This window comes from Citrobacter cronae (assembly GCF_016893685.1).
Taxonomy (GTDB): Bacteria; Pseudomonadota; Gammaproteobacteria; order Enterobacterales; family Enterobacteriaceae; genus Citrobacter; species Citrobacter werkmanii.
Window position 1 is genome coordinate 2890019 of record NZ_CP069763.1, and the last position, 49649, is coordinate 2939667.

Consider the following 49649-nt stretch of genomic DNA (forward strand, 5'->3'; position numbering starts at 1 on the left):
CATCCTGCACGACCCACCATCCTGAAAGTATAAAGAAGTAAACCCTATAAGGGGGCGTTAGCTCAGTTGGTAGAGCAGTTGACTTTTAATCAATTGGTCGCAGGTTCGAATCCTGCACGCCCCACCAGTGTAAAAAGGCGCCCTAAAGGCGCCTTTTTGCTATCTGCAATATGGAAGATTCGAACCTGCTTGCCTGATGCGCTTCGCTTATCAGGCTTACGGGTGCCAAATGTAGGCCGGATAAGACGCCAGTCGCCATCCGGTACTCATCACACGCAATTATTGTGACTTTTCTGCACTAATCCGCTATCTTGTTTAGCATATAAAACAAACTAAACCGAATATGGCGTGTGTCACGCTTTTAATCGGTTATTTCGTTAAGCCAGTAAAACGAGAAAGCAAGATGAGCGTGATGTTTGATCCTGAAGCTGCAATTTATCCATTTCCGCCGAAGCCAGCACCGCTGAGTGCGGACGAAAAACAATTTTACCGTGAAAAAATCAAGCGCCTGCTGAAAGAGCGTGATGCCGTTATGGTCGCGCACTATTACACCGATCCTGAAATCCAACAGTTGGCCGAAGAGACCGGCGGCTGTATTTCTGATTCTCTGGAGATGGCGAGGTTCGGCTCAAAACATCCCGCTTCTACGCTGTTGGTTGCGGGCGTGAGATTTATGGGAGAAACCGCCAAAATTCTCAGCCCGGAAAAGACCATCCTGATGCCAACCCTGCAGGCAGAATGTTCATTAGATCTGGGTTGTCCGATTGATGCGTTCAGCGCGTTTTGCGACGCGCATCCGGATCGCACCGTAGTGGTTTACGCCAATACCTCAGCAGCAGTTAAAGCACGTGCCGACTGGGTCGTGACCTCCAGTATTGCGGTTGAACTTATTGAGCATCTTGATAGTTTGGGTGAAAAAATCATCTGGGCCCCGGACAGACATCTGGGCAACTACGTGCAAAAACAGACCGGTGCAGACGTTCTTTGTTGGCAGGGGGCGTGTATCGTCCACGACGAGTTTAAAACTCAGGCTTTAACACGCATGAAAGCGCTTTACCCCAATGCCGCCGTGCTGGTGCATCCGGAGTCCCCTCAGTCCATCGTTGATATGGCCGATGCGGTCGGGTCAACCAGCCAGTTAATCAACGCAGCAAAATCGTTACCGCACCAGCAACTGATAGTGGCGACAGACCGGGGTATTTTTTACAAAATGCAGCAAGCTGTTCCCGATAAAGAGTTGCTTGAAGCGCCAACGGCAGGCGAAGGGGCAACCTGTCGCAGTTGCGCACATTGTCCGTGGATGGCGATGAACGGCCTCAAGGCGATTGCTGAGGGTCTGGAGCAAGGGGGGATTGCTCACGAGATACATGTAGATGCAGCGCTGCGAGAAGGTGCATTGCTGCCGTTAAACCGCATGTTGGAATTTGCGGCTACACTTCGGGCTTAATTAATTTATTTGCTCTGGGGGAAAAGATGGACTTTTTTAGCACGCAGAACATTCTGGTACATATTCCGATCGGTGCGGGCGGTTACGATCTGTCGTGGATCGAAGCCGTGGGGACGATCGCCGGGTTATTGTGTATTGGCCTGGCGAGCCTTGAGAAAATCAGTAATTACGTCTTCGGACTGATAAACGTCACGCTGTTTGCGATTATCTTCTTTCAGATCCAGCTCTATGCCAGCCTGTTGCTGCAGGTTTTCTTTTTTGCCGCGAATATCTACGGCTGGTATGCCTGGTCCCGGCAAACCAACCAGCATGAGGCAGAGTTGAAAATACGCTGGTTGCCGTTACCGAAAGCGATCGGTTGGCTGGCTGCTTGCGTGGTGGCGATTGGCCTGATGTCGGTCTATATCGATCCGGTGTTTGCATTTTTGACACGTATTGCCGTGAACATTATGCAGGGGCTGGGATTACAGGTAGCGGCTCCAGAGTTGCAACCCGATGCATTCCCGTTCTGGGATTCCTGCATGATGGTGCTGTCGATTGTGGCGATGATCCTGATGACGCGCAAATACGTTGAAAACTGGCTGTTGTGGGTGATCATTAACGTCATTAGCGTAGTGATCTTTGCTCTGCAAGGCGTATATGCCATGTCACTGGAATATATGATCCTGACGGTTATCGCCCTGAACGGAAGCAGGTTGTGGATTAACAGCGCGCGTGAGCGGGGTTCCCACGCGCTGTCCCATTAATGGTGATGATGTGCATGGCCGGACACGCCTTGATACAGGTGGCAGTCCGGCCCATTGCACGGCTGATATTCCATCTGGATCGTGGCGTGTTCAATCTGGTAGTGATGAATCAGGAAATGTTGAATACGCTCCAGCAGCGCGTCGTGATCGTGCGGCGGGACCACCTGCACATGCAGCGTCATGACCGGTTTTTCACCTACCATCCAGACGTGTACATGATGCACATTGCGAACTTCGGGGATATCCCGGCTGAGATGGCGCTGCAAGGCGGCAATATCCAATGTAAGCGGAGCGCCTTCCAGTAATTCATTTACGCTATCTTTCAATAACCGCCAGGCGCTACGCAGTACCAGCACGGAAACCAGAATCGAGAGAATTGGGTCCGCTGGCGTCCAGCCCGTCCAGATAATAATCAGCGCAGCGATGATTGCTCCAACCGAGCCGAGCAAATCGCCCATTACGTGTAGCGCTGCGGCGCGGACGTTAAGGTTTTTCTCTTCACTGCCGCGATGTAAAACCCAAAAAGCGAGCACGTTCGCCAGTAAACCCGCGACAGCAATGATCATCATCATGCCGCCCGCTACGGGACGTGGCGTATGGAAGCGCTCAATCGCCTCCCAGACGATTAAAATGGTGATCACAACCAATGCGATGGCGTTAACAAACGCGGCTAATGTTGTGAGTCTCAACCAGCCGAAAGTGTGCCTTATAGTGGGCGGGCGTCTGGAGAACTGGACCGCCAGCAGGGCAAATAGAAGCGCGGCGGCATCTGTGAGCATATGTCCGGCATCAGCCAGTAACGCCAGCGAGCCTGAAATAATTCCACCCACCACTTCAACCAGCATAAATCCGGCTGTAATGCAGAATGCGAAAAGCAATCTGCGGGCATTATTGTCCTTAGTTTGCTCAGGGGAAGTATGAGTATGTGAGTGCGCCATTATGCCATCCCTTTGTTATTCTCACCTTTACTGTATGTCATGATACCGTTTTTGGGATGATAAAATTAAAAAGGAGAGCTATTGCTCTCCCGTTATTAGCTTTATTTTCAGCGTTACTGGGTAGTACCGTCAGTTTTGGTGTCGGCATCATTATTGATGCCGTTTCCGGTCTCAACTTTTTTATTCACATCCGGGCAGCGTCCGTCCTTACACATGGTGTTTTTATGCACCTCGTCTTTGGTCATTCCTTCATGGTTCATTGATGAACCGTCCGGATGCAGCATTGTGCCACCCGAATTCACGTTGTTGTTATCGACATTATTTGGCGCAACGTTTTCGCGCGCGTCTGGCGCGACTTGACCGGCATCTGCCGCGGAATTTGCCTGGCCGTTATTCGACTGCGTGTTGGTGTCAGCTGCGAGCGCCGCGCCGCTGGCGAGGCTGAGTGTGGCCGTCAAAAAGAGTGAAGTCAGCTTTGTCATATGCATATTATGCTCCTGTTATGATTGAGATGTCGGATAACGTCTTCCAACAGTGCATGTGCCAGTACATCAGCAGGACATGGTTAATAGTTTTGCTATGCAAATTAAAACCAGCATAGAATCTTGAAATTTATGAGAATTTAAGCTGTTGCAGTTATAAATTGTAGTCTGGATCTCTTTTTTCGCTACTTTATTGCGTTTTTTGGGCCTATTCCAGGATTAATCCGTCCAAAGTGTAAAACCCCGTTTACACTTTATGACTGAAGATATAGATTGGAGGGATTGCATTCATTTATATAAGTATGGCAACGCTGGAATAATCATGAATTATCAGAACGACGATTTACGCATTAAAGAGATCAACGAATTATTACCCCCGGTCGCACTGCTGGAAAAATTCCCCGCTACTGAAAATGCCGCCAATACGGTGGCGCATGCCCGTAAGGCGATTCATAAAATTCTCAAAGGCAGTGACGATCGTCTGCTGGTGGTGATTGGGCCGTGTTCTATTCATGATCCGGCAGCGGCTAAAGAGTATGCCGCTCGCTTGCTGGCGCTACGTGAAGAGTTAAAAGGCGAACTTGAAATCGTCATGCGCGTCTATTTTGAAAAACCGCGTACAACCGTAGGCTGGAAAGGACTTATCAACGATCCGCACATGGATAACAGCTTCCAGATCAACGACGGTCTGCGCATTGCCCGTAAACTGCTGCTGGATATCAACGACAGTGGTTTGCCGGCCGCAGGCGAGTTCCTGGATATGATCACCCCACAATATCTTGCCGATCTTATGAGCTGGGGCGCAATTGGCGCACGTACTACAGAATCTCAGGTACACCGTGAATTGGCGTCAGGTTTGTCCTGCCCGGTTGGTTTTAAAAACGGTACTGATGGCACCATCAAAGTCGCCATTGATGCAATCAATGCTGCCGGGGCGCCGCATTGCTTCCTGTCTGTAACCAAATGGGGCCATTCGGCGATTGTGAATACCAGCGGTAATGGCGATTGCCATATCATTCTGCGCGGCGGCAAAGAGCCGAATTACAGCGCTCAGCACGTTGCCGACGTGAAAGAAGGTTTGGTCAAAGCGGGGCTTTCTCCGCAGGTGATGATCGACTTTAGCCATGCCAACTCCAGCAAGCAGTTCAAAAAGCAGATGGATGTTGCGAAAGACGTTTGCGGGCAGGTTGCCGGTGGCGAAAAAGCAATTATTGGCGTGATGATTGAAAGCCATCTGGTTGAAGGTAATCAGAACCCGGATAGCGGTGAACCCCTGACCTACGGCAAGAGCATCACCGATGCCTGCATTGGCTGGGAAGATACCGATGCGGTGTTACGCCAGTTGGCGGAAGCGGTAAAAGCGCGCCGCGGGTAAAAAACTCATCCGGGTTAGCCTCGGTAGGCCGGATAAGGCAACGCCGCCATCCGGCAATAAAAAAAGCGTGGAGCATTCCACGCTTTTTTTATTGGGAGCGAAAAAATTACTTCGCTTTACCCTGGTTAGCAACGGCTGCGGCTTTTGCCGCGATCTCGTCAGCGTTACCCAGATAGTAGTGTTTAATCGGCTTAAAGTTTTCGTCAAACTCATACACCAGCGGTACGCCGGTCGGGATGTTCAGTTCGAGGATTTCATCTTCGCTCATGTTATCCAGGTACTTCACCAGCGCGCGCAGGGAGTTACCGTGAGCAGCGATAATTACGCGCTCACCGCTTTTCATACGCGGCAGAATGGTTTCGTTCCAGTAAGGAATCACGCGATCGATGGTCAGCGCCAGGCTTTCGGTGAGCGGTAGTTCTTTGTCAGTCAGTTTGGCATAACGCGGGTCGTGACCCGGATAACGCTCGTCATCTTTGGTCAGTTCCGGTGGGGTAACCGCAAAGCCGCGACGCCATTGCTTAACCTGCTCGTCACCGTATTTTTCAGCGGTTTCTGCTTTGTTCAGACCCTGTAGCGCGCCGTAATGACGCTCGTTCAGTTTCCAGGATTTCTCAACCGGCAGCCAGGCCTGATCCAGTTCGTCCAGGACGTTCCAAAGGGTATGGATGGCACGTTTCAGCACAGAGGTATAGGCAAAATCAAAGCTATAGCCTTCCTCTTTCAGCAGTTTACCGGCCGCTTTTGCTTCACCTACGCCTTTCTCGGACAGATCAACGTCATACCAACCGGTAAAACGGTTTTCGTTGTTCCACTGACTTTCACCGTGTCGTACCAGAACCAGCTTAGTTACAGCCATACACTCACTCCTATCAATCATATTTAATGATAATAATTCTCATTATATTGCCGTAATGAGTCAGCGGCAATGATTACGCATAACCATAGCGAAAATAGCGCCACAGTGTAAGGTTCTTGTGAACTCAAGGTTGCGATTTTGTCTTTGGATGATGGGGGGGTGAGCGGGTTTGCTGCGGAAAACAAACAACAGGCCCGATAAATTTATTCTATCGGGCCTGTCAGGATGAACTGTCAGGCAGGAATAAACTGATATTCCGTCACGCTGGTATACTCTTCACCCGGGCGCAGGAAGCAGTCCGGCTGTGGCCATTCTGGATGATTCGGGCTGTCTGGCAGAAACTCACTTTCCAGCGCCAGACCTTGCCAGTCTTCATAGGCCTCCGGCCCACGTGAAGGCGTACCGCCAAGGAAGTTTCCTGAGTAAAACTGCAATGCCGGGGCTGAGGTGTAAACCACCATCTGCAGTTTTTCATCCTGAGACCAAACCTGAGCCGCCGGAGTACGCGCATTGCCTTGTGCCTGGAGCAGGAAGGCGTGATCGTAACCTTTTACCTTGCGCTGATCGTCATCGGCCAGAAATTCGCTGGCGATGATTTTCGGGGAACGGAAATCAAAAGTGCTTCCGGCGACGGATTTCAGCCCGTCATGCGGGATGCCCATTTCGTCTACGGGTAAATACTCGTCCGCCAGAATTTGCAGCTTGTGCTGGCGCACATCCGTTTTGTCACCGTCGAGATTAAAATAGATATGATTCGTCAGATTTACCGGGCAGGGCTTATCAACCGTGGCACGGTAGGTTATCGAAATCCGATTATCGTCAGTCAGGCGATACTGCGCGGTGGCGCAAAGATTCCCAGGGAAACCCTGGTCGCCATCGTCAGACGTTAAGGCAAACAGCACCTGACGGTCATTCTGATTCACTATCTGCCAGCGACGTTTGTCGAAACCGTTCGGTCCGCCGTGCAGTTGGTTATCACCCTGGCTTGGCAGCAATTCAATGGTTTCGCCGTCAAAGGTATAGCGGCTGTTGGCGATACGGTTAGCGTAGCGGCCAATGGAAGCCCCCAGAAACGCAGCCTGTTCCGGGTATTGCTCCGGACTGGCGCAACCGAGCAGGGCTTCGCGCACACTACCATCGCTAAGTGGAATACGCGCAGAGAGCAGCGTTGCGCCCCAGTCCATGAGCGTGACCACCATCCCCGCGTCGTTACGCAGGGTAAGCAGGCGGAACGGCTGACCGTCGGGCGCCATTACGGGAATTTCGTTTAACATTGTCCGGCTCCTTGTGAAGGTTTACAGACGTAAAATGTTTCTTTAATACCGGTTTTAGCTTCGTACTGTTCGGCGACGGCCTGCTGCACGGCAGGCACCAGATCTTGCGGGATCAGCGCCACAATACAGCCCCCGAAGCCGCCGCCTGTCATACGAACACCACCTTTATCGCCGATGGTTGCTTTGACAATCTCAACCAGCGTATCAATTTGCGGCACGGTAATTTCAAAGTCATCGCGCATTGAAGCGTGAGATTCCGCCATCAGCTGACCCATGCGTAACAGGTCGCCTTTTTCCAGCGCATTCGCAGCTTCAACGGTACGCGCGTTTTCCGTGATCACGTGACGAACGCGTTTGGCGACAATCGGATCCAGTTCGTGAGCAACTGCGCTAAAGGTTTCAAAGCTGACATCACGCAGGGCAGGTTGCTGGAAGAAACGCGCCCCGGTTTCACACTGTTCGCGACGGGTGTTGTACTCGCTACCCACCAACGTACGTTTAAAATTGCTGTTGATGATTACCACCGCCACGCCTTCAGGCATGGAAACGGCTTTGGTGCCCAGCGTACGGCAGTCGATCAGCAGCGCATGATCTTTCTTGCCAAGCGCGGAGATCAACTGATCCATAATGCCGCAGTTGCAGCCGACAAACTGGTTTTCAGCTTCCTGGCCGTTCAGAGCAATCTGCGCCCCGTCGAGCGGCAGATGATAAAGCTGCTGGAACACGGTGCCTACCGCCACTTCCAGCGAAGCCGAAGAGCTTAAGCCTGCGCCCTGAGGCACATTACCGCTGATCACCAGATCCGCGCCGCCAAAGGCGTTATTACGCTTTTGCAGATGCTTCACCACGCCACGCACGTAGTTTGACCACTGCTGGCTGTCATGAGCGATAATTGGCGCGTCCAGAGAGAACTCGTCCATTTGATTATCGTAGTCAGCCGCGATAACGCGAACTTTTCTGTCATCGCGTGCCGCACAGCTAATCACGGTTTGATAGTCGATAGCGCAGGGCAGAACGAATCCGTCGTTATAATCGGTATGTTCGCCAATCAGGTTTACACGGCCCGGTGCCTGAATAGTATGGGTGGCAGGGTAGCCAAATGTTTCAGCAAACAGAGATTGTGTTTTTTCTTTCAGACTCATTATTTAAACTCCGGATTCGCGAAAATGGATGTCGCTGACCGCACGCAGTCGTTCAGCCGCTTGTTCTGCTGTCAGGTCGCGCTGGGTTTCCGCCAGCATTTCGTAACCGACCATAAATTTGCGCACGGTTGCCGAACGCAGCAGCGGCGGATAAAAGTGTGCGTGCAACTGCCAGTGTTGGTTTTCTTCACCGTTAAACGGTGCGCCGTGCCAGCCCATGGAGTAGGGGAATGAGCACTGGAACAGGTTGTCGTAACGACTGGTCAGTTTTTTCAACGCCAGCGCCAGATCAGCGCGCTGTTCGTCGGTCAAATCGGTGATACGCAGGACATGCGCTTTTGGCAGCAGCAGCGTTTCGAACGGCCATGCCGCCCAATAGGGTACGACTGACAGCCAGTGTTCTGTTTCAACGACCGTACGGCTACCATCAGCCAGTTCACGCTGGACGTAATCAAGGAGCATCGGCGCGCCCTGTTCGGCGAAGTACGCTTTTTGCAGGCGATCTTCACGTTCGGCTTCGTTGGGCAGAAAGCTATTGGCCCAAATCTGTCCGTGGGGATGGGGGTTCGAACACCCCATTGCCGCGCCTTTATTCTCAAAGACCTGCACCCAGGGATAGGTTTTGCCTAAATCTGCCGTCTGTTCCTGCCACGTTTTCACGATTTCTGTTAGCGCAGGCACGCTGAGTTCCGGCAGCGTTTTGCTGTGATCGGGCGAAAAGCAAATCACGCGGCTGGTACCGCGCGCGCTCTGACAGCGCATTAACGGATCGTGGCTGTCCGGCGCGTCCGGGGTATCGGACATCAGCGCGGCAAAGTCGTTAGTAAAAACATAGGTCCCGGTGTAATCCGGGTTTTTATCGCCGGTAACACGTGTATTGCCTGCACACAGGAAGCAGTCCGGGTCATGTGCGGGTAGGACCTGCTTAGATGGTGTTTCCTGCGCCCCTTGCCAGGGGCGTTTTGCACGATGCGGTGAGACGAGGATCCACTGCCCGCTGAGCGGGTTAAAACGGCGGTGTGGATGATCGACAGGATTGAATTGCGTCATGATTGATCCTTAATCCGTATATCCCTGCGGATGGCGTGACTGCCAGTGCCAGGTGTCTTGTGCCATTTCATCCAGGGTGCGAGTTACGCGCCAGTTGAGCTCGCGATCGGCTTTACTGGCATCTGCCCAGTAGGCAGGAAGATCGCCATCACGACGCGGGGCAAAATGGTAATTCACCGGTTTACCGCAGGCTTTACTGAAGGCGTTGACCACATCCAGCACGCTGCTGCCGATGCCCGCCCCGAGGTTGTAAATATGCACGCCCTGTTTGCCCGCCAGTTTTTCCATCGCGGCGACGTGGCCATCTGCAAGATCCATTACGTGGATATAGTCGCGAACGCCGGTGCCATCTTCGGTAGGGTAGTCGTTGCCAAATATGGCAAGGGACTCGCGGCGGCCAACGGCAACCTGTGCGATGTAAGGCATCAGGTTGTTTGGAATACCTTGCGGGTCTTCACCCATATCGCCTGACGGATGCGCGCCAACCGGGTTGAAGTAGCGCAGTAAGGCGATACTCCAGTCGGGCTGTGCTTTTTGCAGATCGGTCAGGATCTGTTCAACCATCAGCTTACTTTTGCCATACGGGCTTTGTGGTGTGCCGGTGGGGAAACTTTCAACGTAAGGAATTTGCGGCTGATCGCCATAGACGGTCGCGGAGGAGCTGAAAATGAAGTTTTTCACGTTAGCGGCGCGCATGGCATTAACCAGACGCAGCGTCCCGTTGACGTTGTTGTCATAGTATTCCAGCGGCTTGGCAACGGACTCGCCAACGGCTTTTAACCCGGCAAAATGGATGACCGTGTCAATGGCATGATCGTGCAGAATTTCGGTTATCAGCGCTTCGTTACGAATATCCCCTTCCACGAAAGTCGGGTGCTTGCCGCCTAAACGCTCGATGACGGGCAGAACGCTGCGCTTGCTGTTGCAGAGGTTATCCAGGATCACCACCTCGTGACCGTTTTTCAGCAACTGCACGCAAGTGTGGCTTCCTATGTAACCGCTACCACCTGTAACCAATACTCTCATAATTCGCTCCGTTAAGCCTATGGTATGCAATAACCATAGCATACCAAAGATGCGAAAAGTGTGACATGGAATAAATTAGTGGAATCGTTTACACGGTGATGTTTTCACTCGTTTGCATTGGTTATTTTATTTTAAATCCTCAGGTTAAGTTGTTATCTCGGAGTTTATCTGAAAAAAATGCAGAAAAAAGGGCGTGTTAAACGCCCTCAAATGAAAATTAACGCAGAGAGGTTTGTTGATAGGCGTAGACATCACCCTCGGGCACAAACTCCAGTCGATGGGTAATGCAGGCTGGGGCATCTTCAGCATGGTGGGAGACAAACAGCAGTTGGGTTTCGCCTTCACCGATCAGTACATCCACAAACCGACGAATCAGTTGGCGATTGAGCGGGTCCAGGCCTTGCAAAGGTTCGTCGAGGATTAACAGAGTCGGGTGTTTAACCAGCGCACGCACAATCAACGCCAGCCGTTGCTGCCCCCAGGAAAGACTGTGGAACGGCGCATCCGCGGTACGTTTATCCATGCCCAGAATATCCAGCCACTGCTGGACCAGTTTGTGCTGTCTGTCAGAGACGGCCTGATAGATGCCGATTGAGTCAAAGTAGCCGGAGAGAATCACGTTGCGTACCGTCGTACTGACCCGGTAATCCAGATGCAGGCTACTGCTGACGTAGCCGATGTGTTTTTTAATATCCCAGATAGTTTCACCACTACCCCGGCGGCGGCCAAACAGCGTTAAATCGTTGCTGTAACCTTGGGGGTGATCGCCGGTGATTAAACTCAGTAGGGTTGATTTTCCCGCCCCGTTGGGGCCGACGATCTGCCAGTGTTCCCCCGGATTTACCTGCCAGCTCAGATGATGCAGGATAGGGCGATCGTTATACGAGACGGTGCCATCGTTAAGCACAATACGCGGCTCGTTATCGGACAGCGTGCGACGGACCGAAGGCTCGTCCGGCTCGGGTAATTGGATGCCTTCCAGGCGTTCACTATGGGCAAGTTGAGCGATTAATGCCTGTTGCAGAAGGTCTGCTTTTGCGCCGGTTTCAGTCAACGTGCAATCGGCAAGTACGCCGGCAAATTGCACGAACTCGGGAATCTCATCAAAGCGGTTAAGCACCAGTACCAGCGTAAAACCAGTCTGGTGCAGTTCAGCGAGCAGTTCTGCTAACTGGCGACGGGACGCCACGTCCAGCCCGTCAAAAGGCTCATCAAGGATCAGTAAATCCGGTGCGGACATTAACGCCTGACAGAGCAGGGTTTTGCGTGTTTCACCGGTGGAAAGGTATTTGAAACGCCTGTTGAGCAGGGAAGAAATACCAAACTGCTGCGCCAGCGCAGCGCAGCGAGTGGGGTCGTTGACCTCATCCTGAATGATTTCTGCGGTGGTACGCCCGGTGTCATCTTCACCGGGGCTGAGAAGATCGGTGTTGTTTCGCTGCCACTCGTCGCTGACCAGCTTTTGTAGCTGCTCGAAGGAGAGTCGGGTAATACGTGTAAACTGACAGTGACGCTCACCTTTCAGTAGCGGCAATTCTCCTGCCAGCGCACGGGCCAGCGCGGATTTCCCGCTGCCGTTAGAGCCCACAAACGCCCAGCTATCACCCGCGTGTAATGTCAACGCATCTAACTGGAGCGTTTTTGTGTCGCTAAGACGAAACGTGCCTTGCGAAATTTGCAATGATGACATTTTGTATCCCATTATTTGCAGCAATTAATGACAGGGATACGTGTTCTTCAGGCTAATGTCAATTAACTCAGCACAGCGTCGCAATAATCACTTTGTCAGCATTAAAATATGCTGTTGCGTTAGCACCTTCCGCTAAAGCGTGAGTCTGATCCACTGGCAGCGTCGCACACAGCGTCTGGCCGTCTGGCAACGTCATTAACACCTCACATTGTTCTGCGCCGCGTTCGATATGACTAATCGTTCCATGCAACTGATTATCAGCGGCCTGAGCGATAGCATCGTCCTGGGTAATGCCTACCCACGGTGCTTTCAGCAGAATTAATACTTCTTTGCCTTCCTCAAGACCCAAACGCTCACCGCTTTGCGCAGTAATCGCCACCTTCAGGCGCGTTTCGCCATCGGCCAACAGGACGTCGACATGCTGTTGTACCTGGTCGTGGTCGCGAGCGGTAATCGTGCCAAACCATTGGTTACGGGCGCTGGTTTGCAGTGAAAAGCGGGAAATGGCTGCCAGCAGGCTATTGAGCGGCAGCGCATCGTCATCGCTCAACACATCAAACGCTTTTTGTTGAATTTGTGCGAGCAAATCATACAGTTGGATCAGACGCTGGCCGTAACGCGTCAACACCGCGCCGCCGCCGCCTTTACCGCCGGTGGCGCGCTCAACCAGCGTTTGCTCACTGAGCTGGTTCATTTCGTTAATCGCGTCCCAGGCGCTTTTATAACTGATACCCGCATCCTTCGCGCCCTGACTGATGGAGCCGGAAAGCGCAATGTGCTTAAGCAGAGAAATGCGACGGGGATCGGCAAACAGTTTTTGCTGAAGTTTCAGCGTAAGAAGGATTTCGGCCTGCATCACAAGCTCCTGGCAAAAAAGGGTATTGTGACGGAAAACCGCGTGCGCGCAAAGCCAACCGCACAAAAGGGGAGTGCTTTTCTGCGTGATGTGGTTAGAATACAACTAAGGACTATATCTGGAGTTGACCATGTTAGAGTTATTGAAAAGTCTGGTATTCGCCGTAATCATGGTACCTGTGGTGATGGCCATCATTCTGGGTCTGATTTACGGACTGGGTGAAGTGTTCAACATTTTTTCCGGTATCGGTCAGAAAGACCAGTCCAGACAGAATCATTGATTCCCCAAACGCCCGCTCAGTCGGGCGTTTATATTTTTGCCTTTCAGCCCCTTTTCTCTGGCAACAGTTTCTCAAGATCCTGCTTCTCGTGCCGATATTTTCATGGCGTAACCTCTAATTGGTATCAATAACCGCTGGGAAAATTCTGGCTTAACCGTTATATTTGCGCGTACATAACGAAACTCAAAGGAGCTACAGATGGCACGCACATGGTTACGCTTGTTTGCAGGGGCGACGCTTTCTCTTTCTGTCGCAGGACATGCATTGGCGGATGAAGGGAAAATCACGGTATTCGCAGCGGCTTCGCTCACCAACGCGATGCAGGATATTGCGACGCAATACAAAAAAGAGAAGAACGTTGACGTCGTCTCCTCTTTTGCCTCTTCTTCTACGCTGGCGCGTCAGATTGAAGCAGGCGCGCCTGCTGACCTGTTTATTTCTGCCGATCAGAAATGGATGGATTATGCGGTCGATAAAAAATCGATGGATACCGCCACGCGTGCAACGTTGTTAGGCAACAGTCTGGTGGTGGTGGCGCCGAAAGCCAGCGCCCAGCAAGACTTTACTATCGACAGTAAAACCAACTGGACCCATTTGCTGAATGGTGGACGCCTGGCTGTCGGCGATCCGGAACATGTTCCGGCAGGCATTTATGCCAAGGAAGCACTGCAAAAACTGGGCGCATGGGATACTCTGGCGCCGAAACTGGCACCTGCGGAAGACGTTCGCGGTGCGCTGGCGCTGGTGGAACGTAATGAAGCGCCGCTGGGGATCGTCTATGGTTCCGATGCTGTCGCCAGCAAAGGCGTCAAGGTTGTCGCGACCTTCCCGGAAGATTCACACAAAAAAGTGGAATACCCTATCGCGATTGTTGATGGGCACAAAAACGCAACGGTCAGCGCGTTCTATGATTACCTGAAAGGACCGCAGGCTGCTGAAATTTTTAAACGTTATGGATTTACGACCAAGTAATGATACTGACCGATCCTGAATGGCAGGCCGTCATACTGAGCCTGAAAGTTTCTTCCCTGGCCGTGTTGTTTAGTCTGCCGTTTGGGATCTTCTTTGCCTGGCTGCTTGTGCGATGCACCTTCCCGGGTAAAGCGCTGCTCGACAGCGTTCTGCATTTGCCGTTGGTGCTGCCGCCGGTGGTGGTGGGGTATCTGCTGTTAGTCGCCATGGGGCGGCGCGGATTTATCGGTGAGCGGCTGTATGACTGGTTTGGCATCACCTTTGCCTTTAGCTGGCGCGGTGCGGTGCTGGCTGCGGCGGTGATGTCTTTCCCTCTTATGGTACGGGCAATTCGTCTGGCGCTGGAAGGTGTCGACGTCAAGCTGGAGCAGGCTGCCCGAACGCTCGGGGCCGGACGCTGGCGCGTATTCATGACCATTACCTTACCGCTGATGTTGCCCGGCATTATTGTCGGGACGGTGCTGGCGTTCGCGCGTTCCCTCGGGGAATTCGGCGCAACGATTACCTTTGTCTCCAATATTCCTGGCGAAACCCGCACTATCCCCTCGGCGATGTATACCCTGATCCAAACGCCTGGCGGCGAAAGCGCAGCGGCAAGATTATGCATTATTTCTATTGTGTTGGCGCTGATTTCACTGCTGATTTCTGAATGGTTGGCGCGTATTAGCCGTGAGCGGACGGGGCGATAATCATGCTGGAACTTAACTTCTCCCAGACGTTGGGAATCCATTGCCTGACGCTCAACGAAACGCTGCCTGCCAGTGGGATTACCGCTATTTTTGGTGTCTCCGGCGCGGGAAAAACGTCGCTGATTAACGCCATCAGCGGTCTGACGCAGCCGCAGTCCGGACGTATTGTGCTTAACGGTCGGGTGTTAAACGATGTTGAAAACGGAATCTGCTTAACGCCTGAAAAGCGTCGGGTGGGTTATGTATTCCAGGATGCGCGTCTGTTTCCCCATTATAAGGTGCGCGGTAACCTGCGTTACGGTATGGCGAAAAGCATGGCCGGGCAGTTTGATAAGCTGGTGGCGCTGCTGGGCATTGAACCGCTGCTCGATCGCCTACCGGGAAGTCTTTCCGGCGGCGAAAAACAGCGCGTTGCCATTGGTCGGGCGCTGCTTACCGCGCCAGAGTTATTGCTGCTTGATGAACCGTTAGCCTCACTGGATATTCCGCGCAAACGCGAACTGCTACCTTATCTGCAACGTCTGGCGCGTGAAATTAATATTCCGATGCTGTATGTCAGCCACTCGCTTGATGAAATTTTGCACCTGGCAGACAAAGTGATGGTGCTGGAAAACGGGCAGGTCAAAGCATTTGGTTCGCTGGAGGACGTCTGGGGGAGTATCGTAATGCATCCTTGGCTGCCGAAAGAACAGCAGAGCAGCATTCTGAAAGTCAGCGTGCTGGAGCATCATCCTCACTATGCGATGACGGCGCTGGCGCTGGGCGATCAGCATCTGTGGGTCAACAAGCTTGAGCAGCCGCTGCAATCCGTGCTGCACATTCGCATTCAGGCGTCTGATGTTTCGCTGGTACTCCAGCCGCCGCAGCAGACCAGTATTCGTAACATACTGCGTGCGAAGGTCGCCCAGTGCTATGACGATAACGGTCAGGTGGAAGTGCAGCTTGAGGTGGGCGGGAAAACGCTGTGGGCGAGGATCAGCCCGTGGGCCAGGGATGAGCTTGGCATCAAACCTGGCCTGTGGCTGTACGCGCAAATTAAGAGCGTGTCGATCACCGCCTGATTACAGCAGGTGGGTGTAGATAAACTTCGCGATGCTGTCGGTGGTATTGTCACCAATCACGATGTTGGCGCGGGCTTTGACCGCGTCATCAGCGTTACCCATCGCCACGCCGGTGCCTGCGGCTTCCAGCATGCTGATATCGTTAAAGTTGTCGCCAAAGGCGATCACATTTTCCATTGACCCACCCTGCGCTTCGATCCACTGAGTAAGACGTCGCCCTTTGCTGTTACCTTTACGGGCAATGTCGACTTGATCATGCCAGGACCATTCACACTCCAGCCCTAGTTGTTGTTCAACGTCTTTACCAAACTGCTGTAGTTTTGGAATATCTTCGTCGGTCAGGGCAAATTTCCACACGGCGTTGACATCATGCGCGGCCTGCGCCAGCGAAGGAACCTGGGTGAAGGTTGGGCGCTGTTCCGGCGGTAGCGTTTGCGCCCAGTTAGCGGTACGCACCACATGCCCGGTCGGACGCTCATACAGCATGGCCTCGTCAACATACATCAGTCCATGAATTTGATGTTCATCCAGCATTTCGATCAGCTGCAACGCCTGGTCAACCGGAAGAGGATCGGATTCCAGTACCTTTTTTGCATGATAATCATACAAGTAAGTGCCGTTGCAGCAAATTGCAGGTGTATCCAGCGCCAGTGCCTGATAAAAAGGATGAATAGCAACGTGATGGCGACCTGTGACAATGATAAGTTGGTAGCCTGCTTCTCTGGCGCGTGAGAGCGCTTCAAGAGAGGATGGCAACAAGGTCTTTTTCGGGGTCAGTAAGGTACCGTCTAAATCCAGGGCAATCACGCGTGCGGTCATAGGTTTTTCCAGATTAAGGTTGAGAATTGTGTCTGCTGGAATGGTACACCGAGACGGGAGCCGGACAAAATTCTGAGTCTTGATTAAGCATTCACCGTTAAAAGCGTCTACCTTAGGCGTGTGTCAGGCAATTGCAGCCACCTGCCAACAAGCAAAGGAGTATTYATGAAACAAACCGTTTATACCGCCAGTCCTGAGAGTCAGCAAATTCATGTCTGGAGCCTGAATCACGATGGGTCTTTGACGCTGATCCAGGTGGTTGATGTACCGGGTCAGGTACAGCCGATGGTCGTCAGCCCGGATAAGCGCTATCTCTATGTCGGTGTGCGTCCGGAGTTTCGTGTTCTGGCATATCGTATTGCGCCTGATGACGGTGCGCTGACCTTTGTTGCGGAATCTGCGCTGCCGGGTAGCCCGACGCATATTTCTACCGATCATCAGGGGCGCTTCGTGTTTGTCGGTTCCTATAATGCGGGCAGCGTGAGCGTCACGCGTCTGGAAGATGGTCTGCCGGTGGAATTAGTAGATGCGGTTGAGGGTCTGGATGGTTGCCACTCGGCCAACATCTCTCCGGATAACCGTACTCTGTGGGTTCCGGCATTGAAACAGGATCGTATCTGTCTGTTTGACGTCAGTGATGATGGTCATCTGGTCGCGCAGGAGCCGGCAGAAATGACCACCGTGGAAGGCGCGGGTCCGCGTCATATGGTGTTCCATCCGAATAAGCAATACGCCTATTGCGTGAATGAGCTGAACAGCTCTGTTGACGTCTGGGAGCTGAAAGATCCGCACGGCAAAATTGAATGCGTACAGACGCTGGATATGATGCCTGCTGATTTCTCCGATACCCGATGGGCGGCAGATATTCATATTACGCCGGATGGTCGTCATTTGTATGCCTGCGATCGTACCGCCAGTCTGATTACGGTGTTTAGCGTCTCAGAAGACGGAAGCGTGCTGACTAAAGAAGGCTTCCAGCCGACCGAAACGCAACCGCGCGGTTTTAATATCGACCACAGCGGTAAATACCTGATTGCCGCCGGGCAAAAATCTCATCACATCGCGGTATACGAGATTGCTGGCGAACAAGGGTTGCTGACGGAGAAAGGTCGTTACGCGGTAGGCCAGGGCCCGATGTGGGTGGTGGTTAACGCGCACTAATATTGCGTCTAATGCCGGATGAGTATCCGGCATATTGCCCGGCAGAGCATGAGTCTGCCGGGTTTACATCAGAGAATGGCAATTACTGCTTAGGCTCTGCAACCACTTTGCTACCAATACCGCGGTTGTTGTATTCCCACATGCGGTTGAAGTTAGTGTCGTTCAGGTTGCGCTGGATTTCGCCTTTATCATCTTCCGCGCCGGTATTACCGGTAAAGGGATGTTTTGAGATAACGCTGTCAGCCCACGGTTTCGCCATGTTAAAGCCTTCGTTAATCACGCTGTCGCGAATAACCACCTGTCCATTGGTGTTAGAATCAACATCCAGCGAGCGGCCCAGCTGCGCCACGCCATCACCACTTGCCGTGAAGCGGCTATTGATAGCCAGAAAACCGTAGTAGATGTTTGACAGGGTAGCCGGTGCAAACACGTACGCTTCCTGCTGGGTACGGGAGTTCACAACGCGGAAATCGGTGTTATCGAATACCACCGCGCCACGACCAGACACGATATCCACATCGCCTTCAATGTAGCTGTTCGTCACCAGCGTACGCGGCTGACGATCGTTTTCCAGACGGTTTTGTACGCCGCTATTGGTCACGAAGAAGGTGTTCTGGCGACCCAGAATGTTGACGTTGTTGATCTGTACTTTATCGCCATCGGTACGCAGTGCGACTGCCGGATGGTTACCTGCATCAACGCTATCACCGAGGTTGTTTTCAATGGTCAGGTTCTGCAATTGCAGACCGTTATTTTGCGACCAAACGACCGCAGAACACATCACGCCAATATTGGTGCCGCGCTTGCTCTGGCAATTATCAAACATATACCACGCTGGTTTGCCCGGCATATATTTACCGCCCGGGTTCACCGTACGACGCCAGTCAGCGGTGCTCATATCACCGTCAATGGCCTGGCCAATTTTCACATCCAGCGGTTTTTCGCCAGTACCGTAAAGCGTCAGGCTACCTGTCGCTGCCGGGATATAGACCGTGCCCTGATATTCGCCCGGCATGATCGCGATGTACTGACGTTTGTTGGTACGTTTGATGATTGCCGCATCAACCGCGGCCTGAATGCTGGTATGCGTCACGCCCTGGGTACCTGCCGGGCCAACGACAAAGTCAGGCTGCGCGGGCAAAGTAATAGCAGAAGGGCTCCACGGCGCGGTGTTTGGCGTCAGCGCGGAAAAATAGTGCGCGGCGACGAAGTTTTTCGCTTCATTGGCCGACAGAATCGGGCGCGAAGCGGTGCCAGGCGCGGTCTGATCGGAAGGAATTTGATCGGGCGGTGTAGAGCTACAGGCGGTCAGCGTCACGCCAAAAGCCATTGCCAGCGCCAGACGGGAAACTGATGATATGTTCACAGGTTGCTCCGGGCTTTGAAAGTTATCCATTGAAGCCTGCTTTTTTATACTAAGTTGAGCGAAACGGGAAGGTTAAAAGGTAAAAAGTTCTTTTTTATCGCCGTAATGCCCGGCGCGGAGAGACCTTATATCACAAATAGATAACAATTATGCTCATCCAGGTTGACAACATCCGCCGAATCAAAAATAAATGTCTATACAACCTATGACAAGTGGTGAGTCAAATGCAGCAATTCTTCCCTGATGATGTTATCTGGCGCAATGTTCGCCTGGCGACCATGGATCCTGAACGTGATAACCCGTATGGGCTGGTGGATGGACATGCGTTGATCGTCCGCCAGGGTAAGATTCGCGCTATTGTGCCGGAGTCTTCGTTATACCTCACACATGACAATACCTTTGATATGCAGGGCCGGCTGGTGACGCCTGGCCTGATCGACTGCCATACGCACCTGGTCTTTGGCGGGAATCGCGCAGGTGAATGGGAGCAGCGGCTTAACGGTGTTTCCTATCAGCAGATAAGCGCCCAGGGGGGCGGTATTAATGCCACCGTGTCGGCGACCCGTAGCGCCACTGATGAACAACTTCTTCATATAGCGCATCAGAGAATGGAGAGGTTAATCAAAGAAGGCGTTACGCTACTGGAAATAAAGTCTGGTTATGGTCTGGATTTGCAGACAGAAGAGAAAATATTACGTGTGGTGGCAGCGCTGGCGGCGGAGGATGTGATTGAAATAAGCCCGACGCTGTTGGCCGCGCATGCTACCCCGGCGGAATACCGGGGCGATCCTGACGGCTATATTACGCTGGTATGCGAGACTATTTTGCCGCAGTTGTGGGAGCAAGGGCTATTCGAGACCGTCGATCTGTTCTGCGAAAGCGTCGGTTTTACGCTGGCGCAGAGTGAGCGGGTGTTCCAGGCAGCACAGGCGCTGGGCATCCCGATCAAAGCGCATGTTGAACAACTGTCACTGCTCGGCGGCGCCCAGTTGGTGAGCCGCTACCACGGTTTATCTGCCGACCATATTGAATATCTTGATGAAGCGGGCGTGGCGGCGATGAGCCAAAGCGGTACGGTTGGGGTGTTGTTGCCCGGCGCTTTCTATTTCCTCAAAGAGCAACAGCGTCCGCCGGTAGAGCTGTTACGGCAATATCAGGTGCCGATGGCGGTGGCGACCGACTTCAACCCTGGCACCAGTCCGTTTATCAGTCTGCACTGGGCGATGAATATGGCTTGCGTCCAGTTTGGCCTAACGCCGGAAGAAGCGTGGGCAGGCGTCACCCGTCATGCGGCCCGGGCGCTGGGACGTCATGCCTCTCACGGTCAATTGAAGGCCGGGTTTGTGGCTGATTTTGTGGTGTGGGATGCCGAACTCCCGGTCGAGATCCTCTATGAGCCTGGGCGTAACCCGCTCTACCAACGTGTATTCAAAGGACAACCTGCATGATTAACTGGCAACCTGCTTCTCCTGCGCTATGGCAGGGGCGAGATGACCGCGTCGAGTCGCCGACTGCGCTGCGCCTGTTTCAGACGATTACGCTGAGTCCGGCGTTTTCACCGGAAATGTACTCTGAGCAGATAGCGCTACTTGGTTTTGCCTGTGATGAAGGCGTTAAACGTAATCAGGGGCGTACGGGAGCCGCCGGAGCGCCAGATGCGCTACGTAAAGCGCTGGCGAATTTAGCCAGTCACGACGGGCATCAGCGGCTGGTGGATCTGGGGAATATTGTGGCGCAGGCCCCCGATCTTGAGGGCGCGCAGCAGACGCTACGCAAGGCGGTACAGCGCTGTCAGCAGGCGAAAATGCGTACCCTGGTACTGGGGGGAGGACACGAAACCGCGTTTGCCCATGGCGCTGGCGTGCTGGATGCGTTCCCACAGGCAAAAGTGGGCATCATCAATCTCGACGCGCATCTCGATTTGCGTCATGCCGAACAGGCCACATCTGGTACGCCGTTTCGCCAGCTGGCGTACCTTTGCGATGAACAGCAACGCGGATTTCACTATGCCTGTATCGGCGTCAGTCGGGCGGCAAATACCCAGGCGCTGTGGGATGAAGCGCAGCGGCTTGGTGTCACCATGGTGGAAGATTTGCACTGTGATTCGGCACAGGCCCAACTGGCGCAGTTTGCCTCTGGCGTGGATGTCATCTATCTGACTATCGACCTTGACGTGCTGCCGGTTTGGGAAATGCCCGCCGTGTCAGCGCCCGCCGCGCTGGGTGTACCGTTGGCGACGCTGTTGGGGCTGATTGACCCCCTTTGTCGTAGCGGTAAACTGCAGGCGGTGGATATGGTTGAATTTAATCCACGCTTTGACGATGATGGCAGAGCGGCACGCGTTGCGGCGCGATTAGGCTGGCAAATCGCGCACTGGTGGCGCTGACATGCCTGAGGGCGTTACGCTTATCAGGTTCGGGTAATGTCTGTAAACTATACCCATTCACATTTCAGCTTAAGGAAGGCACACGCATGCTCCCATCCCGTTCTGCTCCAGCTCCTTTTTACGAAAAGGTAAAACAGGAGATCAGCGAAAAGATTGCCAGCGGTATCTGGCAAGCTCACGATCGTATCCCGTCTGAAGCAGAGCTGGTGGCACAGTATGGTTTTAGCCGAATGACCATCAATCGGGCGCTGCGTGAGTTAACGGATGAGGGGTTGCTGGTGCGTTTGCAGGGGGTGGGGACGTTTGTCGCCGAGCCAAAAGGCCAGTCTGCGCTGTTTGAAATTCGCAGTATTGCGGATGAAATCAACGCGCGTCAGCATCAGCACCGCTGTGAGGTTCTGACGCTGGAAAGAACCCAGGCAAATGCGCAGCAGGCTTTAGTGTTAAACGTTAAAGAAGGCACCCCCATTTTTCACTCCATCATGGTGCACTACGAGAACGATTTGCCGGTACAAATTGAAGATCGCTGTGTGAATGCGGAGATTGTGCCGGAGTATCTGGCGCAGGATTACAGCCAGACCACGCCTCACGCTTACCTGTCGCTGATCGCCCCCTTAACGGAAGGTGAGCACATTGTCGAAGCGGTACGCGCCAGTGCTGAAGAGTGCGCGTTGCTGAAAATCAAAGAACACGATCCCTGCTTGCTGATCCGCCGCAAAACCTGGTCCGCATCATCCATCGTCTCTCATGCTCGTTTGCTGTTTCCGGGTTCCCGCTATCGCCTGCAAGGACGGTTTATGTCCTGATGTCGGGATACCAAAACCGTGATTGCTGACGCAATATAATAAAAATGTATCTTAATTGTTAAAATCACCCTTGCGACAACTTGTATAGACAAGTATATGTTACTTATCTATCCGACGTTCGCGAGGAGTTTTCTGTCATGTCCCATAGCAAATATCGTCAGCAGGATATTCGTGCCCCGCGTGGCACTACCTTAACGGCCAAAAGCTGGCTGACCGAAGCGCCGCTGCGCATGTTAATGAACAACCTGGATCCCGACGTGGCGGAAAATCCGCATGAGCTGGTGGTATACGGCGGGATTGGTCGCGCTGCACGTGACTGGGCGTGTTACGACGCCATCGTTAATGCGCTGACACAACTGGAGAGCGATGAGACCCTGCTGGTCCAGTCGGGTAAACCGGTCGGTGTGTTCAAAACCCATGACAATGCCCCGCGCGTACTGATTGCTAACTCCAACCTGGTTCCGCACTGGGCAACCTGGGAACACTTTAACGAGCTGGATGCCAAAGGGCTGGCGATGTACGGTCAGATGACCGCCGGGAGTTGGATCTACATCGGCAGCCAGGGCATCGTGCAGGGGACGTATGAAACCTTCGTTGAGGCCGGACGTCAGCATTATCAGGGTAACCTGAGCGGACGCTGGGTGTTAACCGCCGGGCTGGGCGGTATGGGCGGGGCGCAGCCGTTAGCCGCGACGCTGGCGGGCGCATGCTCGCTGAATATTGAATGTCAGCAAAGCCGCATTGATTTCCGTCTGCGTACCCGTTACGTGGACGAGCAGGCGACATCGCTGGACGATGCGCTGGCGCGTATCGATAAGTACACCCGCGAGGGTAAAGCGGTTTCCATTGCGCTGTGCGCGAATGCCGCCGACGTTGTGCCGGAGCTGGTGAAACGTGGTGTGCGCCCGGATATGGTGACCGACCAGACCAGCGCCCACGATCCGCTGCATGGTTATCTGCCGTCCGGCTGGAGCTGGGAAGAGTATCAGGCGAAAGCGGTGTCCGATCCGCAGGGTACGGTGCAGGCGGCGAAACGCTCAATGGCAACACATGTCGAAGCGATGCTGGCGTTTAGCAAAATGGGCGTACCGACGTTTGATTACGGCAATAACATTCGCCAGATGGCCAAAGAGATGGGCGTGGAAAACGCCTTTGATTTCCCCGGTTTTGTGCCAGCGTATATTCGACCGCTGTTCTGTCGTGGCATTGGCCCGTTCCGCTGGGTGGCGCTTTCCGGCGATCCGCAGGATATTTATAAAACCGATGCCAAAGTGAAAGAGATCGTGGCTGACGATAAACACCTGCATCACTGGCTGGATATGGCGCGTGAGCGGATTAACTTCCAGGGCTTACCGGCGCGTATCTGCTGGGTCGGCCTGGAATGGCGACAGAAGCTGGGGCTGGCGTTTAATGAAATGGTGCGCAGCGGCGAAGTGTCCGCGCCAATTGTTATTGGCCGTGACCATCTGGACTCCGGCTCCGTTGCCAGCCCGAACCGCGAAACCGAAGCCATGCGCGACGGGTCTGACGCCGTATCCGACTGGCCGCTGCTGAATGCGCTGCTGAACACCGCCAGCGGCGCGACGTGGGTGTCATTGCACCACGGTGGCGGAGTGGGAATGGGTTTCTCCCAGCATGCCGGGATGGTCATTGTTTGTGATGGCACCGATGAAGCCGCTGCGCGTATTGCCCGGGTATTGCATAACGATCCGGCTACCGGTGTGATGCGCCACGCTGACGCTGGATATGATATTGCGGTGGAATGCGCCGTCGAAGAAGGGCTGAATTTGCCGATGGTCGCTGCGACGCAGGGGAAACGCTGAGATGAATACCATGACATTAACGCCGGGCCAACTGACTTTTGCACAACTTCGTGACATCTGGCAGCAGCCGGTCCAACTAAGCCTTGATGCCAGCGCAATTGACGCAATTAATGCAAGCGTCGCCTGCGTCAATAACATTGTCGCTGAAGGCCGTACGGCATACGGCATTAATACCGGTTTTGGCCTGCTGGCGCAGACCCGTATCGCCACAGAAGATTTGCAGAATTTACAGCGCTCGTTGGTGCTTTCCCATGCGGCTGGCGTCGGCGAGGCGCTGGACGACGCGATGGTGCGTCTGATTATGGTGCTGAAAATCAACAGCCTGGCGCGCGGTTTTTCCGGTATTCGCCTGAGCGTGATTGAAGCGCTGATTGCGCTGGTGAATGCCGGGGTGTATCCGCTGATCCCGGCGAAAGGCTCAGTGGGGGCATCGGGTGACCTGGCGCCGTTGGCGCATATGTCTCTGACACTGCTGGGTGAAGGGAAGGCGCGCTGGCAGGGGGAATGGCTCCCGGCGACCGAAGCGCTGAAAAAGGCCGGGCTGGAGCCTATAACGCTGGAGGCGAAAGAAGGGCTGGCGCTGCTTAACGGGACTCAGGCTTCGACGGCTTTTGCGCTGCGTGGACTCATTGAAGCTCAGGAACTGTTTGCGTCCGCGACGGTGTGCGGGGCGCTGACCACCGAAGCCGTGCTAGGCTCTCGTCGTCCGTTTGACGCGCGGATTCATGCCGCACGAGGACAACACGGGCAGATTGACGCCGCGGCGCTGTACCGCCATGTGTTGACGGATTCCAGCGCGCTTTCGCAGTCGCATCATAACTGTGAAAAAGTACAGGATCCGTATTCTCTGCGCTGTCAGCCGCAGGTGATGGGGGCATGTCTGACGCAAATGCGCCATGTGATGGATGTTCTGCTGGTGGAAGCCAACGCGGTTTCCGACAACCCGCTGGTGTTTGCCGAAGAAGGCGATGTGATTTCCGGCGGCAACTTCCATGCTGAACCCGTGGCGATGGCGGCGGATAACCTGGCGCTGGCGATTGCGGAAATCGGGGCCTTATCGGAGCGACGCATTGCGTTAATGATGGATAAACACATGTCGCAACTACCGCCTTTCCTGGTGAAAAATGGCGGAGTTAACTCCGGCTTTATGATTGCGCAAGTCACGGCTGCCGCGCTGGCGAGCGAGAACAAAGCGCTGGCGCATCCGCACAGTGTAGACAGCTTACCGACGTCCGCCAACCAGGAGGATCATGTGTCTATGGCGCCGGCGGCAGGTCGCAGGCTGTGGGAGATGGCGGCGAATACGCGCGGCGTGATTGCCGTCGAGTGGCTGGCGGCGTGTCAGGGAATCGATCTACGTGAAGGGTTAACCTCAAGTCCATTGCTGGAGCAGGCGCGCCAGGCGCTACGCGAGCAGGTTGCCCACTATACGCAGGATCGCTTTTTCGCCCCGGATATTGAGTCCGCGACCGAACTGTTAGCGCAAGGAACGTTGTTGAAATTGCTGCCCGAATTTCTGTAGAAAATTGCCTGATGGCGACGCTAACGCGTCTTATCAGGCCTACGATCTGCTTTGTAGGCCGGATGAGGCGAAGCCGACATCCGGCCCAACAGAGATTAACTAAACATCGCGGTAATCGAGGCGCTGGCGAGCGAGTGGAAGTGAACATTAAATCCAACCATCGCGCCGCTGGCGTCCTCATCGACATCAATACGCTCTACATCCAGCGCGTGAACCGTAAAGATATAGCGATGAGTTTCCCCCTTCGGCGGCGCTGCGCCGCCATAACCGGCTTTACCAAAATCCGTACGGGTCTGAATCACCCCGTCCGGCAGTGCAACCAGACCGGAACCGAAGCCTTGCGTGAGAACGCGGGTATCGGCGGGCAGATTTACAACTACCCAGTGCCACCATCCGGAGCCGGTGGGCGCATCAGGATCGTAACAGGTCACGACAAAGCTCTTAGTCCCGGCGGGCACATCATCCCATGCCAGATGCGGGGAAATATTATCCCCGTCATATCCCATGCCGTTAAAGACGTGACGATGCCCAAGCTTCTCCCCATCGCGCAGATCGTTACTGATTAGTTTCATACTGACTCCTCTCGTTAGCCAAAAAGTGTAGCCAGAAACCGTAGAGCTTACCGCTGTTTAATCGCTAAAAAATGTTGCATGGCGCACAGCCTCATTGACGGCCTGCGTAAGGCGGCGCAACTGCTCGGGCTGGATAATGTACGGCGGCATCAGATAGATTAGCTTACCAAACGGTCGTACCCACACGCCCTGTTCGACAAAGAACTTCTGTAGTGCCGCCATATTTACCGGCTGGGTGGTTTCTATCACGCCGATTGCGCCGAGCACGCGCACGTCGACGACCCGGCTGGAGTCTGCCGCCGGGGCGAGTTCTGCACGCAACTGCGCTTCAATGGCCGCGACCTGCGAGCGCCACTCGCCGGTGTTAAGTAGCGACAGGCTGGCGGAGGCGACGGCACAAGCCAGCGGATTGCCCATAAAGGTCGGACCGTGCATGAAGCAGCCCGCTTCGCCGTTGCTGATGGTTTCTGCGACCAGACGGGTGGTCAGGGTCGCGGAAAGGGTCATCGTTCCGCCGGTTAATGCTTTGCCGAGGCACAAAATATCCGGCGTAATATCGGCGTGTTCACAGGCAAACAGCCTGCCGGTGCGGCCAAATCCGGTGGCGATCTCATCGGCAATCAGCAGGATGCCTTCCCGGTCGCACATCTTACGGATACGCTTTAACCACTCAGGATGGTACATGCGCATACCGCCAGCGCCCTGCACAATTGGCTCGAGGATCACCGCCGCAATCTCGTGACGATGCGCGGCCATCAGGCGGGCAAAAGGCACCATGTCCAGTTCGTCCCACTCGCCGCCCATGCGGCTTTGCGGCGCAGGCGCAAACAGGTTTTCCGGCAGATACCCTTTCCACAGACTGTGCATTGAGTTGTCGGGATCGCAGACCGACATCGCGCCGAAGGTATCGCCGTGATAGCCGTTACGAAATGTCAGGAAACGCTGACGAGATTCCCCTTTGGCCTGCCAGTATTGCAGCGCCATTTTCATCGCCACTTCCACCGCGACCGAACCTGAATCCGCGAGAAAAACGCACTCCAGCGCTTCTGGCGTCATGTCCACCAGTTGGCGACACAGCGCGATGGCCGGGGCATGGGTAATGCCGCCAAACATCACGTGCGACATGGCGTCAATCTGCGTTTTCATTGCGGTGTTCAACTGCGGATGATTGTAACCGTGGATCGCCGCCCACCAGGATGACATCCCGTCAATGAGCCGCTCACCGCTGGCTAAAATCAGTTCACAACCTTCGGCCCGCGCCACCGGATACACCGGCAATGGGGAGGTCATGGAAGTGTAAGGGTGCCAGATATGGCGTTGGTCAAACGCAAGATCATCCGTTGTCATAATCGACTTGTAAACCAAATTAAAAAGATTTAGGTTTACGAGTCTACACCAAACTGACAACGAAACGTATACCAATATGGCTCATTCTTCTCGCTGGACAATGTCGCAAGTCACCGAATTATTTGAAAAACCACTGCTTGATCTCCTGTTTGAAGCGCAACAGATTCATCGTCAGCACTTCGATCCGCGGCAGGTACAGGTCAGTACGCTGTTGTCGATTAAGACTGGCGCCTGCCCGGAAGACTGCAAATACTGCCCGCAAAGTTCTCGCTATAAAACGGGTCTGGAAACTGAACGCTTGATGGAAGTGGAACAGGTACTGGACTCGGCGCGTAAGGCGAAGCAGGCCGGTTCAACGCGGTTTTGCATGGGGGCGGCGTGGAAGAATCCGCACGAGCGCGATATGCCTTACCTGGAACAGATGGTTCAGGGCGTGAAAGCGTTGGGGCTGGAAGCCTGCATGACGCTGGGAACGCTCAACGAAACCCAGGCTCAGCGCCTGGCCAACGCGGGACTGGATTACTACAACCATAACCTCGACACCTCGCCGGAGTTTTACGGCAATATCATCACTACCCGGTCTTATCAGGAACGTCTGGATACGCTGGATAAAGTGCGTGAAGCCGGGATTAAAGTCTGCTCAGGCGGTATTGTCGGATTAGGCGAAACGGTCACCGATCGCGCCGGTCTGCTGCTGCAATTAGCCAATCTGCCGACACCGCCGGAAAGCGTGCCGATCAACATGCTGGTGAAGGTGAAGGGCACGCCGCTTGCCGATAACGACGACGTCGACGCGTTTGATTTCATCCGTACCATCGCCGTGGCGCGCATCATGATGCCAACCTCTTACGTGCGTCTTTCCGCCGGGCGCGAGCAGATGAACGAGCAAACCCAGGCGATGTGCTTTATGGCCGGCGCTAACTCGATTTTCTACGGCTGCAAACTGCTGACCACGCCGAATCCGAACGAAGATAAAGATTTGCTGTTATTCCGCAAGCTGGGTCTCAACCCGCAGCAAACGGCGGTGCTGGCGGGGGATAACGAACAGCAACAACGTCTCGAGCAGGCGCTACGTACCCCGGATACCGATGATTACTACAACGCGGCAACCGTATGACCTGGCAGCAAAAAATTGGCGATGCGCTCACGGCGCGTCGTTGCGCTGATGCGTGGCGGCAGCGCTATGCGGTGACCCAGGGCGCCGGTCGCTGGCTGCAGGCCGACGGTCGCCAGTATCTGAATTTCTCCAGCAACGACTACCTTGGCCTGAGCCACCATCCGCAGATTATCTGCGCCTGGCAGCAGGGAGCTGAACGTTTTGGCGTCGGCAGCGGCGGCTCGGGTCATGTCAGCGGTTATTCTGTGGCTCACCAGGCGCTGGAAGAAGAGCTGGCGCAGTGGCAGGGCTATTCGCGGGCGCTGTTATTTATCTCCGGTTTTGCCGCTAATCAGGCGGTGATAGCCGCATTGATGGAAAAAGACGATCGTATTGTTGCCGACAGGCTTAGCCATGCCTCGCTGTTGGAGGCCGCCAGCCTTAGCCCGGCTGTTCTACGTCGCTTTACCCATAACGATCCGCATCATCTGGAGCGTCTGCTGACTGCCCCCTGTCCGGGGCAGCAGCTCGTGGTCACTGAAGGCGTATTCAGCATGGATGGCGACAGCGCGCCGCTCGCTGAAATCCACGCGGTGGCGGAACGACACGGTGCGTGGCTGCTGGTGGACGATGCGCACGGCGTTGGCGTAACCGGTGCAGAAGGGCGCGGCTCCTGCTGGCGACAGCAGGTCAAACCCGAACTGTTAGTGGTGACGTTTGGCAAAGGATTTGGCGTCAGCGGCGCGGCAATCCTGTGTTCTGACAGCGTGGCCGACTATCTGTTGCAGTTTGCCCGTCATCTGATCTACAGCACCAGTATGCCTCCGGCGCAGGCTCAGGCCCTGCGCGCCGCGCTGGCGGTGATCCGCAGCCGTGAAGGCGATGAACGCCGGGAAAAGTTAGCGATGCTGATCCAGCGTTTTCGCGCTGGGGTAAATACGCCGGGTTTAACGCTGGCGAATTCAACCAGTGCTATTCAGCCGCTGATTGTTGGCGATAACCATAAAGCCTTGCAACTGGCGGACACACTACGGCAACAGGGATGTTGGGTGACGGCAATTCGCCCGCCGACGGTGCCCGCCGGTACGGCCAGATTACGGCTGACGCTGACCCAGGCGCATGAGGTGCAGGATATCGATCGTCTACTGGAGGTGTTGCATGGCGCAGGTCAATAAACGGGCGATTGCCGCCGCGTTTGGCCGCGCGGCCACCCACTATGAGCAACACGCAGAGCTACAGCGTCAAAGTGCCGATGCGTTACTGGCGTTACTGGATGGCGGCACGTTCTCGCAGGTATTGGATGCGGGCTGTGGGCCTGGACGTATGAGTCGTTACTGGCGTGAGCAGGGGAGTGAGGTCTGCGCGCTGGATCTGTCGTCGCAAATGCTGGCTGAAGCGCAGCGTCACGATGTCGCCCACCATTATCTACTGGCAGATATCGAAGCCATCCCGCAGGCAAGCGCGAGCTTTGACCTGGCCTGGAGTAATCTGGCCGTACAGTGGTGTAGCGACCTGCGCGGCGCGTTAAGCGAGCTTTACCGGGTGGTGCGTCCTGGCGGGACGGTGGCGTTTAGTACTCTGGCGCAGGGGTCGATGCCGGAACTTCGTCAGGCCTGGCAGGCGGTTGACGATCGGGAGCACGCCAACCGTTTTTTGCCCGTGGCGCAACTGGAAAACGCCCTGTATGGCTGGGATGTTGAATACCAGTCTCATGCCGTCACGCTGTGGTTTGATGATGCGCTGAGCGCCATGCGTTCGCTAAAAGGCATTGGCGCGACGCATTTGCATGATGGGCGCGAGCAACGTGTGCTGACGCGCGCTCAGCTGCGCCAGCTACAGTTAGCCTGGCCCTGTCAGCAGGGGAAATATCCGCTGACCTACCATCTTTTTTTAGGAGTAATTCAACGTGGCTAAAACGTATTTTGTCACCGGGACAGATACCGAAGTCGGTAAAACTGTCGCCAGTTGCGCGCTGCTCCAGGCGGCGGGACAAATGGGGTTGCGCGCCGTTGGCTATAAGCCCGTGGCATCGGGCAGCGAAATGACGGCTGATGGCCTGCGAAACAGCGATGCGTTGGCATTACAGCGCAATAGCGTTGTGGCGGCGGACTATGCGGCGATTAATCCCTACTGCTTCGCTGAACCTACCTCGCCGCATATCATCAGCGCCGACGAAGGTCGTCCCATTCTGGCTTCCGTAATGTCTGCAGGGTTACGCACGCTTGAAGCGCAGGCTGACTGGGTACTGGTGGAGGGGGCTGGTGGATGGTTTACGCCGCTTTCGCCAACGCTGAGTTTTTCCGACTGGGTCAAAACAGAACAGTTGCCGGTGATTCTGGTGGTTGGCGTTAAGCTCGGCTGCATCAATCACGCCATTCTGACCGCCCAGGCGGTGCAGCAGGCCGGACTGACGCTTGCCGGATGGGTAGCCAATGATGTGACGCCGCCCGGCAAACGTCATGCTGAATACATGGCGACGCTAAAGCGCGTGATCCCGGCACCTTTGCTGGGGGAAATTCCCTGGCTGGCAGAAGATCCTGAGCAGGCATCGACCGGACGTTATCTCGATCTCAGCATTTTGTCTTTGACGGCATCAGCTGGTTGAATCGAGAGGGGAAATAACACTGGTCGCTATTGCAGTACGCGGACAAGAAAATGGTGAAAATGCGAGCAAGATCTCGGCTCTCCCTGGCCGCCTCGTTAGCTGATAAATATCAAAAAATAGCGATAATTTTTTTTTAGCCCAGCGGAAAAGAGAGTCAGGGTGTTTTTGCCAGGCTACAGTCCACACGGGCTGGAAGCAGTTATCCACTATTCCTGTGGATAACCTTGTGCATTAGGGTTAGAAAACACAATGTAAGCGAGAGAAGACGCGGCCTGCGACTAAATTGATGCGAAAGACGGCTTGAGATAATAATCTTTAAATTACAGATAGTTAGATAAAAGCAATGGCTGTCGCAGAAGTGTCATGTGTTGCCATAAAACTTTCATCGGCTGGCTTGACAAATGTTAAAAAAGGCATTGGTTTGGGGATAACACATTTTTGCTGGTGTTTTATCTTGTCTGGGGGCAAATTTCGGCCTGCAGTCACGGCTATTTTGCGGGTGTAACAGAAATATTCTGGCGCGTTACTGTTTTTTCATCCAGTATATTTTACTGGCAAAATATACGACTGCGAGTAAAATTACACACCTGCCCGCCCATTGCTTCAGGTAGCTGCTCATGAGTAAACCGTTCAAATTAAATTCCGCTTTTAAACCCTCTGGCGATCAGCCTGAGGCGATACGTCGCCTGGAAGAAGGTCTGGAGGACGGTCTGGCGCATCAGACGCTGCTGGGGGTGACGGGATCGGGGAAAACATTCACCATCGCGAATGTGATTGCGGACCTACAGCGTCCTACCATGGTGCTGGCGCCTAACAAGACGCTTGCCGCGCAGCTATATGGCGAGATGAAAGAGTTCTTTCCGGAAAACGCGGTGGAATATTTTGTCTCCTACTACGACTATTATCAGCCGGAAGCTTACGTACCGAGTTCTGATACCTTCATCGAGAAGGATGCCTCGGTCAACGAACACATTGAGCAGATGCGTCTGTCGGCGACCAAAGCGCTACTGGAACGTCGGGATGTCGTTGTGGTGGCGTCGGTTTCCGCCATTTATGGTTTGGGCGACCCGGACCTGTATCTGAAAATGATGCTGCATCTGACGGTGGGGATGATCATTGACCAGCGCGCGATCCTGCGTCGTCTGGCGGAGCTGCAATATACCCGTAACGATCAGGCATTCCAGCGCGGTACCTTCCGCGTGCGCGGTGAAGTTATCGACATTTTCCCGGCTGAATCCGACGACATTGCGCTGCGCGTGGAACTGTTTGATGAGGAAGTCGAGCGTTTGTCGCTGTTTGACCCGCTTACCGGGCAGGTTGAATCGACCATTTCCCGCTATACCATCTACCCGAAAACGCACTACGTCACGCCGCGCGAACGTATCGTGCAGGCGATGGAAGAAATTAAAGTCGAGCTGGCAGACCGCCGTAAAAATCTGCTGGCGAATAACAAGTTGCTGGAAGAGCAGCGCTTAAGCCAGCGTACACAGTTCGATCTGGAAATGATGAACGAGCTGGGTTATTGCTCGGGGATTGAAAACTATTCCCGCTATCTGTCCGGACGCGGTCCAGGCGAGCCGCCGCCGACGTTGTTTGATTACCTGCCGGCTGATGGTCTGCTGGTAGTGGATGAATCTCACGTCACTATCCCGCAAATTGGCGGTATGTACCGTGGCGACCGGGCGCGTAAAGAGACCCTGGTCGAATACGGATTCCGTTTGCCCTCGGCGCTGGATAACCGCCCGCTTAAATTTGAAGAGTTCGAGGCACTGGCTCCGCAGACCATCTACGTCTCGGCGACGCCGGGGAACTATGAGCTGGAGAAATCCGGTGATGACGTGGTTGATCAAGTAGTACGACCGACTGGCCTGCTGGATCCGGTGATAGAAGTGCGTCCGGTGGCGACGCAGGTTGACGATCTGCTGTCGGAGATCCGCACGCGTGCGGCGATTAACGAACGTGTGCTGGTCACCACGCTTACCAAACGCATGGCGGAAGACCTCACCGAATACCTCGAAGAGCACGGCGAGCGGGTGCGTTATCTGCACTCAGACATCGATACCGTGGAACGTATGGAAATCATTCGTGACCTGCGCCTGGGCGAGTTTGACGTGCTGGTGGGTATAAACCTGTTACGTGAGGGGCTGGACATGCCTGAGGTCTCGCTGGTGGCGATTCTGGACGCAGACAAAGAAGGGTTCCTGCGCTCTGAACGCTCACTTATCCAGACCATCGGTCGCGCGGCGCGTAACATCAACGGCAAGGCTATACTCTACGGCGATAAAATTACCGCCTCGATGGCCAGGGCGATTGGTGAAACTGAACGTCGTCGCGAGAAGCAGCAGCGCTATAACGAAGAGCACGGTATTACGCCGCAGGGGCTGAACAAGAAAGTGGTCGATATTCTGGCGCTGGGTCAGAATATTGCGAAGACCAAGGCGAAGGGCAAAGGGAAGTCACGTGCGGGTGCGAAGTCTGACGTTGTGGAACTGGATATGACGCCAAAAGCCCTGCAGCAAAAGATTCACGAGTTGGAAGGGCAGATGATGCAGCATGCGCAGAATCTCGAATTTGAAGAGGCTGCGACGATCCGCGATCAGTTGCATCAGCTGCGTGAGTTATTTATTGCGGCATCGTAATCCTGTGCCGGATGCGGGGTACCCCCCCTTATCAGGCTTACGGGGTGCTTGCGTTTGTCGGCCTGACAAGCGCAGCGCATCAGGCAAATCCACTCAGCCTAATGCCTGTACCGCTTTCTCCAGCGCGCTGTGCAGCAACTGACGGTCATGACGGTACGGAATATCGCTGGCTTCCAGCACTTCCTGAATCACAATGCGGTCGGTAACGGCCGAAACATCTACTTTCGGGCCGACAACCACCGCGTCAATCACTTTTTTGCCAACGTACTGTTCGATGATTGCCAGCTTATCGTTAAGCGTCAGGCTGGCTGCTGGCAGGCTTAATTCGCGACCCAGATTGCCAATGTAGACCATCCTGGCGGGTGTACGCCGTAATGCCTGCGCCAGTTCGTCGAGCAGCAGGATCGGCATCAGGCTGGTATAAAAACTGCCTGGTCCTATCAGAATCAAATCTGCTTCGGCGATTGCCTCAACCGCTTCTCGCGTGGTAGGGACTTTTGGCGACAGCATCAGTTCCTGAGGTGGGATAGTGAGCTGATCGATATTCACTTCGCCATAGACTTCATGCCCCTGATCATCAATAGCCATCAGATCCACCGGCAGCTCAGACATCGGAATTAAATGCGCATCCACCTTCAGCAGGTTGCGAATTAAATTAATAGCTTCGAGAGGCCGCACGCTGAGGTGATCGAGCGCCTTTAACATTAAATTTCCGAGGTTATGTCCGGAAAGCTCGCCATTACCGCCAAAACGGTATTCAAACATAGCGGATGCAACGCTGGGTTGGGTAATTAACTGGTTCAGGCAGTTACGCATGTCCCCCCAGGCGATGCCGCCTTCAGAACGACGAATACGCCCCGTGGAGCCGCCATTATCGGTGGTGGTGACGATACCCGTCAGTCGTGAGCCTAAAGGGGAAAGTGAGGAGAGAACGCGTCCTAATCCATGCCCTCCGCCGAGAGCGACAACGCGATCTAAATCTGCCAGCGTGCGAGTGCGCATAGAGTTTCCTGATATCAATTGATCGGCGCTACAGTACCGTAAATAGCGTGTTTTCAGCAATTATCCAGTTGGCATTTGCCGAAATTAATTTTCGGCGATCTACTCCTTTCTGACGACATGCACCTGACAGCAAGATGATGTATATCAATGCAAAACTGTGGTTTTTGCTTATTCTGTAGCGAAATTGCACGATCATGTCGCTATATACGTATTTATACAGCGTAAGTGTGCTTGGCATTATCGCCATTTACACGCTAGTATCGGCATAACCACTACGTACTCAAAGTATGATGAGTATAAACACTCTAGCCTCTGCACCTGGGTCAAATGATACGGTGCTTTGGCCGTGGCAATGCTCGAACGAGATTGTCACCAGGGCGCAGGAAGAAATGACTGCGTCTCCCGTATTTGGAAAGGTGTACATGGGCTCTCAACTTACCGATGCTTTCGCGCGTAAGTTTTACTACTTACGTTTGTCGATTACCGATGTGTGTAACTTTCGTTGCACCTACTGCCTGCCGGATGGCTATAAGCCCGGCGGGGTCACCAATAACGGCTTTTTGACCGTTGATGAAATTCGCCGCGTCACCCGTGCGTTCGCCAGTCTGGGGACGGAAAAAGTGCGCCTGACAGGGGGCGAACCCTCATTACGTCGCGATTTTACCGACATTATTGCCGCTGTGCGTGAAAACGACGCTATCCGTCAGATTGCGGTAACGACCAATGGTTATCGTCTGGCGCGCGATGCTGCGGCCTGGCGCGATGCCGGGTTGACGGCACTCAACGTCAGCGTCGACAGTCTCGATGCCCGTCAGTTTCACGCCATTACCGGGCAGGACAAATTTCAGCAGGTGATGGCGGGCATTGACGCCGCCTTTGCAGCCGGTTTTGAAAAAGTCAAAGTCAACACTGTGTTGATGCGCGATGTAAACCATCATCAACTGGACACCTTCCTGGCGTGGATCCAACCTCGTCCTATTCAACTGCGTTTTATTGAACTGATGGAAACGGGGGAGGGCAGTGCACTTTTCCGTAAGCATCATATCTCAGGGCAAGTACTGCGCGATGAGCTTCTGCGTCGCGGCTGGATCCACCAGCTTCGCCAGCGCAGCGACGGTCCGGCTCAGGTTTTCTGCCATCCTGATTATGCTGGCGAAATTGGTCTGATCATGCCTTATGAGAAAGACTTTTGCGCCACCTGTAATCGTCTGCGCGTTTCCTCTGTCGGCAAGCTTCATCTGTGTTTATTTGGTGAAGGCGGCGTAAGCCTGCGTGACTTGCTGGAAGATGACGCTCAGCAATCCGCGCTGGAAGAACGCATTTCAACCGCGCTGCTGGAGAAAAAGCAGACCCATTTCCTGCATCAGAACAATACCGGTATTACGCAAAACTTATCTTACATTGGCGGCTGATCGCTAAAAGGAGTTTTCATGAGTCAGGTAAGCGCTGAATTTATCCCGACACGCATTGCTATTCTTACTGTTTCCAACCGTCGCGGCGAAGAGGATGACACCTCCGGTCACTACCTGCGTGACTCGGCGCAGGAAGCGGGCCATCAGATTGTTGACAAGGCGATTGTCAAAGAGAACCGTTATGCCATCCGCGCCCAGGTTTCCGCCTGGATTGCCAGTGACGATGTGCAGGTTGTGCTTATTACCGGCGGCACCGGACTGACCGAAGGTGACCAGGCGCCGGAAGCGTTGCAACCACTGTTCGACAGAGAAGTTGAAGGTTTTGGCGAAGTATTCCGTATGCTCTCGTTTGAAGAGATCGGCACCGCGACGCTGCAATCCCGGGCAATTGCCGGGGTTGCGAATAAAACGCTGATTTTCGCCATGCCGGGGTCGACCAAAGCGTGCCGTACCGCCTGGGAAAATATCATTGCGCCGCAGCTTGATGCCCGTACGCGTCCGTGTAATTTCCACCCACATTTGAAGAAATAAGTATGTCGCAACTGACTCATATTAACGCCGCTGGCGAAGCCCACATGGTGGATGTCTCTGGCAAAGCAGAAACGGTACGCGAGGCGCGTGCTGAAGCCTTCGTGACGATGCGCAGCGAAACGCTGGCGATGATTATCGATGGTAGCCACCATAAAGGCGACGTTTTCGCCACGGCGCGCATTGCCGGTATTCAGGCGGCCAAACGAACCTGGGATCTTATCCCGCTGTGTCACCCACTGATGCTGAGCAAGGTCGAAGTCAACCTGCATGCCGAACCGGAACACGATCGTGTACGCATTGAGACGCTGTGTCGCCTGAGCGGGAAAACCGGTGTGGAAATGGAAGCGTTAACGGCGGCCTCCGTGGCGGCGTTGACCATCTACGACATGTGCAAAGCGGTGCAAAAGGACATGGTGATTGGTCCGGTGCGCCTGCTGGCAAAAAGCGGCGGCAAGTCGGGAGATTTTAAGGTGGATGCGCATGATTAAGGTTCTTTTCTTTGCCCAGGTCCGTGAACTGGTCAACACGGATGCTTTAGAGGTCACCGCTGAATTTCCAACGGTCGAAGCGCTGCGCCAGCATCTGGCGGCGCAAGGCGATCGTTGGGCGCTGGCGCTGGAGGACGGCAAGCTGCTGGCGGCGGTGAACCAGACGCTGGTCAGTTTTGACCATCCCCTTACCGCAGGTGATGAAGTGGCTTTCTTCCCACCGGTAACCGGAGGTTAAGATGGCTGAGACGCGAATTGTTGTTGGGCATGCGCCGTTCAGCGTTGGGGAAGAGTATCCCTGGCTTGCCGAGCGTGATGAAGACGGCGCCGTAGTGACCTTCACCGGTAAAGTGCGTAACCACAACCTCGGCGACAGTGTGCAGGCATTAACGCTGGAACACTATCCCGGCATGACTGAAAAAGCGCTGGCGGAGATTGTCGACGAGGCGCGTACGCGCTGGCCGCTGGGACGGGTGACGGTGATCCATCGCATTGGCGCGCTGTGGCCCGGCGATGAAATCGTTTTTGTTGGCGTGACCAGCGCGCATCGCAGTAGCGCGTTTGATGCCGGGCAGTTCATTATGGATTATCTGAAAACCCGCGCACCGTTCTGGAAGCGCGAGGCCACGCCGGAAGGTGAACGTTGGGTGGATGCCCGTGACAGCGATAAGCTAGCAGCAAAACGCTGGTAGAGTACAATTGTTGTAGGCTCATACTGATTCAGGAGATTGTCATGGACCGATTCCCACGATCCGATTCTATTGTGCAGGCGCGTTCCGGCCTGCAAACGTATATGGCGCAGGTTTATGGCTGGATGACCTGCGGGTTGTTGCTGACGGCGTTTATCGCCTGGTATGCGGCAAATACGCCCGCGGTGATGATGTTTGTCTTCTCCAGTAAAATCACCTTCTTTGGCCTGATTATCGCCCAACTGGCGCTGGTGTTCGTTTTGTCCGGCATGGTGCAAAAGCTGAGCGCCGGTGTGGCAACCACGCTGTTTATGCTCTATTCGGCGTTAACCGGGTTAACGCTGTCGAGCATCTTCATCGTCTATACCTACTCGTCTATCGCCAGTACCTTTGTGGTCACCGGCGGGATGTTTGGCATCATGAGCCTGTACGGTTATACCACTAAGCGCGATCTCAGCGGTTTCGGCAATATGCTGTTTATGGCGCTAATCGGTATTGTGCTGGCTTCACTGGTTAACTTCTGGCTGAAGAGCGAAGCGTTGATGTGGGCGGTAACCTACATTGGGGTGATTGTGTTTGTCGGTCTGACCGCCTATGACACGCAGAAGCTGAAAAACATCGGTGAGCAGATCGATCTGCGTGACAGTTCTAATCTGCGCAAATACGCGATTCTTGGCGCACTAACGCTGTATCTGGACTTTATCAACCTGTTCCTGATGCTGCTGCGTATCTTCGGCAATCGTCGTTAATTCTCTGTTGCCGGATGGCGCTGCGCTTATCCGGCCTACAGTTGTATCGAAAGTAGGCCGGATAAGGCATTACGCCGCATCCGGCAAATCATTTCGCCATTGCCTTCTCGTTTTTCGCCCGCAGCTTTTTCGCCCGACTTTCCAGCAACAGGTAGCAAATAAGCGCCAGCAGCAGCGGAATAAAATAATAGAGGACGCGATACGCAAGCAGGGCGGCGATAATCTTGCCTTGAGAAGTATCTTCTCCCGCCAGCAACGCCATAAAAACCGCCTCCAGCACGCCGATCCCCGCCGGAATATGTACGATAACCCCGGCAATACTGCTCACCAGTAGCACGCCCAGCACGAAGAAATAGTTGATATCCTGACCCAGCAACAGCCAGATAATGGCTCCCATCACCATCCAGTTGGTACTGGATATCACCATTTGCGCGATGGCAAATTTCCAGGAAGGCAGCACCAGCTTTTGGCCCCTGATGGTGATGTGGCGATGTTTCGCGAAGGCGCAAAACCACAGATAAACGACAATAATCAGCAGTAGCGCAATGCCTAAAATGCGCAGCGTACCTTCATCGATATACCAATGCGCGGGCAGCTCGACCACGCCAAAGGTAAAAATAAAGCCGCCCAGCAGAATATAGCCCAGCCAGTTGGTGGTAATACTCAGTGAAAAAATCCGCGTAATAGTGCTCCCCGGCAACCCGAGGCGCGAGTAGAGCCGATAACGCATCCCAATACCGCCCACCCAGGTGCTTAACGTCAGGTTGAAGGCGTAACAGATAAACGACACCAGCATGACCTGGCGTTTTGCCAGCTTGTGCCCACAGTAATGTCGGCCGAGCAGGTCATAGCAGCCGTAGAGTAAATAACTGACGATTACCAACCCCACGGCGCTGAGCAGGGCAGTCCGATTGTAATCCCGGATTACCGTCCAGACCTCTTCCCAATTGACCTTGCTGGCATAAATGACCAGCAACACGATGACGGCAATGAAAAATAGCCACGTGAGTATTTTTTTCGCTAACCGCCAGCGCGGATGTGCTTTGGCCATCAGGATTTTCCTCCGACATCCTCAGTTTGAATGCGATCCTGCGTTTCCATGGCAGGCTGTGCGGGCGGTTCTACCTCAGTCAGATGTGGTGTATGTGCGGGTAGCCAGCCGACCAGCGCCGGGAAATGGCGTAAAAAGTGGAACGCCAGCACGCTTTTGGTCAGGTTCCACCAGGTGCGTTTGGGCAGCATGGATTCATCAACCCGCTTGCAGTCCTGCGCAATAATCGGGTTCAGGTTGTCGCGCAGAGTCTGGTTAAACGCACGGTCATGAATAATGAGATTCGCTTCCAGATTCAGCGACAGGCTGAGCGGGTCAAGATTGCTGGAGCCTACCGTCGCCCAATGATCGTCCATCAGCGCTACCTTGCCATGCAGAGGTTTACGGCGATATTCATAGACATGGACGCCGCCTTTAACCAGATAGTTGTACAGCAGGCGGGCGCCCACTTTCACAATCGGCATATCTGGTTCACCCTGCACGATGAGTTTTACCCGAACGCCGCGTCGGGCCGCTTTACGCAGGGCATGCAGAAAGCGATAGCCGGGAAAGAAGTAGGCATTGGCAATGATCACTTCCCGCCTGGCCTGGGTAAGCATTTTCAAATAATGACGTTCAATATCATCGCGATGCTCTTCGTTGTCGCGCCAGACAAATAGTACCTGCGCTTCGCCAGGCCGATGATTTTCGACTGCGCGATGATGACGTCGCCACCAGCGGCGTACGGCGCTCTGACCCGGCAAGTTTTCCAGCACGAATGTCAGGATGTCGGCCACGATGGGACCTTCAACGCGTACGGCGTAATCCTGCTTGGCCTCAGGGCCGTAATCAGACATATGTTCAGCGGAATAATTGATGCCGCCGACGAAAGCAACGCGGTCATCAATGACCACAATTTTGCGATGCATACGGCGAAAGAGATTGGTGCGCATGCCGAACAGACGCGGGCGCGGATCGTAATAGCGGAAAACAATGCCGGCTGCGGTTAGCTCATTAACGAAACTGTCGCTGAGGTCCGGCGAGCCATAGCCATCCAGCAGCACTTCCGCTTTAACACCGCGACGTGCTGCACTCAGCAGCGCGGCATGCAGCTGTTTTCCGACCGCATCTTCAAACCAGATGAAGGTCTCGAGGATAATTTTTTGCTGCGCCTGTTCAATGGCGCCAAACACGGCGGGGTAGTACTGATCGCCGTTTTCCAGCAGTTGAATTTGATTGCCTTCACGCCAGCCAAATTTCATAAATGAATCTCCGCACTCAGAGGGGCATGATCGGACAAATGTCGCCAGTGACGCAGCGCCAGCGTCGTTGGGGTACTGGCATTTGCGTTTTTCACATAGATCCTGTCGAGCCGCAGCAGGGGAAACTGCACCGGAAACGTCCGCGCCGGGCGACCGTGGGCGCGGGTAAAGATCTCGTCAAGATCGGCATTGGCTTTCAACGGATGATTAGCTTTTTGTCGCCAATCGTTGAAATCACCGGCGACCACGACGGGCTCACCCTCAGGTAAGGCATTCACCCAATCTGCCAGCATAGCGAGTTGGGCCTGACGGTGGGCTTCACGCAAACCGAGATGGACACACATCACGTGAACCGGGTGGGAGAGCATCGGCGGCACGATGCGGCAGTACAGGACCCCGCGTTTTTCACTCGCGCCGACCGACACATCGCGATTTTCATAATGTTCAATAGGATAGCGCGACAGCACAGCGTTACCGTGATGCCCCTGCGGATACACGGCGTTACGTCCATAAGCGAAGTCGCTCCACATGGTATCCGCCAGAAATTCGTAGTGCGTGGTGTCCGGCCAGTTTTCCACATGCAGAGGATGCACCTCGTGCGCGCCCATGACCTCTTGCAGGCACACAATATCCGCACCGACCGTTCTGACGGCCTCTCGCAGCTCAGGCAAAATAAAACGCCGATTGAAGGCGGTAAATCCTTTATGAGTATTAATGGTGAGCACATTGAATGAAAACCGTTCTGTTTGTCTGGCCATGATTCTCCCGTTGGCATCACTTTCCTGATTAAAATAGTGTAGTCGTCGTCACAAAAAGATGCGGTGTTGCGGAATTTTCCGTAAAGTCCGGTACTCTGAACAATTAGTCGAAAATCCTTCAGGAGAAAAGCCATGAGGTGGCAACAACGTGTTCGTGTCGCAACGGGTCTAAGTTGCTGGCAGATTGTGTTGCATTTACTGGTAGTGGCATTGCTGGTAATGGGCTGGATGAGCGGCACGCTGGTGCACGTCGGCCTGGGATTATGCGTCGTTTACGGCGTAACGGTTTTATTAATGCTGGCCTTACAACGTCACCATGAACAGCGCTGGCGCGACGTGGCGGATGTGCTGGAAGAACTCACTACGACGTGGTATTTCGGTGCCGCGATGATTGTACTGTGGCTGCTGTCGCGCGTGCTGCAAAACAACGTCTTGCTGGCTCTGGCGGGGCTGGCGATCCTTGCCGGACCCGCCGTGGTGTCGCTGCTGGCGAAAGATAAAAAGCTACATCACCTTGCGTCGAAACATCGCATACGCCGCTGAGCCGGTTGTGGCCGCGATCACCAACAGCGGCCACAAACTTCCCCAGACAATCTTCAGACTCGCATCCTTCAGGTAAATCTGTTTCGTGATGTCCGTAAAATGGCGGATCGGGTTTATCCACGTCAGATTCTGCAACCATACCGGCATGTTTTCGACCGGCGAGACGTAGCCTGAGAGCAATATCGCCGGCATCATGAAGACAAATACGCCGATAAACGCCTGCTGCTGGGTGGCGCACAGCGATGAAATCAGCAGACCAAAACCGACCAGCGACAGCCCATAAATCACCATCGTGAAATAGAACAGCCCCAGTGAACCGGCAAACGGAATGTGATAAGCCCAGATGCCGATCGCCAGCACAATGGTGGCCTGAAAAGTGGCCACAATCAGCGCGGGCACTGCCTTGCCGATGAAAATCTGCCAGGTGGTGAGCGGGGAGACCAGCAGTTGATCGAGCGTGCCCTGTTCGCGCTCGCGCGCCACCGACAGCGAGGTGACGATCATCACGCCGATGGTGGTGATCATGGCGATCAGCGACGGAACCACGAACCATTTGTAGTCCAGATTCGGGTTATACCAGTTACGCACCACCAGTTCGCTGTTGTTCGGTTTTGGCTTGCCGTCCATCAGCTCCTGCTGGTACTCCTTCACGATCTGCTGCAGGTAATTGGCGGCAATTTGCGCGCTGTTCGAGTTACGTCCATCGAGGATAATTTGCATGGGCGCTTGCTGGAAGGTATCCAGATTCCGCGAAAAATTGGCCGGGAAGCGCACCAGCAGCAGCGCTTTTTGCGTGTCGATGGTGGGCTGGATCTCCTGTGGGCTTTTCAGTAACAGGACATGCGTAAAGGCGCTGGCGCGGGCGAAGCGCTGGGTAAGCTCCACCGAGTGTTTGCCATTGTCTTCGTTATAGATAGCGATAGTGGCGTTGGTCACTTCCAGCGTCGCGGCGAACGGGAACAGAATGACCTGAATCAGCACCGGTAAAATCAGAATGGCTCGCGTCTGCGGCTCGCGTAATAGCGATTGCAGCTCTTTACGAATTAATGTCCATAAGCGATGAAACATGCCCGTCCCCTTAATCCAGCCGACGTTTGGTTTTCAGCCACGTCAGGCCAATAAACATTACCGCCGAAGCGATTAAAAACAGCACGTTGATAATCAGTACCACCGGAATGTTGCCCGCCAAGAAAAGACTTTGCAGGGTGCTGACGAAATAGCGCGCCGGAATAATGTAAGTCACCGCGCGGATAATCGCCGGCATGCTGTCTATCTGGAAGATAAACCCCGACAACATAATCGAGGGCAGGAAAGCGGCGTTCAGCGCAACCTGCGCGGCGTTAAATTGATTACGGGTGATGGTGGAGATAAGCAGGCCCATGCCGAGCGTACTGAGCAGGAACAGGCTGGTGATAAAAAACAGGATTAACAACGAGCCGCGATAGGGCACGCCAAGAATAAACACCGACACCAGCATACACAGCAGCATCGCCAGCATGCCTAAAAAGTAATAGGGGATCAGTTTGCACAGCAGCAGCTCGACGCGGGTAACTTCGGTAGACAACAGCGCTTCCATGGTGCCGCGCTCCCATTCACGCGCCACCACTAACGAGGTGAGGATCGCGCCAATCACCGTCATGATGATGGTTACCGCCCCGGGAATTATAAAGTGCTGGCTGATAGCCGCCGGGTTAAACCAGTAGCGGGTCTGCACATCGATTAACGGCTTAAATGATTCCCCGCGATCCTCAGCCCGCTGTTGCTGCCAAATTTGCCAGATGCCTTCGACATAACCCTGCACAAAGTTGGCGGTATTCGGTTCGCTGCCGTCAGTGATCACCTGAATAGGGGCTGTGTCTCCAGGTCGCGCCATTTGTTGGGCAAAATCTACCGGGATCACCACCAGCCCGCGAATGCGCCCGGCCTGCATTTTCTCAATCAATTCCTGACGGTTATCGCTGATGGTGGCGTCAATGTACGGCGAACCGGTCATGGTGTGGGTGAAATCCAGCGCCTCTTCGCTCTGCTGTTCGAGCAAAATTCCCACTCGCAGCTTGCTGGAGTCGAGGTTGATCCCGTAGCCGAAGATAAACAGCAGCAACAACGGGATCACCACCGCAATCAGCCAACTGCTGGGATCGCGGACGATCTGGCGCGTCTCTTTTACGCACAGCGCGCGTACGCGTCGCCATGAGAGCGCGGAGTTACTCATGCGTATGCTCCTTATCCCAGTCATTGATGAGCGTAATAAACGCCTGCTCCATGGTGGGGTCCGGCGTGTCGTTATCGGCAGCCTTTGCTTTCAGGTCGTCCGGCGTGCCGCTGGCGATCAGTTTGCCGCGATACACCAGTCCGATGCGATCGCAATATTCCGCCTCATCCATAAAGTGGGTCGTCACCATTACCGTGACGCCTTTTTCCACCATGCTGTTGATATGCAACCAGAATTCTCGACGAGTAAGGGGATCAACCCCGGAAGTGGGTTCATCGAGAAACAGGATATCTGGCTCATGCATCAGCGAGCAGGCCAGCGCCAGACGTTGTTTAAAGCCCAGCGGTAGCTCGTCGGTAGCGTGGGAGGCGATGCTTTTCAGGCCAAATGCCTCACTCATGCGATCGATCTTCTCTTTCTGCGTCCGACCGCGCAGGCCGTAGACGCCGGAGAAAAAACGCAGATTCTGTTCAACCGTCAGGTTGCCGTACAGGGAGAATTTCTGCGCCATATAGCCCAGATGCTGACGCGCTTTGCCGGAGCTAACCTTGAGATCCATATCCAGCACCAGCGCTTTGCCGGAGGTAGGAACCAGCAGACCGCACATCATTTTAAAGGTGGTGGATTTCCCGGCGCCGTTGGGGCCTAACAGACCAAAAATCTCGCCGCGCTGCACGGCAAAATCTACATGGTCGGTAGCGGCAAAATCGCCAAACTTTTTGGTCAACGCTTTGGCTTCGATCACCGTTTCGCCAGGCGTGCCTTCCACGGTATGCAGGATGGCGCCCAGCGGTGACTCTGATGTTCCGGCACCGCCGAGTAGATCGATAAAAGCATCCTCGAAACGGGGAGCGGTTTCGTTGATGGTTATCTCCGGCATACCGTTCGCGTCTTGAATCTGCTGGGCCGTGGCCTCTTTTTTCAGGATCAAACGGACGGATTTCCCCTGAATCATCCCGTCGCTGACCTGCGGCAGTTTTAACACGCGTTGCAACAGTCGGCGGTTATTTTCCTGCGGGCTGCTCATTAAAAAACTGCGTCCGGCCATTGTCTGCGTAAGCTGGGTCGGATCGCCCTGATACAGCAATTCGCCTTCGTTCATCAGCAGCACATCACGACACTGTTCGGCTTCATCCAGATAGGAGGTACTCCAGAGGATCAGCATCCCGTCGCCCGCCAGTTCATGGACCATTTGCCACAACTCGCGGCGGGATATCGGGTCGACGCCCACGCCGGGCTCATCCAGCAGCAACACTTTGGGCTCGCCCACCAGCGTACAGGCAAGCCCGAGCTTCTGTTTCATGCCTCCGGAAAGCTTGCCTGCCAGTCGTCCGGTAAACGGACCCAGCGAGGTAAATTCCAGTAACCGGGCAAAGGTTTTTTCTCGCACGTCGCCGGTGACGCTGCGCAAATCGGCATAGAGATTGAGGTTCTCCATGACCGTCAAATCTTCGTACAGGCCAAATTTCTGCGGCATATACCCCAGCACGGCGTGCAGGGCGCTGTCGTCTTTGATGGGATCAAAGCCAATTACCGCAGCACTTCCGGCGTCGGGTTTTAACAAACCCGCCAGTATGCGCATCAGCGTGGTTTTGCCCGCGCCGTCCGGCCCGACAAGCCCTGTCACGTAGCCGGCATGAACGGTACAGTCGAGCGGGGCGACGGCCGGTTTTTCCATTCCGGCAAAGTTTTTCGTCAACCCATTCAGCGTAATGACGGCGTCAGTCATGCCGTGCCTCATCGCCAAACTTTATTGTTACCGGCATCCCCTGGCGCAGCGCATCGTCTGCGTCGGTCACCACAATGCGCAGACGATAAACCAGGTCGGTGCGCAGGTCAGGGGTCTCGACCGTTTTCGGGGTAAACTCGGCGGTAGGCGACACGAAGCCAATTTTACCGTGATAAGGCTTGTCCGGGCGGCCATCGGTGTAGAGCAGGATTTCGCGTCCTGGCTGCGCCTGGCTTAGATTTCGTTCGTCAACGTAGGCGCGAATCCAGACCGGACGCGTGAGTGATAGCGTCAGTACCGTGCCTCCTTCGTTCAGCATGCTACCCGGTTCAACCGCCCGGGTGAGAATCGTGCCGTCAGACGGAGAGGTTAACGTGGTGTCATGCAAATTCAGTTCAGCCTGCGCCAGCTCAGCTTGTGCTTGTTCGAGCGTGGCTTTCGCCTGCTCAATATCCTGCACACGATTACCGCTGCGATACTGGGCGAGTTTATCCTGCGCGGATTTCAGTGAGGCCAGCGCCTGGTCACGTGATGAACGGGCGTTTTCCAGATCGTTAGCGGAGATGGTGCGGCTTTTCCACAGTCCTACCTGGCGATTGTAAAAGTTCTGCGCATAATCATAGGCGGCCTGCGCCTGTTTGACCGCCGCTGCGGTTTGCGCAATCTCTTCTTCACGATAACCGGCCAGCATCAGATCGTACTGTGCCTGGGCGGCGGCAACATTCGCTTTTGCCTGCATTAGCGCGTTTTCATACGGCGCGTGGTCCAGTTTGCCCAGCACCTGGCCGGCGGTAATGGCGTCACCTTCGTCAACCGCCAACGAGGCCAGCCTGCCGCCGACGCGAAAACTCAGATTGACGCTACGGATATCGACGTTGCCGTAGAGCGTCAGACCGTTATCTTGCCGACTTTGATACCACCACGTTCCACCAGCAATCACGGCAACGAGGGCCGCGATAACCAGCCCGAGAACGACAGGTTTTTTCATGACTCCAGACTCCTTTGCGTTAAACCTTGCAGAATAAGATCGATGTGACAGGTAACGGTGTGCTCAATCAGCGCGGTTTTATCCTCATCAAATTGTGACCAGCCCGTACGCAACAGAATAGTTTCTTTCCCCAGACGAAAGGCCAGCACCTCGCCGAGTATGGCGTGGGTGTGCAGAATCATTTGGGTGTCGTTGGCATCGCGACCAGTATAGGCAGCAATCAGGCGCGTCAGGTGGGTATGCAGCGGATTGATAACCTGGTCGTGTGCCGCGGTGGGTGAAAGCTGTTCGCGTGAGATAAACTTGCTCAGGTTAACGGTGTCGTCCTGGGTTAACAGCATGATCATATTTTTACAGGCGCGCAGGATAAGTTCGCGCATCGCGCCACGATCGGGCTCCGGCTGAGTAAACAGACGCTCGGCTTCTTCCGCATGCGGGCGAAACTGTGAACCAATAAAATCGGCAATCCACTGGGCGCAGGCGAGGTATAAATCCTCTTTTGAGCCAAAATAGTAGGTGATGGCCGCAATGTTTTGTCCGGCCTGCGCGGCGATATCGCGCGTTGTGGCGTGCAGACCATACTCGCCAAACTGCGCCAGCGCGGCGGCAATGAGCTGGTTTTTCGCTTGTTCGCCTTTGGTTGTCATGGTGGGTGTATTCATTGCACGACTCTGATCTTAATCAATCGATTGATTAAGATTATGACTGATGTGCAACCTTGTCCAGTCCGCGAGGTTAATTTCTGTTGAAGGGATAATTTATGCGGTACATCACAAAAACTGCTACACTCCGCCCCTTCATGACATTGTGGTTTTTGTCATCTCTATTGTGTGTATCTCCCTGAAAACGACACCGGTAACGGTCAGGGCGGTTCGGAGTTGTTATGTCTTTTGATTCCCTTGGTTTGAACCCTGAGATTTTACGTGCCGTTGCCGAGCAGGGTTACCGTGAACCTACCCCTATTCAGCAGCAGGCGATCCCCGCCGTGCTGGAAGGCCGCGATCTGATGGCCAGCGCCCAGACCGGTACGGGGAAAACAGCAGGTTTTACCCTGCCGTTGTTGCAGCATCTTGTGACTCATCAGCCGCATGGTAAAAGCCGTCGTCCGGTTCGTGCGCTGATCCTCACGCCGACTCGCGAGCTGGCGGCCCAGATTGGCGAAAACGTACGTGATTACAGTAAGTATCTCAATATTCGCTCGCTGGTGGTTTTCGGCGGTGTCAGCATTAACCCGCAGATGATGAAGCTGCGTGGCGGCGTAGATGTGCTGATTGCCACCCCGGGTCGTTTGCTCGATCTGGAACACCAGAATGCGGTGAAACTGGATCAGGTTGAGATCCTGGTGCTGGATGAAGCTGACCGCATGCTGGATATGGGCTTTATTCATGACATTCGTCGCGTTCTGGCGAAACTGCCGGCAAAACGCCAGAACCTGCTGTTCTCGGCAACGTTCTCTGACGATATTAAATCGCTGGCCGAAAAGCTGCTGCACAACCCGCTGGAAATTGAAGTGGCGCGTCGTAATACCGCGTCCGAGCAGGTGACTCAGCATGTGCATTTCGTGGATAAAAAACGCAAACGTGAACTGTTGTCGCAGATGATTGGTCAGGGCAACTGGCAGCAGGTGCTGGTGTTTACCCGTACCAAACACGGTGCGAACCATCTGGCGGAACAACTGAATAAAGACGGCATCCGCAGCGCGGCGATCCACGGTAACAAATCTCAGGGGGCGCGTACGCGTGCGCTGGCCGATTTTAAATCCGGTGATATTCGCGTGCTGGTGGCGACCGATATTGCCGCGCGCGGGCTGGATATTGAAGAGCTGCCGCATGTGGTGAACTACGAGTTGCCAAACGTCCCGGAAGATTACGTGCACCGTATTGGTCGTACCGGCCGCGCCGCCGCCACCGGCGAAGCGTTGTCTCTGGTGTGCGTCGATGAACACAAACTGTTGCGTGATATCGAGAAGCTGCTGAAAAAAGAGATCCCGCGTATTGCAACGCCAGGCTACGAGCCAGACCCGTCTATCAAAGCTGAGCCGATTCAGAACGGTCGCCAGCAGCGTGGCGGCGGTCGCGGACAGGGCGGAGCAGGACGTGGCCAGCAGCCGCGTCGTCAGGATGGCGGCGCGCCGAAAGGGAAACCGCGTAGCGGCGAAGGCAAACCGGCAGGCGATAAGCCTCGTCCACCGCGCCGTCCGCGCAGACCGTCTTCAGCGCAGTAATTG

At 54.4% G+C, this 49649-nt stretch carries 48 protein-coding genes, 1 tRNA gene and 1 riboswitch; of the genes, 27 read left to right on the plus strand and 22 right to left on the minus strand.

What is annotated here, in order from left to right; genetic code table 11:
* Positions 1 to 51 precede the first annotated feature (51 nt).
* The 3 genes from JSN25_RS12365 (at position 52) to pnuC (ending at position 2193) form a co-directional block, all read left to right on the plus strand.
* Positions 52 to 127 (plus strand) — tRNA-Lys (locus tag JSN25_RS12365).
* Positions 128 to 403: 276 nt separating this feature from the next.
* A complete protein-coding gene (gene nadA, locus JSN25_RS12370; RefSeq protein ID WP_137351008.1) occupies positions 404 to 1447 on the plus strand; it encodes a quinolinate synthase NadA in 1044 nt (347 codons plus the stop codon).
* A 26-nt stretch (positions 1448 to 1473) separates the two neighbouring features.
* Complete coding sequence (gene pnuC / locus JSN25_RS12375; protein ID WP_038638959.1) at positions 1474 to 2193, plus strand: nicotinamide riboside transporter PnuC; 720 nt, start codon at positions 1474 to 1476, stop codon at positions 2191 to 2193.
* On the opposite strand, the gene zitB is transcribed toward pnuC, so the two are convergent.
* The gene (gene zitB, locus JSN25_RS12380) at positions 2190 to 3131 is read right to left on the minus strand and encodes a CDF family zinc transporter ZitB (protein WP_085047485.1); all 942 of its coding nucleotides are present in this window, start codon (positions 3129 to 3131) and stop codon (positions 2190 to 2192) included. The genes pnuC and zitB overlap by 4 nt on opposite strands.
* Positions 3132 to 3244: 113 nt before the next feature.
* Complete coding sequence (locus tag JSN25_RS12385) at positions 3245 to 3619, minus strand: YbgS-like family protein (RefSeq protein ID WP_038638965.1); 375 nt, start codon at positions 3617 to 3619, stop codon at positions 3245 to 3247.
* Between the two features lie 316 nt (positions 3620 to 3935).
* On the opposite strand from JSN25_RS12385, the gene aroG reads away from it, so the two are divergent.
* Entirely contained in the window at positions 3936 to 4988 is a 1053-nt protein-coding gene (aroG, locus tag JSN25_RS12390; RefSeq protein WP_038638968.1) for a 3-deoxy-7-phosphoheptulonate synthase AroG, read from the plus strand.
* Positions 4989 to 5094: 106 nt separating this feature from the next.
* On the opposite strand, the gene gpmA is transcribed toward aroG, so the two are convergent.
* From gpmA to modE, 7 genes are all read right to left on the minus strand, one after another.
* The gene (gene gpmA / locus JSN25_RS12395) at positions 5095 to 5847 is read right to left on the minus strand and encodes a 2,3-diphosphoglycerate-dependent phosphoglycerate mutase (RefSeq protein WP_038638971.1); all 753 of its coding nucleotides are present in this window, start codon (positions 5845 to 5847) and stop codon (positions 5095 to 5097) included.
* Between the two features lie 233 nt (positions 5848 to 6080).
* On the minus strand, positions 6081 to 7121 hold the full coding sequence (gene galM / locus JSN25_RS12400; protein ID WP_204524970.1) for a galactose-1-epimerase: 1041 nt from the start codon (positions 7119 to 7121) through the stop codon (positions 6081 to 6083).
* Positions 7115 to 8263, minus strand: coding sequence for a galactokinase (galK, locus tag JSN25_RS12405; protein WP_087857618.1), 1149 nt, complete (start codon positions 8261 to 8263; stop codon positions 7115 to 7117). The genes galM and galK overlap by 7 nt, the downstream gene beginning before the upstream one ends.
* 3 nt (positions 8264 to 8266) lie before the next feature.
* Entirely contained in the window at positions 8267 to 9313 is a 1047-nt protein-coding gene (gene galT / locus JSN25_RS12410) for a galactose-1-phosphate uridylyltransferase (protein ID WP_204524971.1), read from the minus strand.
* Between the two features lie 9 nt (positions 9314 to 9322).
* Positions 9323 to 10339, minus strand: coding sequence for a UDP-glucose 4-epimerase GalE (gene galE, locus JSN25_RS12415; protein ID WP_038638984.1), 1017 nt, complete (start codon positions 10337 to 10339; stop codon positions 9323 to 9325).
* 217 nt (positions 10340 to 10556) lie between these two features.
* Positions 10557 to 12029, minus strand: a complete 1473-nt coding sequence (gene modF, locus JSN25_RS12420) for a molybdate ABC transporter ATP-binding protein ModF (RefSeq protein ID WP_085047484.1) — start codon at positions 12027 to 12029, stop codon at positions 10557 to 10559.
* A gap of 67 nt (positions 12030 to 12096) precedes the next feature.
* The gene (modE, locus tag JSN25_RS12425; protein ID WP_204524972.1) at positions 12097 to 12885 is read right to left on the minus strand and encodes a molybdenum-dependent transcriptional regulator; all 789 of its coding nucleotides are present in this window, start codon (positions 12883 to 12885) and stop codon (positions 12097 to 12099) included.
* Positions 12886 to 13015: 130 nt separating this feature from the next.
* On the opposite strand from modE, the gene JSN25_RS12430 reads away from it, so the two are divergent.
* The 4 genes from JSN25_RS12430 to modC all read left to right on the plus strand — a co-directional run bounded on the left by JSN25_RS12430 (position 13016) and on the right by modC (position 15887).
* Positions 13016 to 13165 (plus strand): AcrZ family multidrug efflux pump-associated protein, encoded by a 150-nt coding sequence (locus JSN25_RS12430; RefSeq protein WP_003023026.1) that lies wholly within the window; start codon positions 13016 to 13018, stop codon positions 13163 to 13165.
* A gap of 198 nt (positions 13166 to 13363) precedes the next feature.
* A complete protein-coding gene (modA, locus tag JSN25_RS12435) occupies positions 13364 to 14137 on the plus strand; it encodes a molybdate ABC transporter substrate-binding protein (RefSeq protein WP_087857616.1) in 774 nt (257 codons plus the stop codon).
* The gene (modB, locus tag JSN25_RS12440; protein ID WP_038638996.1) at positions 14137 to 14826 is read left to right on the plus strand and encodes a molybdate ABC transporter permease subunit; all 690 of its coding nucleotides are present in this window, start codon (positions 14137 to 14139) and stop codon (positions 14824 to 14826) included. The genes modA and modB overlap by 1 nt, the downstream gene beginning before the upstream one ends.
* A gap of 2 nt (positions 14827 to 14828) precedes the next feature.
* A complete protein-coding gene (modC, locus tag JSN25_RS12445) occupies positions 14829 to 15887 on the plus strand; it encodes a molybdenum ABC transporter ATP-binding protein ModC (protein WP_204524973.1) in 1059 nt (352 codons plus the stop codon).
* On the opposite strand, the gene JSN25_RS12450 is transcribed toward modC, so the two are convergent.
* Positions 15888 to 16706, minus strand: a complete 819-nt coding sequence (locus JSN25_RS12450) for a pyridoxal phosphatase (protein WP_042309653.1) — start codon at positions 16704 to 16706, stop codon at positions 15888 to 15890.
* Positions 16707 to 16871: 165 nt separating this feature from the next.
* On the opposite strand from JSN25_RS12450, the gene pgl reads away from it, so the two are divergent.
* Positions 16872 to 17867, plus strand: a complete 996-nt coding sequence (pgl, locus tag JSN25_RS12455; RefSeq protein ID WP_204524974.1) for a 6-phosphogluconolactonase — start codon at positions 16872 to 16874, stop codon at positions 17865 to 17867.
* 82 nt (positions 17868 to 17949) lie between these two features.
* Here pgl and JSN25_RS12460 read toward each other — a convergent pair whose 3' ends face one another.
* The gene (locus JSN25_RS12460) at positions 17950 to 19233 is read right to left on the minus strand and encodes a putative acyl-CoA thioester hydrolase (protein ID WP_069323359.1); all 1284 of its coding nucleotides are present in this window, start codon (positions 19231 to 19233) and stop codon (positions 17950 to 17952) included.
* Positions 19234 to 19457: 224 nt separating this feature from the next.
* Here JSN25_RS12460 and hutI point away from each other — a divergent pair, with 224 nt between their 5' ends.
* From hutI to hutH, 5 genes are all read left to right on the plus strand, one after another.
* The gene (gene hutI, locus JSN25_RS12465) at positions 19458 to 20681 is read left to right on the plus strand and encodes an imidazolonepropionase (RefSeq protein ID WP_137347364.1); all 1224 of its coding nucleotides are present in this window, start codon (positions 19458 to 19460) and stop codon (positions 20679 to 20681) included.
* Positions 20678 to 21619, plus strand: a complete 942-nt coding sequence (gene hutG / locus JSN25_RS12470) for a formimidoylglutamase (protein WP_204524975.1) — start codon at positions 20678 to 20680, stop codon at positions 21617 to 21619. The genes hutI and hutG overlap by 4 nt, the downstream gene beginning before the upstream one ends.
* An 86-nt stretch (positions 21620 to 21705) precedes the next feature.
* Complete coding sequence (locus JSN25_RS12475) at positions 21706 to 22425, plus strand: histidine utilization repressor (protein ID WP_038639017.1); 720 nt, start codon at positions 21706 to 21708, stop codon at positions 22423 to 22425.
* 137 nt (positions 22426 to 22562) lie between these two features.
* The gene (gene hutU, locus JSN25_RS12480; RefSeq protein ID WP_069323195.1) at positions 22563 to 24248 is read left to right on the plus strand and encodes a urocanate hydratase; all 1686 of its coding nucleotides are present in this window, start codon (positions 22563 to 22565) and stop codon (positions 24246 to 24248) included.
* 1 nt (position 24249) lies between these two features.
* Positions 24250 to 25770: a histidine ammonia-lyase gene (gene hutH, locus JSN25_RS12485; RefSeq protein ID WP_204524976.1), complete on the plus strand. Its 1521-nt coding sequence runs from the start codon at positions 24250 to 24252 to the stop codon at positions 25768 to 25770.
* Between the two features lie 95 nt (positions 25771 to 25865).
* Here hutH and JSN25_RS12490 read toward each other — a convergent pair whose 3' ends face one another.
* Together JSN25_RS12490 and bioA are read right to left on the minus strand one after the other, a co-directional pair.
* Positions 25866 to 26342, minus strand: a complete 477-nt coding sequence (locus tag JSN25_RS12490) for a kinase inhibitor (RefSeq protein ID WP_038639028.1) — start codon at positions 26340 to 26342, stop codon at positions 25866 to 25868.
* A 57-nt stretch (positions 26343 to 26399) separates the two neighbouring features.
* Positions 26400 to 27689, minus strand: a complete 1290-nt coding sequence (bioA, locus tag JSN25_RS12495) for an adenosylmethionine--8-amino-7-oxononanoate transaminase (RefSeq protein WP_204524977.1) — start codon at positions 27687 to 27689, stop codon at positions 26400 to 26402.
* 76 nt (positions 27690 to 27765) lie between these two features.
* On the opposite strand from bioA, the gene bioB reads away from it, so the two are divergent.
* The 5 genes from bioB (at position 27766) to uvrB (ending at position 34029) form a co-directional block, all read left to right on the plus strand.
* Positions 27766 to 28806: a biotin synthase BioB gene (gene bioB / locus JSN25_RS12500; RefSeq protein WP_038639034.1), complete on the plus strand. Its 1041-nt coding sequence runs from the start codon at positions 27766 to 27768 to the stop codon at positions 28804 to 28806.
* The gene (bioF, locus tag JSN25_RS12505) at positions 28803 to 29960 is read left to right on the plus strand and encodes an 8-amino-7-oxononanoate synthase (protein ID WP_204524978.1); all 1158 of its coding nucleotides are present in this window, start codon (positions 28803 to 28805) and stop codon (positions 29958 to 29960) included. Before bioB ends, bioF begins: the two co-directional genes overlap by 4 nt.
* Complete coding sequence (gene bioC, locus JSN25_RS12510) at positions 29944 to 30699, plus strand: malonyl-ACP O-methyltransferase BioC (RefSeq protein ID WP_204524979.1); 756 nt, start codon at positions 29944 to 29946, stop codon at positions 30697 to 30699. Before bioF ends, bioC begins: the two co-directional genes overlap by 17 nt.
* The gene (gene bioD / locus JSN25_RS12515) at positions 30692 to 31390 is read left to right on the plus strand and encodes a dethiobiotin synthase (RefSeq protein WP_137350997.1); all 699 of its coding nucleotides are present in this window, start codon (positions 30692 to 30694) and stop codon (positions 31388 to 31390) included. Before bioC ends, bioD begins: the two co-directional genes overlap by 8 nt.
* Positions 31391 to 32007: 617 nt before the next feature.
* Positions 32008 to 34029, plus strand: a complete 2022-nt coding sequence (gene uvrB / locus JSN25_RS12520) for an excinuclease ABC subunit UvrB (RefSeq protein WP_038639047.1) — start codon at positions 32008 to 32010, stop codon at positions 34027 to 34029.
* A gap of 93 nt (positions 34030 to 34122) precedes the next feature.
* Here the strand turns inward: uvrB and yvcK are convergent, their stop codons facing one another.
* A complete protein-coding gene (gene yvcK / locus JSN25_RS12525; protein ID WP_038639050.1) occupies positions 34123 to 35031 on the minus strand; it encodes a uridine diphosphate-N-acetylglucosamine-binding protein YvcK in 909 nt (302 codons plus the stop codon).
* Between the two features lie 289 nt (positions 35032 to 35320).
* Positions 35321 to 35466: riboswitch (molybdenum cofactor riboswitch) on the plus strand.
* On the opposite strand from yvcK, the gene moaA reads away from it, so the two are divergent.
* From moaA to JSN25_RS12555, 6 genes are all read left to right on the plus strand, one after another.
* Positions 35454 to 36443 carry a GTP 3',8-cyclase MoaA gene (moaA, locus tag JSN25_RS12530; RefSeq protein WP_137347372.1) on the plus strand — a complete coding sequence of 330 codons (990 nt, stop codon included), beginning with the start codon at positions 35454 to 35456 and terminating at the stop codon, positions 36441 to 36443. Its footprint overlaps the riboswitch before it by 13 nt.
* Before the next feature lie 18 nt (positions 36444 to 36461).
* The gene (moaB, locus tag JSN25_RS12535) at positions 36462 to 36974 is read left to right on the plus strand and encodes a molybdenum cofactor biosynthesis protein B (RefSeq protein ID WP_003035187.1); all 513 of its coding nucleotides are present in this window, start codon (positions 36462 to 36464) and stop codon (positions 36972 to 36974) included.
* 2 nt (positions 36975 to 36976) lie between these two features.
* Entirely contained in the window at positions 36977 to 37462 is a 486-nt protein-coding gene (gene moaC, locus JSN25_RS12540; RefSeq protein WP_061381915.1) for a cyclic pyranopterin monophosphate synthase MoaC, read from the plus strand.
* Complete coding sequence (gene moaD / locus JSN25_RS12545) at positions 37455 to 37700, plus strand: molybdopterin synthase sulfur carrier subunit (protein WP_204524980.1); 246 nt, start codon at positions 37455 to 37457, stop codon at positions 37698 to 37700. Before moaC ends, moaD begins: the two co-directional genes overlap by 8 nt.
* A 1-nt stretch (position 37701) precedes the next feature.
* Positions 37702 to 38154, plus strand: coding sequence for a molybdopterin synthase catalytic subunit MoaE (gene moaE, locus JSN25_RS12550; protein WP_038639065.1), 453 nt, complete (start codon positions 37702 to 37704; stop codon positions 38152 to 38154).
* 41 nt (positions 38155 to 38195) lie between these two features.
* Positions 38196 to 38900 carry a Bax inhibitor-1/YccA family protein gene (locus JSN25_RS12555; protein WP_038639068.1) on the plus strand — a complete coding sequence of 235 codons (705 nt, stop codon included), beginning with the start codon at positions 38196 to 38198 and terminating at the stop codon, positions 38898 to 38900.
* An 88-nt stretch (positions 38901 to 38988) separates the two neighbouring features.
* On the opposite strand, the gene JSN25_RS12560 is transcribed toward JSN25_RS12555, so the two are convergent.
* The 3 genes from JSN25_RS12560 to JSN25_RS12570 are packed head-to-tail and all read right to left on the minus strand — an operon-like array spanning position 38989 to position 41950.
* Positions 38989 to 39951 carry a lysylphosphatidylglycerol synthase domain-containing protein gene (locus JSN25_RS12560; protein ID WP_038639070.1) on the minus strand — a complete coding sequence of 321 codons (963 nt, stop codon included), beginning with the start codon at positions 39949 to 39951 and terminating at the stop codon, positions 38989 to 38991.
* A complete protein-coding gene (gene clsB, locus JSN25_RS12565) occupies positions 39951 to 41192 on the minus strand; it encodes a cardiolipin synthase ClsB (RefSeq protein WP_137350995.1) in 1242 nt (413 codons plus the stop codon). Before clsB ends, JSN25_RS12560 begins: the two co-directional genes overlap by 1 nt.
* Positions 41189 to 41950: an endonuclease/exonuclease/phosphatase family protein gene (locus tag JSN25_RS12570; protein ID WP_087857602.1), complete on the minus strand. Its 762-nt coding sequence runs from the start codon at positions 41948 to 41950 to the stop codon at positions 41189 to 41191. Before JSN25_RS12570 ends, clsB begins: the two co-directional genes overlap by 4 nt.
* Positions 41951 to 42082: 132 nt before the next feature.
* Here JSN25_RS12570 and JSN25_RS12575 point away from each other — a divergent pair, with 132 nt between their 5' ends.
* Positions 42083 to 42493, plus strand: coding sequence for a YbhQ family protein (locus tag JSN25_RS12575; protein ID WP_204524981.1), 411 nt, complete (start codon positions 42083 to 42085; stop codon positions 42491 to 42493).
* Here the strand turns inward: JSN25_RS12575 and JSN25_RS12580 are convergent.
* The 5 genes from JSN25_RS12580 to cecR are packed head-to-tail and all read right to left on the minus strand — an operon-like array spanning position 42455 to position 48084.
* Positions 42455 to 43561, minus strand: a complete 1107-nt coding sequence (locus JSN25_RS12580) for an ABC transporter permease (protein WP_003831543.1) — start codon at positions 43559 to 43561, stop codon at positions 42455 to 42457. The genes JSN25_RS12575 and JSN25_RS12580 overlap by 39 nt on opposite strands.
* Before the next feature lie 10 nt (positions 43562 to 43571).
* The gene (locus JSN25_RS12585) at positions 43572 to 44705 is read right to left on the minus strand and encodes an ABC transporter permease (protein WP_038639081.1); all 1134 of its coding nucleotides are present in this window, start codon (positions 44703 to 44705) and stop codon (positions 43572 to 43574) included.
* The gene (locus JSN25_RS12590; protein ID WP_137350994.1) at positions 44698 to 46434 is read right to left on the minus strand and encodes an ATP-binding cassette domain-containing protein; all 1737 of its coding nucleotides are present in this window, start codon (positions 46432 to 46434) and stop codon (positions 44698 to 44700) included. Before JSN25_RS12590 ends, JSN25_RS12585 begins: the two co-directional genes overlap by 8 nt.
* Positions 46427 to 47422 (minus strand): secretion protein HlyD, encoded by a 996-nt coding sequence (hlyD, locus tag JSN25_RS12595; protein WP_061381911.1) that lies wholly within the window; start codon positions 47420 to 47422, stop codon positions 46427 to 46429. Before hlyD ends, JSN25_RS12590 begins: the two co-directional genes overlap by 8 nt.
* Positions 47419 to 48084: a transcriptional regulator CecR gene (gene cecR / locus JSN25_RS12600; protein ID WP_038639092.1), complete on the minus strand. Its 666-nt coding sequence runs from the start codon at positions 48082 to 48084 to the stop codon at positions 47419 to 47421. Before cecR ends, hlyD begins: the two co-directional genes overlap by 4 nt.
* A gap of 221 nt (positions 48085 to 48305) precedes the next feature.
* Here cecR and rhlE point away from each other — a divergent pair, with 221 nt between their 5' ends.
* Positions 48306 to 49646 carry an ATP-dependent RNA helicase RhlE gene (gene rhlE, locus JSN25_RS12605; RefSeq protein WP_038639094.1) on the plus strand — a complete coding sequence of 447 codons (1341 nt, stop codon included), beginning with the start codon at positions 48306 to 48308 and terminating at the stop codon, positions 49644 to 49646.
* The last annotated feature ends 3 nt before the right edge of the window (positions 49647 to 49649 follow it).

What these genes read in the sequence shown, in the direction of transcription:
- nadA (WP_137351008.1), top strand. Translation starts at nt 404, where the DNA reads ATGAGCGTGATGTTTGATCCTGAAGCTGCAATTTATCCATTTCCGCCG.
- pnuC (WP_038638959.1), top strand. Translation starts at nt 1,474, where the DNA reads ATGGACTTTTTTAGCACGCAGAACATTCTGGTACATATTCCGATCGGT.
- zitB (WP_085047485.1), bottom strand. Translation starts at nt 3,131, where the DNA reads ATGGCGCACTCACATACTCATACTTCCCCTGAGCAAACTAAGGACAAT.
- JSN25_RS12385 (WP_038638965.1), bottom strand. Translation starts at nt 3,619, where the DNA reads ATGCATATGACAAAGCTGACTTCACTCTTTTTGACGGCCACACTCAGC.
- aroG (WP_038638968.1), top strand. Translation starts at nt 3,936, where the DNA reads ATGAATTATCAGAACGACGATTTACGCATTAAAGAGATCAACGAATTA.
- gpmA (WP_038638971.1), bottom strand. Translation starts at nt 5,847, where the DNA reads ATGGCTGTAACTAAGCTGGTTCTGGTACGACACGGTGAAAGTCAGTGG.
- galM (WP_204524970.1), bottom strand. Translation starts at nt 7,121, where the DNA reads ATGTTAAACGAAATTCCCGTAATGGCGCCCGACGGTCAGCCGTTCCGC.
- galK (WP_087857618.1), bottom strand. Translation starts at nt 8,263, where the DNA reads ATGAGTCTGAAAGAAAAAACACAATCTCTGTTTGCTGAAACATTTGGC.
- galT (WP_204524971.1), bottom strand. Translation starts at nt 9,313, where the DNA reads ATGACGCAATTCAATCCTGTCGATCATCCACACCGCCGTTTTAACCCG.
- galE (WP_038638984.1), bottom strand. Translation starts at nt 10,339, where the DNA reads ATGAGAGTATTGGTTACAGGTGGTAGCGGTTACATAGGAAGCCACACT.
- modF (WP_085047484.1), bottom strand. Translation starts at nt 12,029, where the DNA reads ATGTCATCATTGCAAATTTCGCAAGGCACGTTTCGTCTTAGCGACACA.
- modE (WP_204524972.1), bottom strand. Translation starts at nt 12,885, where the DNA reads ATGCAGGCCGAAATCCTTCTTACGCTGAAACTTCAGCAAAAACTGTTT.
- JSN25_RS12430 (WP_003023026.1), top strand. Translation starts at nt 13,016, where the DNA reads ATGTTAGAGTTATTGAAAAGTCTGGTATTCGCCGTAATCATGGTACCT.
- modA (WP_087857616.1), top strand. Translation starts at nt 13,364, where the DNA reads ATGGCACGCACATGGTTACGCTTGTTTGCAGGGGCGACGCTTTCTCTT.
- modB (WP_038638996.1), top strand. Translation starts at nt 14,137, where the DNA reads ATGATACTGACCGATCCTGAATGGCAGGCCGTCATACTGAGCCTGAAA.
- modC (WP_204524973.1), top strand. Translation starts at nt 14,829, where the DNA reads ATGCTGGAACTTAACTTCTCCCAGACGTTGGGAATCCATTGCCTGACG.
- JSN25_RS12450 (WP_042309653.1), bottom strand. Translation starts at nt 16,706, where the DNA reads ATGACCGCACGCGTGATTGCCCTGGATTTAGACGGTACCTTACTGACC.
- pgl (WP_204524974.1), top strand. Translation starts at nt 16,872, where the DNA reads ATGAAACAAACCGTTTATACCGCCAGTCCTGAGAGTCAGCAAATTCAT.
- hutI (WP_137347364.1), top strand. Translation starts at nt 19,458, where the DNA reads ATGCAGCAATTCTTCCCTGATGATGTTATCTGGCGCAATGTTCGCCTG.
- hutG (WP_204524975.1), top strand. Translation starts at nt 20,678, where the DNA reads ATGATTAACTGGCAACCTGCTTCTCCTGCGCTATGGCAGGGGCGAGAT.
- JSN25_RS12475 (WP_038639017.1), top strand. Translation starts at nt 21,706, where the DNA reads ATGCTCCCATCCCGTTCTGCTCCAGCTCCTTTTTACGAAAAGGTAAAA.
- hutU (WP_069323195.1), top strand. Translation starts at nt 22,563, where the DNA reads ATGTCCCATAGCAAATATCGTCAGCAGGATATTCGTGCCCCGCGTGGC.
- hutH (WP_204524976.1), top strand. Translation starts at nt 24,250, where the DNA reads ATGAATACCATGACATTAACGCCGGGCCAACTGACTTTTGCACAACTT.
- JSN25_RS12490 (WP_038639028.1), bottom strand. Translation starts at nt 26,342, where the DNA reads ATGAAACTAATCAGTAACGATCTGCGCGATGGGGAGAAGCTTGGGCAT.
- bioA (WP_204524977.1), bottom strand. Translation starts at nt 27,689, where the DNA reads ATGACAACGGATGATCTTGCGTTTGACCAACGCCATATCTGGCACCCT.
- bioB (WP_038639034.1), top strand. Translation starts at nt 27,766, where the DNA reads ATGGCTCATTCTTCTCGCTGGACAATGTCGCAAGTCACCGAATTATTT.
- bioF (WP_204524978.1), top strand. Translation starts at nt 28,803, where the DNA reads ATGACCTGGCAGCAAAAAATTGGCGATGCGCTCACGGCGCGTCGTTGC.
- bioC (WP_204524979.1), top strand. Translation starts at nt 29,944, where the DNA reads ATGGCGCAGGTCAATAAACGGGCGATTGCCGCCGCGTTTGGCCGCGCG.
- uvrB (WP_038639047.1), top strand. Translation starts at nt 32,008, where the DNA reads ATGAGTAAACCGTTCAAATTAAATTCCGCTTTTAAACCCTCTGGCGAT.
- yvcK (WP_038639050.1), bottom strand. Translation starts at nt 35,031, where the DNA reads ATGCGCACTCGCACGCTGGCAGATTTAGATCGCGTTGTCGCTCTCGGC.
- moaA (WP_137347372.1), top strand. Translation starts at nt 35,454, where the DNA reads ATGGGCTCTCAACTTACCGATGCTTTCGCGCGTAAGTTTTACTACTTA.
- moaB (WP_003035187.1), top strand. Translation starts at nt 36,462, where the DNA reads ATGAGTCAGGTAAGCGCTGAATTTATCCCGACACGCATTGCTATTCTT.
- moaC (WP_061381915.1), top strand. Translation starts at nt 36,977, where the DNA reads ATGTCGCAACTGACTCATATTAACGCCGCTGGCGAAGCCCACATGGTG.
- moaD (WP_204524980.1), top strand. Translation starts at nt 37,455, where the DNA reads ATGATTAAGGTTCTTTTCTTTGCCCAGGTCCGTGAACTGGTCAACACG.
- moaE (WP_038639065.1), top strand. Translation starts at nt 37,702, where the DNA reads ATGGCTGAGACGCGAATTGTTGTTGGGCATGCGCCGTTCAGCGTTGGG.
- JSN25_RS12555 (WP_038639068.1), top strand. Translation starts at nt 38,196, where the DNA reads ATGGACCGATTCCCACGATCCGATTCTATTGTGCAGGCGCGTTCCGGC.
- JSN25_RS12560 (WP_038639070.1), bottom strand. Translation starts at nt 39,951, where the DNA reads ATGGCCAAAGCACATCCGCGCTGGCGGTTAGCGAAAAAAATACTCACG.
- clsB (WP_137350995.1), bottom strand. Translation starts at nt 41,192, where the DNA reads ATGAAATTTGGCTGGCGTGAAGGCAATCAAATTCAACTGCTGGAAAAC.
- JSN25_RS12570 (WP_087857602.1), bottom strand. Translation starts at nt 41,950, where the DNA reads ATGGCCAGACAAACAGAACGGTTTTCATTCAATGTGCTCACCATTAAT.
- JSN25_RS12575 (WP_204524981.1), top strand. Translation starts at nt 42,083, where the DNA reads ATGAGGTGGCAACAACGTGTTCGTGTCGCAACGGGTCTAAGTTGCTGG.
- JSN25_RS12580 (WP_003831543.1), bottom strand. Translation starts at nt 43,561, where the DNA reads ATGTTTCATCGCTTATGGACATTAATTCGTAAAGAGCTGCAATCGCTA.
- JSN25_RS12585 (WP_038639081.1), bottom strand. Translation starts at nt 44,705, where the DNA reads ATGAGTAACTCCGCGCTCTCATGGCGACGCGTACGCGCGCTGTGCGTA.
- JSN25_RS12590 (WP_137350994.1), bottom strand. Translation starts at nt 46,434, where the DNA reads ATGACTGACGCCGTCATTACGCTGAATGGGTTGACGAAAAACTTTGCC.
- hlyD (WP_061381911.1), bottom strand. Translation starts at nt 47,422, where the DNA reads ATGAAAAAACCTGTCGTTCTCGGGCTGGTTATCGCGGCCCTCGTTGCC.
- cecR (WP_038639092.1), bottom strand. Translation starts at nt 48,084, where the DNA reads ATGAATACACCCACCATGACAACCAAAGGCGAACAAGCGAAAAACCAG.
- rhlE (WP_038639094.1), top strand. Translation starts at nt 48,306, where the DNA reads ATGTCTTTTGATTCCCTTGGTTTGAACCCTGAGATTTTACGTGCCGTT.